41 protein-coding genes, 2 tRNA genes, 3 rRNA genes and 2 pseudogenes (1 of these 48 cut by a window edge) are annotated in these 57,671 nt (G+C 64.5%); 29 read left to right on the top strand and 19 right to left on the bottom strand.

The annotated features are described in order from the left end of the window. Together WS70_RS12660 and WS70_RS12655 are read right to left on the bottom strand one after the other, a co-directional pair. Positions 1-84, bottom strand: partial view of a histidine phosphatase family protein gene (locus tag WS70_RS12660; RefSeq protein ID WP_059470616.1) — the 5' end (the start) only. It extends 627 nt beyond the left edge of the window; the window shows 84 of its 711 coding nt (coding positions 1-84); its start codon is at positions 82-84; the stop codon falls past the left edge of the window. 9 nt (positions 85-93) lie between these two features. Then, entirely contained in the window at positions 94-885 is a 792-nt protein-coding gene (locus WS70_RS12655; RefSeq protein WP_059470617.1) for an oxepin-CoA hydrolase, alternative type, read from the bottom strand. A gap of 246 nt (positions 886-1,131) precedes the next feature. Between WS70_RS12655 and WS70_RS12650 the strand changes: the two genes are divergently transcribed. Then, positions 1,132-1,788: a glutathione S-transferase gene (locus WS70_RS12650; protein ID WP_059470630.1), complete on the top strand. Its 657-nt coding sequence runs from the start codon at positions 1,132-1,134 to the stop codon at positions 1,786-1,788. A gap of 174 nt (positions 1,789-1,962) precedes the next feature. Here WS70_RS12650 and WS70_RS12645 read toward each other — a convergent pair whose 3' ends face one another. Further along, positions 1,963-3,135: a pyridoxal phosphate-dependent aminotransferase gene (locus WS70_RS12645; RefSeq protein ID WP_059470618.1), complete on the bottom strand. Its 1,173-nt coding sequence runs from the start codon at positions 3,133-3,135 to the stop codon at positions 1,963-1,965. Positions 3,136-3,171: 36 nt separating this feature from the next. After that, positions 3,172-3,825, bottom strand: a complete 654-nt coding sequence (locus WS70_RS12640; RefSeq protein WP_418230155.1) for a PIN domain-containing protein — start codon at positions 3,823-3,825, stop codon at positions 3,172-3,174. A gap of 93 nt (positions 3,826-3,918) precedes the next feature. On the opposite strand from WS70_RS12640, the gene yaaA reads away from it, so the two are divergent. Together yaaA and WS70_RS12630 are read left to right on the top strand one after the other, a co-directional pair. Beyond that, positions 3,919-4,701, top strand: coding sequence for a peroxide stress protein YaaA (gene yaaA / locus WS70_RS12635; RefSeq protein WP_059596624.1), 783 nt, complete (start codon positions 3,919-3,921; stop codon positions 4,699-4,701). A gap of 42 nt (positions 4,702-4,743) precedes the next feature. Continuing rightward, positions 4,744-5,898, top strand: coding sequence for a M14 family metallopeptidase (locus WS70_RS12630; RefSeq protein WP_059470621.1), 1,155 nt, complete (start codon positions 4,744-4,746; stop codon positions 5,896-5,898). A gap of 167 nt (positions 5,899-6,065) precedes the next feature. Here WS70_RS12630 and WS70_RS12625 read toward each other — a convergent pair whose 3' ends face one another. From WS70_RS12625 to WS70_RS12610, 4 genes are all read right to left on the bottom strand, one after another. Then, positions 6,066-6,689, bottom strand: coding sequence for a BspC domain-containing protein (locus WS70_RS12625; protein WP_059470622.1), 624 nt, complete (start codon positions 6,687-6,689; stop codon positions 6,066-6,068). Between the two features lie 148 nt (positions 6,690-6,837). After that, entirely contained in the window at positions 6,838-7,512 is a 675-nt protein-coding gene (locus WS70_RS12620) for an energy-coupling factor ABC transporter permease (RefSeq protein WP_059596623.1), read from the bottom strand. A gap of 66 nt (positions 7,513-7,578) precedes the next feature. Continuing rightward, positions 7,579-8,418, bottom strand: coding sequence for a response regulator transcription factor (locus WS70_RS12615; protein ID WP_059470624.1), 840 nt, complete (start codon positions 8,416-8,418; stop codon positions 7,579-7,581). A gap of 203 nt (positions 8,419-8,621) precedes the next feature. Further along, the gene (locus WS70_RS12610; protein WP_059470625.1) at positions 8,622-9,839 is read right to left on the bottom strand and encodes a DUF2863 family protein; all 1,218 of its coding nucleotides are present in this window, start codon (positions 9,837-9,839) and stop codon (positions 8,622-8,624) included. 614 nt (positions 9,840-10,453) lie between these two features. Here WS70_RS12610 and WS70_RS12600 point away from each other — a divergent pair. From WS70_RS12600 to WS70_RS12550, 10 genes are all read left to right on the top strand, one after another. Further along, positions 10,454-11,986, top strand: a 16S ribosomal RNA gene (locus tag WS70_RS12600). Positions 11,987-12,047: 61 nt separating this feature from the next. Further along, positions 12,048-12,124 (top strand) — tRNA-Ile (locus WS70_RS12595). Positions 12,125-12,163: 39 nt separating this feature from the next. After that, positions 12,164-12,239, top strand: a tRNA-Ala gene (locus WS70_RS12590). A gap of 345 nt (positions 12,240-12,584) precedes the next feature. Continuing rightward, positions 12,585-15,464 (top strand): 23S ribosomal RNA (locus WS70_RS12585). A gap of 181 nt (positions 15,465-15,645) precedes the next feature. Beyond that, positions 15,646-15,759 (top strand): 5S ribosomal RNA (rrf, locus tag WS70_RS12580). The 16S, 23S and 5S rRNA genes sit together here with 2 tRNA genes alongside, the layout of an rRNA operon. A gap of 141 nt (positions 15,760-15,900) precedes the next feature. Beyond that, positions 15,901-16,800 (top strand): IS66-like element accessory protein TnpA, encoded by a 900-nt coding sequence (gene tnpA / locus WS70_RS33825; RefSeq protein ID WP_418230154.1) that lies wholly within the window; start codon positions 15,901-15,903, stop codon positions 16,798-16,800. A gap of 1,433 nt (positions 16,801-18,233) precedes the next feature. After that, a complete protein-coding gene (gene istA / locus WS70_RS12565; protein WP_108033939.1) occupies positions 18,234-19,733 on the top strand; it encodes an IS21 family transposase in 1,500 nt (499 codons plus the stop codon). Further along, positions 19,720-20,493 carry an IS21-like element helper ATPase IstB gene (istB, locus tag WS70_RS12560; RefSeq protein ID WP_108033932.1) on the top strand — a complete coding sequence of 258 codons (774 nt, stop codon included), beginning with the start codon at positions 19,720-19,722 and terminating at the stop codon, positions 20,491-20,493. The genes istA and istB overlap by 14 nt, the downstream gene beginning before the upstream one ends. Further along, positions 20,490-20,705: a hypothetical protein gene (locus WS70_RS12555; RefSeq protein WP_059472649.1), complete on the top strand. Its 216-nt coding sequence runs from the start codon at positions 20,490-20,492 to the stop codon at positions 20,703-20,705. Before istB ends, WS70_RS12555 begins: the two co-directional genes overlap by 4 nt. A 549-nt stretch (positions 20,706-21,254) precedes the next feature. Continuing rightward, on the top strand, positions 21,255-22,469 hold the full coding sequence (locus WS70_RS12550) for a M24 family metallopeptidase (RefSeq protein WP_059597540.1): 1,215 nt from the start codon (positions 21,255-21,257) through the stop codon (positions 22,467-22,469). Here the strand turns inward: WS70_RS12550 and WS70_RS31525 are convergent. Next, positions 22,388-23,008 (bottom strand): hypothetical protein, encoded by a 621-nt coding sequence (locus WS70_RS31525; protein WP_156438257.1) that lies wholly within the window; start codon positions 23,006-23,008, stop codon positions 22,388-22,390. The two genes, WS70_RS12550 and WS70_RS31525, sit on opposite strands and share 82 nt — an antisense overlap. 320 nt (positions 23,009-23,328) lie before the next feature. Between WS70_RS31525 and WS70_RS12545 the strand changes: the two genes are divergently transcribed. Then, positions 23,329-24,086, top strand: a protein-coding gene (locus WS70_RS12545; protein WP_108034002.1) for an IS5 family transposase whose coding sequence is annotated in 2 segments (ribosomal slippage) — positions 23,329-23,775 and positions 23,778-24,086 — 756 coding nt in all. Because the reading frame shifts where the segments join, the coding sequence is not laid out codon by codon here. A gap of 140 nt (positions 24,087-24,226) precedes the next feature. After that, positions 24,227-24,559 (top strand): annotated as a pseudogene (locus tag WS70_RS12535) (M24 family metallopeptidase); the annotation flags it as partial. Positions 24,560-24,698: 139 nt separating this feature from the next. On the opposite strand, the gene WS70_RS12530 reads toward WS70_RS12535, so the two are convergent. Further along, on the bottom strand, positions 24,699-25,778 hold the full coding sequence (locus tag WS70_RS12530) for a fatty acid desaturase (RefSeq protein ID WP_059597205.1): 1,080 nt from the start codon (positions 25,776-25,778) through the stop codon (positions 24,699-24,701). A gap of 186 nt (positions 25,779-25,964) precedes the next feature. Here WS70_RS12530 and WS70_RS12525 point away from each other — a divergent pair, with 186 nt between their 5' ends. From WS70_RS12525 to WS70_RS12515, 3 genes and pseudogenes are all read left to right on the top strand, one after another. Beyond that, complete coding sequence (locus tag WS70_RS12525; protein ID WP_059597204.1) at positions 25,965-27,002, top strand: AraC family transcriptional regulator; 1,038 nt, start codon at positions 25,965-25,967, stop codon at positions 27,000-27,002. Positions 27,003-27,401: 399 nt separating this feature from the next. Further along, positions 27,402-28,607 (top strand): phosphoglycerate dehydrogenase, encoded by a 1,206-nt coding sequence (serA, locus tag WS70_RS12520; RefSeq protein ID WP_226382754.1) that lies wholly within the window; start codon positions 27,402-27,404, stop codon positions 28,605-28,607. A 391-nt stretch (positions 28,608-28,998) separates the two neighbouring features. Next, positions 28,999-29,645, top strand: a pseudogene (locus tag WS70_RS12515) (transposase). Between the two features lie 386 nt (positions 29,646-30,031). On the opposite strand, the gene WS70_RS12510 reads toward WS70_RS12515, so the two are convergent. Then, positions 30,032-31,057, bottom strand: a complete 1,026-nt coding sequence (locus WS70_RS12510; protein WP_059597209.1) for a sulfonate ABC transporter substrate-binding protein — start codon at positions 31,055-31,057, stop codon at positions 30,032-30,034. A gap of 238 nt (positions 31,058-31,295) precedes the next feature. Here WS70_RS12510 and WS70_RS12505 point away from each other — a divergent pair, with 238 nt between their 5' ends. The 7 genes from WS70_RS12505 (at position 31,296) to WS70_RS12470 (ending at position 37,995) form a co-directional block, all read left to right on the top strand. Beyond that, positions 31,296-32,405, top strand: a complete 1,110-nt coding sequence (locus WS70_RS12505; protein WP_059597208.1) for an aspartyl protease family protein — start codon at positions 31,296-31,298, stop codon at positions 32,403-32,405. Between the two features lie 411 nt (positions 32,406-32,816). After that, positions 32,817-33,533: a c-type cytochrome gene (locus tag WS70_RS12495; protein ID WP_059597203.1), complete on the top strand. Its 717-nt coding sequence runs from the start codon at positions 32,817-32,819 to the stop codon at positions 33,531-33,533. After that, the gene (locus WS70_RS12490; RefSeq protein WP_059473190.1) at positions 33,533-34,831 is read left to right on the top strand and encodes a c-type cytochrome; all 1,299 of its coding nucleotides are present in this window, start codon (positions 33,533-33,535) and stop codon (positions 34,829-34,831) included. Before WS70_RS12495 ends, WS70_RS12490 begins: the two co-directional genes overlap by 1 nt. A 7-nt stretch (positions 34,832-34,838) precedes the next feature. Further along, complete coding sequence (locus tag WS70_RS12485) at positions 34,839-35,021, top strand: hypothetical protein (protein WP_004534842.1); 183 nt, start codon at positions 34,839-34,841, stop codon at positions 35,019-35,021. A 25-nt stretch (positions 35,022-35,046) separates the two neighbouring features. After that, positions 35,047-35,604, top strand: coding sequence for a cupredoxin domain-containing protein (locus WS70_RS12480; protein WP_059473191.1), 558 nt, complete (start codon positions 35,047-35,049; stop codon positions 35,602-35,604). Further along, complete coding sequence (locus tag WS70_RS12475; RefSeq protein WP_059473192.1) at positions 35,591-37,216, top strand: b(o/a)3-type cytochrome-c oxidase subunit 1; 1,626 nt, start codon at positions 35,591-35,593, stop codon at positions 37,214-37,216. The genes WS70_RS12480 and WS70_RS12475 overlap by 14 nt, the downstream gene beginning before the upstream one ends. Beyond that, positions 37,213-37,995, top strand: coding sequence for a c-type cytochrome (locus WS70_RS12470; protein WP_059473193.1), 783 nt, complete (start codon positions 37,213-37,215; stop codon positions 37,993-37,995). Before WS70_RS12475 ends, WS70_RS12470 begins: the two co-directional genes overlap by 4 nt. Positions 37,996-38,375: 380 nt before the next feature. On the opposite strand, the gene WS70_RS12465 is transcribed toward WS70_RS12470, so the two are convergent. Together WS70_RS12465 and cdpA are read right to left on the bottom strand one after the other, a co-directional pair. Next, positions 38,376-39,833: an HDOD domain-containing protein gene (locus tag WS70_RS12465; protein ID WP_059473194.1), complete on the bottom strand. Its 1,458-nt coding sequence runs from the start codon at positions 39,831-39,833 to the stop codon at positions 38,376-38,378. A gap of 34 nt (positions 39,834-39,867) precedes the next feature. Continuing rightward, entirely contained in the window at positions 39,868-41,610 is a 1,743-nt protein-coding gene (gene cdpA, locus WS70_RS12460; protein WP_082716462.1) for a cyclic di-GMP phosphodiesterase CdpA, read from the bottom strand. Between the two features lie 290 nt (positions 41,611-41,900). Between cdpA and WS70_RS12455 the strand changes: the two genes are divergently transcribed. Further along, on the top strand, positions 41,901-42,449 hold the full coding sequence (locus WS70_RS12455; RefSeq protein ID WP_059473196.1) for a peroxiredoxin: 549 nt from the start codon (positions 41,901-41,903) through the stop codon (positions 42,447-42,449). 121 nt (positions 42,450-42,570) lie between these two features. Here the strand turns inward: WS70_RS12455 and WS70_RS12450 are convergent, their stop codons facing one another. From WS70_RS12450 to WS70_RS12420, 6 genes are all read right to left on the bottom strand, one after another. Then, a complete protein-coding gene (locus WS70_RS12450) occupies positions 42,571-43,200 on the bottom strand; it encodes an SDR family oxidoreductase (RefSeq protein WP_059473337.1) in 630 nt (209 codons plus the stop codon). A gap of 480 nt (positions 43,201-43,680) precedes the next feature. After that, positions 43,681-46,995 carry an efflux RND transporter permease subunit gene (locus tag WS70_RS12445; protein WP_059597202.1) on the bottom strand — a complete coding sequence of 1,105 codons (3,315 nt, stop codon included), beginning with the start codon at positions 46,993-46,995 and terminating at the stop codon, positions 43,681-43,683. After that, a complete protein-coding gene (locus tag WS70_RS12440; protein WP_059473199.1) occupies positions 46,996-50,106 on the bottom strand; it encodes an MdtB/MuxB family multidrug efflux RND transporter permease subunit in 3,111 nt (1,036 codons plus the stop codon). It lies immediately after the preceding gene. A 13-nt stretch (positions 50,107-50,119) separates the two neighbouring features. After that, positions 50,120-51,469 (bottom strand): MdtA/MuxA family multidrug efflux RND transporter periplasmic adaptor subunit, encoded by a 1,350-nt coding sequence (locus WS70_RS12435; protein WP_059473200.1) that lies wholly within the window; start codon positions 51,467-51,469, stop codon positions 50,120-50,122. A 458-nt stretch (positions 51,470-51,927) separates the two neighbouring features. After that, the gene (locus WS70_RS12425; protein WP_059597201.1) at positions 51,928-52,755 is read right to left on the bottom strand and encodes an IclR family transcriptional regulator; all 828 of its coding nucleotides are present in this window, start codon (positions 52,753-52,755) and stop codon (positions 51,928-51,930) included. A 540-nt stretch (positions 52,756-53,295) separates the two neighbouring features. Then, positions 53,296-55,251, bottom strand: a complete 1,956-nt coding sequence (locus tag WS70_RS12420; RefSeq protein ID WP_059597200.1) for a PhoX family protein — start codon at positions 55,249-55,251, stop codon at positions 53,296-53,298. A 320-nt stretch (positions 55,252-55,571) separates the two neighbouring features. On the opposite strand from WS70_RS12420, the gene WS70_RS12410 reads away from it, so the two are divergent. The 3 genes from WS70_RS12410 (at position 55,572) to WS70_RS12400 (ending at position 57,505) form a co-directional block, all read left to right on the top strand. Further along, positions 55,572-56,045, top strand: coding sequence for a hypothetical protein (locus WS70_RS12410; protein WP_059597199.1), 474 nt, complete (start codon positions 55,572-55,574; stop codon positions 56,043-56,045). Between the two features lie 90 nt (positions 56,046-56,135). Further along, positions 56,136-56,597, top strand: a complete 462-nt coding sequence (locus WS70_RS12405; RefSeq protein ID WP_059473204.1) for an Rrf2 family transcriptional regulator — start codon at positions 56,136-56,138, stop codon at positions 56,595-56,597. Positions 56,598-56,863: 266 nt separating this feature from the next. Continuing rightward, the gene (locus tag WS70_RS12400) at positions 56,864-57,505 is read left to right on the top strand and encodes an NAD(P)-dependent oxidoreductase (protein ID WP_059597198.1); all 642 of its coding nucleotides are present in this window, start codon (positions 56,864-56,866) and stop codon (positions 57,503-57,505) included. Positions 57,506-57,671: the final 166 nt, after the last annotated feature.

Below are 57,671 nucleotides of genomic sequence, written 5' to 3'. Positions count from 1 at the left end.
CGGGCGGCCGCTCGCGTCGAAGTAGGTGACGTCGCCATGCCGCATCAGATAAATGCGGCGACGTTTCGGCAATTGATAGGACATGGGCGGGCTTTAGCGTTTGTAGACGGGAGGGCGTTTGTCGAGGAACGCGGTGATCCCTTCGAGCGCGTCCGCGTGGTGCAGCGACGCGACGAAGTGATCGCGTTCGGCGACGAGATGCGCGGCGAGCGGCTGCGTTTGCGCGTCGGCGATTAGCGACTTGATCCGCGCGAGCGCGTTCGGCGACATCTTGCCGAGCGCGTCGGCCCACGCGATCGCCTCGTCGCGTGCGGCGCCCGGCTTCGTCAGGCGGTTCACGACGCCGAGCTCATGCAGCCGCGACGCGGCGGCGGGCTTGCCTTCGAAAAGAATCTCGGCCGCGAGCGCGCGGGGCAGCGCATGCGCGAGGAACCACGAGCCGCCTCCGTCGGGCGTGAGCGCGACGCGCGCGTACGACATCACGAACTTCGCATCGTCGGCGGCGACGAGGAGGTCGCACGCGAGCGCGAGCGAGAAGCCCGCGCCCGCGGCCGCGCCTTCGACGGCCGCGATCACGGGCTTCGTCACCGTGTTGATCGCGGTGACCCATTCGCCGAGCAGATCGATGCTCGCCGCCTGGGCGGCGGGCTCCTTCGCGCGATTGTCGAGCAGCCGGTTCAGGTTGCCGCCCGCGCAGAAGAAGCGGTCCGCGCCCGTCAGCACGACCGCGCGGATCGACGGATCGCGCTCGGCCGTGTTGAGCGCTTCGAGGCCGGCGGCATACATGTCGGGATGCAGCGCGTTGCGCGCGCCGGGGTTGGACAGCGTGAGGACGAGCGTCGATTCGCTTTCGGGCGGGCGGGACGCGAGCAGTTCTGCGCTCATGCAGTGAGTCTCCTTGAATGCGATAGGCATCGGGAACGGCGCGCCGCGTACATGCGCGGCGCGGGCGCCGTCCCAGCCGGCTTGACCGGCATTTTTGAGGCGGTGCCGAAACGTGCCGCAGCGCGAACGCCGCGACGGGCTTCGAAGTTGCTTTAGACTAGCATGAACGTGCTTTTCGGCGTTACGCCGACGCGACGTGCGGGACACATCGCGCGCGGCCCTTTTCCCATGACGAAGGAGACTTCGATGCTTCGGCTCTGTGGCTTACCGCTGTCGAACTATTACAACAAGGTCAAGTTAGTACTGCTCGAGCACGACATTCCGTTCGAGGAAACGCTCGTCGAGCTTCCGATCGACGATCCCGCGCTGTTCGCCGACACGCCGCTCGGCAAGGTGCCATACCTGCTGACTGAGCACGGCGCGATCAGCGAATCGCAGGCGATCGTCGAATATCTCGTCGCGACCCATCACGACAAGCGCATCTTCCCGGCCGATCCGTTCACGGCGGCGAAGGCGCGCGAGATCACGACGGTGCTCGAGCTGTATCTCGAATGGAACGCGCGCGAGCTGTTTCCCGAGGCGTTCTTCGGCGGCAAGATCAGCGACGGCACGAAGGCGCACGTCGAGAAGCGCATGCCGCGCGCGCTGGACGGCTTCAAACAGCTCGCAAAATTCTCGCCTTACGTGCTCGGCGACACGTTCGGCATCGCCGACGTCGCTGCGTTCATCCATTTGCCGATCATCGCGCTTGCGACGAAAGCGGTCTACGGCCGCGATTTCATTGCCGATGCCGGAATCGACTGGAAGTCGTACGTGAAGCGCATCGAGGCGGAGCGGCCGGCTGCGCGGCGCGTGAGCGAAGAGCGCAAGGCGTTCATCGCGGGGCTTGCGAAGCAGAGTTGACGCGAGTCATGTGATGCACGCGCGGTGCGCGAAGGCCGATTGGCCGTCTTGCGCATCGCGCGCGCATTTGCCGCGATGTCGGCGGCGCGATGGACCGGGCCTTGACCGTACAACGGCGACGGGCGGTCGCGGCGGCTCGTGGGGGGGCCGTGGGGGCCCGCTCATGCGCCGGATTTACAAGCGCGCGAGCCGCTCGAGCGCGGTGGCGAGCGTCTCCTCGCGCTTCGCGAAGCAAAAACGCACGACGCCCGATTCATGCGACTCGTGATAGAACGCCGACACCGGGATCGCCGCGACACCGATCTCGGTCGTCAGCCACTTCGCGAATTCCGCTTCGGGCAGATCGCTGATCGCCGAATAATCGACGCACTGGAAGTACGTGCCCGCGCACGGCAGCAGTTTGAAGCGCGTGTTCGCGAGTCCGGCGCGGAAGAAGTCGCGCTTCTTCTGATAGAACGCGGGCAGCGTCAGATATGGCTCGGGATCGCGCAGGTAATCGGCGAGGCCGAACTGCATCGGCGTATTGACCGTGAATACGTTGAACTGGTGGACCTTGCGGAATTCAGCCATCAGTGCGGCGGGCGCGGCGACGTAGCCGACCTTCCAGCCCGTCACGTGAAAGGTCTTGCCGAAGCTCGACACGACGATGCTGCGCGCCGCGAGCTCCGGATAACGGGCGATGCTCTCGTGCCGCGCGCCGTCGTAGACCATGTGCTCGTAGACCTCGTCGGACACGATCAGCAGGTTGGTGCCGCGCACGATGTCTTCGAGCGCGCGCATGTCCGCCTCCCGCCATACGGTGCCCGTCGGATTGTGCGGCGTGTTGATCAGGATCGCGCGCGTTTTCGGCGTGATCGCCGCGGCGAGCTTGTCGAACGGAATCGCGTAGTCGGGCGCGTCGAGCGTGACGAACACGGGTGTCGCGCCCGCAAGCGCGATCGACGGCAGGTAGCTGTCGTAGGTCGGCTCGATCACGATCACTTCGTCGCCCGGATGCACGGCGCACAGGATCGCGGTCAGGAGCGCCTGCGTCGCGCCGGCCGTCACGGTGATCTCGGTCGCAGCGTCGTAGCGGCGGCCATAGAGCCGCTCGATCTTGTCCGCGATCGCCTCGCGCAGCGGTGCGACGCCCGTCATCGGCGGATACTGGTTGTGGCCGTCGCGCATCGCGCGCGCGACCGCGTCGACGATGCGCGGATCGCAATCGAAATCGGGAAAGCCCTGGCCGAGGTTGACCGCACCCTTTTCCGCGGCGAGCGCGCTCATGACCGTGAAGATCGTCGTGCCGACGTCGGGCAGGCGGGAGAGGAGGGGGGGCGTCGTGGGCATGTCGTGCTGTGCGTTCATCGTGGCTTGCGCGAAAAGGGGGGCGAAGCGCGTCGCTTACGCCGGCTCGGATGCGTCGGCCGCGAGCGCGCAGGCGGCGAACGGCGCGGGTTGCGCGATCCTGAAGCCGAAGTCGCGCTCGGTCCGGCGCGCGAGCTTCAGAAGCGCGCGGTCTTTCGACACGAGCCAGTCGGCGCGTGCCGCATAGGCGAGCTCGAGAAATTTCTGGTCGTCGCGGTCCTTGCACTTCGGCAACCCGCGCGGCGGCGGCGCATCTGCGGCGGGGGACGGCGCGGCCGTGTCGGCTGGCGACGGCGAATCCATGCGGTTCGCTTGCACGTCTGTCACGGCTGTCGCATCCGAAAGGGCCGAATCGTTCAAGGGATTCGGGCTGTTCGAAACGTCCCCCGATGATGCAGCCGCAAGCGAGCGGTCCGCGCCGGGGCCCGTCGCCGCGGCGGCCTCCCGCGACCCGCCGCGATCGGGCTTCCCGACGCGCTCCGACAGGCGCGCTATCGTTGCGAGCGCGGCGGCCTTGTCGACCGAGCGTGCCTTGAACTGCGGGTAGTCGAGCACGCGCTCGAGCTCGACGAGGCAACGAGCGTCGATGAGCGCCGTGATGGCGCCCGTTTCCAGGGCATCGCGGATCGGGCGGGCGGCGGGGTCGTCGAACACGAGGATGTCGATCCAGACGTTCGAATCGAGCACCACGCGGCGACCGGCGCGCGGAGCGTCGGGGCTTGGCATTCGTTACAATCGGTGGTTTTCGTTTGACTGCACGGCACGGCGTGCCGGCGAGCCTCTATGATAATCGTTCTCTCCCCGGCGAAATCGCTCGACTACGAAACCCCGCCCCACGTTGCCACTCATACGCTGCCTCAGTTCGCCGACGACGCGGCCGAATTGATCGGCGAACTGCGCCGGCTGTCGCCGCAGCAGATCGGGACGCTGATGAGCATTTCCGATCCGCTCGCACGCCTGAACTTCCAGCGTTACGCGGACTGGTCGGGTACGTCGACGCCCACAAACGCCAAGCAGGCGGTGCTGGCGTTCAACGGCGACGTCTACGAAGGCCTCGACGCTCGCTCGCTGTCGGCCGCCGATCTCGACTACGCGCAGCGGCACGTCCGCGTACTGTCGGGGCTCTACGGGCTGCTGCGGCCGCTCGATCTGCTGCAGCCGTACCGGCTCGAAATGGGCACCCGCTTCGCGAACGCGCGCGGCAAGGATCTGTACGCGTTCTGGGGCGAGCGGATCACGCAGGCGCTGAACGTCGAGCTGAAGACGCGCGACGGCGCATCGCGCGTGCTCGTCAATTGCGCATCGGCTGAATACTTCAAGTCGGTGAAGCCGAAGCTGCTCGACGCGCGCATCGTCACGCCGGTTTTCGAGGACTGGAAGGACGGCCGTTACAAGATCATCAGCTTCCACGCGAAGCGCGCGCGCGGCCTGATGGCGCGTTACGTCGTCGAGGGGCGGATCGCGTCGCCTGACGCGCTGAAGGACTTCGCATCGGAAGGCTACGCGTTCGACGAAGCCGCGTCGAACGACGACACCTACGTATTTCGCCGGCGTGTCGGCGCTTGAATTCCGGGCGGCCCGGCGCGGCCGTCGCAACCAGGAGATGCAATGACTCTCTCGATCACGAGCAATTTCGACGCGGGTGCGATCGACGTCCTGTCGTGCGAGCGCGCGGATGCGATCCGGCTGCGCGTGCGCGGCGACAATCGTTCCGAGTTCGCTCAGTGGTTCTACTTCCGCCTGACGGGCGCGCGCAGCGAGCGCTGCGTGATGACGTTCGAGAACGCGAACGACTGCGCGTATCCGGCCGGCTGGCGCAACTATCGCGCAGTCGCGAGCTACGACCGGGTCAATTGGTTCCGTGTGCCGACGTCGTATGACGATCAGGTGCTGACGATCGACCATACGCCCGATTTCGACAGCATCTATTACGCGTATTTCGAGCCGTACGGCGAAGAGCGTCATTCGGAATTCCTCGGCGCGGTCCAGCAGATGCCGCATGCGAACGTCGTCGAGCTCGGCCGCACGGTCGAAGGGCGGCCGATGTCGCTCGTCGTGCTCGGCACGCTGGAAGAAGCGGGCGTCGCGAAGAAGAAAGTGTGGATCATCGCGCGCCAGCATCCGGGCGAGTCGATGGCGGAATGGTTCGTCGAAGGGCTCGTGAAGCGGCTCGTCGGCTGGGGCGACTGGCTGGGCGATCCGGTCGCGCGCAAGCTCTACGATCGCGCGACGTTCTACATCGTTTCGAACATGAATCCAGACGGCAGTGTGCACGGCAATCTGCGTACGAACGCCGCGGGCGCGAACCTGAATCGCGAGTGGATGGAGCCCGATGCCGAGCGCAGCCCCGAAGTGCTCGCCGTGCGTGACGCGATTCACGCGATCGGTTGCGATCTCTTCTTCGACATACACGGCGACGAGGATTTACCGTACGTGTTCGCGGCCGGCTCGGAGATGCTGCCGGGCTTCACCGAGCAGCAGCGTGTCGAGCAGCGCGCGTTTATCGACGCGTTCAAGCGCGCGAGCCCCGATTTCCAGGACGAGCAAGGCTATCCGCCGGGAAAGTACAAGGAGGATGCGCTCAAGCTCGCGTCGAAGTACATCGGCCACCGGTTCGGCTGCCTGTCGCTGACGCTCGAGATGCCGTTCAAGGACAACGCGAACCTGCCCGACGAGCATGTCGGCTGGAACGGCGCGCGGAGTGCGTCGCTCGGCGCGGCGATGCTGGGCGCGATTCTCGAGCACGTACAGACTTTCGTCTGAGCGATCGCCTTTGCACCGAGGATGCGCGCGAAATGGAGTGCGGATCAAAAAGCCGGAGCGGCATTGCCGCGTTCCGGCTTTTTTGCGTCGAGCCGACGGCGGCGCATGACGCACGACACCCGATGCCCGACGCCGTCATCATTCGGACCGGCGTTCGACGGGCTGCTTCACGACTTCTGCGTTGATCGTTTCTTCACGGCTTTTTTCGTCGTGCCCGACTTCTTCGTCGCAGCCGATCGCTTGCTGCTCTTGCCCGCCGCTTTCGCCTTGACCTTGCCCTTGCCCGAGTGCGCGCGAAGCTTTTTCTTCGACGACGTCGTGCGCTCGACGCGCGGCTTCGCGGGCGGCACCGGATCGTTCCAGCTGAACGCGAGCATCTGCGTGCCGACATAGCCGCAGCGGAATTTTAGATGTTCTGGGTCGCCGCCGCTGCTGCGCACGCCGAGGCCTTCGACGGTCACGATGTTGTCGACCTTCACGCGCTGCTTGCCTTCGTCGAACGAGTCGTTCCACGGCGTGATCGAAGCGTTGCCGCTGTCGAACGCGTTCGGCGGAAATTCGACATGATCGAAAGCGCTCGACGTGCTGGCGATGAAACTGCCGTGTGCGGCGCAATCCGCGACGAGCGGTTCGGCGTGCATTTCATTGACGTATTTGTTGACGAGTTCGACGCGTTGATCGAGCAAGTCGGCAAACGCGGGCGCGGCGAACGTGAGCGACAGGCCTGCGACACAGGCCGTCAGCTTGCCGAGCGCGCCGAGCAGGCGATGCGAGGCGGGAAAGCTGTCCATCTGGAGGTATGAGATAAGCGCGATAGAGACACCAGGCACGTGAGATGCCCGATGAAGAGCAGGGTTCCATCTTAGCGTAATTTTCCGGCGCGGCAGTAGAGCGATTGCCCGTATGGCCGGGTGCGCGCGCGTCTACGCGCGTGCGAACTCATGCACGCGGTCCGCCGAGGCGATAGCGGCGCACGTCGGAGGTCGTGACCCATGCGGGCCGGTAGACCGCGATCAACGCCGTCGCCATGCCGGTGAACCACGCTTCGCCGAGCGCTAGCAGCAATGCGTTCAGTGCATATCCGGACGGGACGACGACGAGCGTGCCGTCGGCGAGCGCGATCTGCACGCCGGCCGCCGTAGCCGCGACGACGCCCACCGTGATCGCAGGCGACACGAAGCCTTGGCCGATGATGAGCGCAGGCAGGTTGTGCGGCAGCCACGCGAGCGCGGCGCGCTGCAGCAGCGCTGATATCGCGACGGGAAGTGCGCCGTATACGAGATAGGTGAGCCCGATGCCTTGCCAGGTCGCGTCGAACACGACCGCGGCGACGCCGATCACGGCCGCCATTGCAACGAGCGCGAGGGTCCAGTCGAACAGTGTGACGAGCAGCGTCGCGCCGAGGAGATGCATGACGAGGCCGTCGTCGAGCCACGCGTTGGACGCCCATAGCACTGTGAGTGTGGTCACGAGCGCGAGCCACACGTGCTGCAGTGTCGCATCCTGCAGACGCCCGAACGGGCGCCTCCACAACGCGAAGGCGAGCAACCCCCCGGCGGCGATCCAGTCACCGACGGCGACCCAGAACGGAAGCGGCGTGTAGAGGAAACCCATGTTTTTATATTACTCGTTGAATACAAAAGATGGGAATGGATTCGCTCTCTACGCGGGTTTTGCCGGCTATTCGCTCGCTTTGAACGGAGCGCTCGGTTCGGCCGCGATGAGCGGCTGGGCAGACGATTCGTTCTCGGCGACGAGCGGGTACTTGTGTTGCGCCTTCGCCGTGCGCAGCGGCACGGGGCCGGCCGCGCCGTGTACGGGCTTCGGCGAGCTGTCGCGCGCGGACAGCAGCACTTCGAGATGTGGCGGTAGCCAACCGTTGTAGATCGCGACCGCGGCGGCGCGATTTGTCGCCCCCAATTGCTGGAAGATGCTGGCCAGATGAATCTTGACCGTACCTTCACTGATGCCGAGCGTGCGCGCGATCATCTTGTTGGTGCTGCCCATGTGTACGAAACGCATGATCTGCGCCTGGCGCGGCGAGAGGCGGCTGCACGGCGAGCGTTTCCTGCGCGGGAGCTGGCTGACGATCGCGTCTACGCGGCCGTCCCTTGTGCGCGCGGCCGGCTCGGTGAGGTTCAGCGCGCTCGGCGGGACGTAGTATTCGCCGAGCAGCACCATTTCCAATGCGCGAACGATGGTGTGAGGGCGCGTCGAGCGTGGAATGACGCCGAGCACGCCGGCGTCGAAGAGCGCTTGCGCGTGCTCCGGCGACGCGTCGTCGGTAAGCGCCGCGACGGGCGTCGGCGCGCAGGCCTGGCAAAGCGCATGTAGATCGCCGAGCCGCTTGATGTCTTGCCAGTCGACTGCGATCAAGTCGAAACTCTGTTGTTTGATGAGCCGTTGCGCCTGCCGCCAGTCCTTGGCGTCGTTGTAGCCGGCATGTCGGTCGATTTGACGCAGCAGGGTTTTCAAGCCGTCGCGACGCTCTGCGTCGGAATTGAGCACCAGAAACCTCATGTTATGCCTCCGCTTATCCGATTGATCGAGAAAACGACGAGTGCCATCCCCTCAATAATGACAAAGACATTACAAAATGTCGGCCTAGCTGAAAGTCGTAAGAAAAATTCAGACAAGCAACAGTGCAAAGGCCGCCTCGAGCTCACGCTCGAGGCGGCCTTTGATGGACCACTTGCGCCGGACGGCGCGAGGCGGGCGGCGTTTCAGTGGAAGTGCGGCTGCGCGGGCGTCGCGTCCTCCGGCATCTCCGCATGGACGATCTCGCCGAGCGGATCCGCGTACAGCGGGACGCCGCAATCGTCGCAATACTCGGGTTCGAAACGGCCGGCGTGGCGGCGGATGTCGGTCACGCCCGCTTCCTTCAGCAGCGACGCGATTTCCTCGAGCGGTCCGTCGGCGGGCGCCTCGGCTTCGAGCGTCGCTTCGTCGACGGCCGCCTCGCCGTTTTCGCGTCCATAGAGCGGCCAGACGACGCCATAAATGACGTCGTTGCTGCCGCGGCGAGTGAACGCGACGCGATACTCGTCGATCCGGCGCTCGCCGAAACCGGCGATCACGGCGCGCAGCTCTTGCGGCGGCGCGCCGATCGTGTCGAACAGATAGCGGATCGCGGTGCGTACGGTGTGCGGACGGATCCGCTCGTCCGCGTCACGGCACGCGGAGTAGTACGCGTCGGGCAGCAAGCATTCGAATTCGCAGCCGGGCAGCGCGGCCGACAGGTTGACGCCGCCTTGCGCAGCCCATTGCTCGAGGCATTGGCCGCGCTCGATGCGCGAACCGTGCTCTTCTTCTTGCCAGCGGAAGAGCGGGGCACCGGCGGGCGCGGCGACGACAGCGAGCAGAAAGCGCGGATCGGCAAGGATCGGCGAGGTCTCGGGCAGGTCGCCGAAGTTGAGCTTGACCGGATGGTTGCCGAGCGCCGCATGCGCGAGCTGCTGCGCGAGGCGGTAAGTTTCGACGTGATGGCGCGGCAACTGATCGATGCTATAGAAAAAGGGCGCCATTGCGACGAGTGTGCCTTGCGCAAGCACGTGTGCTTGCAAATGGGTGCGCAACACATCGGCGATCTCGATCTTGAGCGAGCCCGACGGAATCATGTAGCGGGTCCAAGCAAGTACGGGGACTGCGACGAGAAGCGCCTCGTACGGCTTGCCGTCATGCTCGACGGACAGCGATTCGCTGTGCGTCTCGGCCATGTCGGCGAGGGCGCCGTAGGCGTCCGGATGATTCTGCTGGAGATGGTCGAGCGCGGCGTCGAGCGTGGTCTGGTTGCCGTTGCGGACGATCTTTGCGAGCAAGGCGTCGAGCTTGGCTTCCCAGAAGCGATCTTCGACGCGGCTGCCGGACGCAAACAACGCAAGCGACAGACCGACCAGTTTGTCGGCATCGGGAGGGAGGCGTTTAGCGGTTCGCTGGCGCATAGATTGACATGGTTGGATGCGAGGAACCTGTCATTTTAGTCCGTTCCGCGTATGTTCAGCGGTTTGCCTGCCTTCTGGCAGTCTTCCATATAGACAAGACGATATGCGAGCGCGTCCGGCGTGTGAATATTTAAGGGACAAAAAAATGTCGAAACCCTCTTGCGGGGTACGAATCTTATGTCTAGAATCACGCCTCTTTCGCGGTAACGGAAACGCGACGCGAAAGAAGAAGTGGGAGGTTCCGGCGCTTGAGGCGAGACGGTTGGCGGGTTAGTCGACCGAGGGTGCGGGAAGGTGATTGAGGCGGTGCGCGACGGGGCAGTAAAAAGTTGTTGACGCGCTGCAAATAAGTGATCATAATCTCATTTCTCTGCTGCAGACAACGCAGCGCTGCTGAGAAGGCGGTCCGAGGTAGGAAGTACTTCTCGCAGATGTGCTCTTTAACAATGAACAGCCGATAAGTGTGGGCGCTTGATGGAGCGGGCGATCTTCGGATCGAAAGCGAAAGTATCAAGAGTCTCACACTAAAGTAAGTCAGGTTTGTGAAGCAATTCACGACCTGTCAGCTTTGAGTGAGCGACCGGTTGGAAACAACCGAAAACAGTAACAGGTTTGAACTGAAGAGTTTGATCCTGGCTCAGATTGAACGCTGGCGGCATGCCTTACACATGCAAGTCGAACGGCAGCACGGGTGCTTGCACCTGGTGGCGAGTGGCGAACGGGTGAGTAATACATCGGAACATGTCCTGTAGTGGGGGATAGCCCGGCGAAAGCCGGATTAATACCGCATACGATCTATGGATGAAAGCGGGGGACCTTCGGGCCTCGCGCTATAGGGTTGGCCGATGGCTGATTAGCTAGTTGGTGGGGTAAAGGCCTACCAAGGCGACGATCAGTAGCTGGTCTGAGAGGACGACCAGCCACACTGGGACTGAGACACGGCCCAGACTCCTACGGGAGGCAGCAGTGGGGAATTTTGGACAATGGGCGAAAGCCTGATCCAGCAATGCCGCGTGTGTGAAGAAGGCCTTCGGGTTGTAAAGCACTTTTGTCCGGAAAGAAATCATTCTGGCTAATAACCGGGGTGGATGACGGTACCGGAAGAATAAGCACCGGCTAACTACGTGCCAGCAGCCGCGGTAATACGTAGGGTGCGAGCGTTAATCGGAATTACTGGGCGTAAAGCGTGCGCAGGCGGTTTGCTAAGACCGATGTGAAATCCCCGGGCTCAACCTGGGAACTGCATTGGTGACTGGCAGGCTAGAGTATGGCAGAGGGGGGTAGAATTCCACGTGTAGCAGTGAAATGCGTAGAGATGTGGAGGAATACCGATGGCGAAGGCAGCCCCCTGGGCCAATACTGACGCTCATGCACGAAAGCGTGGGGAGCAAACAGGATTAGATACCCTGGTAGTCCACGCCCTAAACGATGTCAACTAGTTGTTGGGGATTCATTTCCTTAGTAACGTAGCTAACGCGTGAAGTTGACCGCCTGGGGAGTACGGTCGCAAGATTAAAACTCAAAGGAATTGACGGGGACCCGCACAAGCGGTGGATGATGTGGATTAATTCGATGCAACGCGAAAAACCTTACCTACCCTTGACATGGTCGGAACCCTGCCGAGAGGCGGGGGTGCTCGAAAGAGAACCGGCGCACAGGTGCTGCATGGCTGTCGTCAGCTCGTGTCGTGAGATGTTGGGTTAAGTCCCGCAACGAGCGCAACCCTTGTCCTTAGTTGCTACGCAAGAGCACTCTAAGGAGACTGCCGGTGACAAACCGGAGGAAGGTGGGGATGACGTCAAGTCCTCATGGCCCTTATGGGTAGGGCTTCACACGTCATACAATGGTCGGAACAGAGGGTTGCCAACCCGCGAGGGGGAGCCAATCCCAGAAAACCGATCGTAGTCCGGATCGCACTCTGCAACTCGAGTGCGTGAAGCTGGAATCGCTAGTAATCGCGGATCAGCATGCCGCGGTGAATACGTTCCCGGGTCTTGTACACACCGCCCGTCACACCATGGGAGTGGGTTTTACCAGAAGTGGCTAGTCTAACCGCAAGGAGGACGGTCACCACGGTAGGATTCATGACTGGGGTGAAGTCGTAACAAGGTAGCCGTATCGGAAGGTGCGGCTGGATCACCTCCTTTCTCGAGCTATCCGCGAAGTTGAGCGCTCACGCTTATCGGCTGTAAATTAAGACAGACTCAGGGGTCTGTAGCTCAGTCGGTTAGAGCACCGTCTTGATAAGGCGGGGGTCGTTGGTTCGAATCCAACCAGACCCACCAAGTTGTCTGGCGCAGGAAACCTGGGTGAAGTCTCTGTATGGGGGCATAGCTCAGCTGGGAGAGCACCTGCTTTGCAAGCAGGGGGTCGTCGGTTCGATCCCGTCTGCCTCCACCACAATCTTCAATGCGAAGTGCTTGGTTCGAACGTGAACCGAGGATTTGGCATTGGCGATTGAGCCAGTCAGAGTGATGCGAAAGTATCGGCTGTCGTTCTTTAACAATCTGGAAGAAGTAAGTAATTTGGATAGCGGAAGCGTCTTGAGATGGACGTGGAAGTTATCCGGGTTGTGATTGTATCGATGTATCTCAAGATGATTCGAACTTAATGTTCGGCTCAATTGGAATACGGCACACACGTAGTGTGGGCTCAGTGTAAGTGCTAGGCACTAACGCTGAGCGACACGCGAGAACTCAACCTGTAGCGACTGTAGCGTCGAAAGATGAGACAGACTCGTTATAGGGTCAAGCGAACAAGTGCATGTGGTGGATGCCTTGGCGATCACAGGCGATGAAGGACGCGGTAGCCTGCGAAAAGCTACGGGGAGCTGGCAAACGAGCTTTGATCCGTAGATGTCCGAATGGGGAAACCCGGCCCTTTTGGGTCATCCTAGACTGAATACATAGGTCTAGTGAAGCGAACGCGGTGAACTGAAACATCTAAGTAACCGCAGGAAAAGAAATCAACCGAGATTCCCAAAGTAGTGGCGAGCGAAATGGGAAGAGCCTGTACTCTTTATTTGTATTGTTAGCCGAACGCTCTGGAAAGTGCGGCCGTAGCAGGTGATAGCCCTGTAGGCGAAAACAGTATGAAAGAACTAGGTGTACGACAAGTAGGGCGGGACACGTGAAATCCTGTCTGAAGATGGGGGGACCATCCTCCAAGGCTAAATACTCGTGATCGACCGATAGTGAACCAGTACCGTGAGGGAAAGGCGAAAAGAACCCCGGGAGGGGAGTGAAATAGATCCTGAAACCGCATGCATACAAACAGTCGGAGCCTCGTAAGGGGTGACGGCGTACCTTTTGTATAATGGGTCAGCGACTTACGTTCAGTAGCAAGCTTAACCGAATAGGGCAGGCGTAGCGAAAGCGAGTCCGAATAGGGCGTTCAGTTGCTGGGCGTAGACCCGAAACCAGGTGATCTATCCATGGCCAGGATGAAGGTGCGGTAACACGTACTGGAGGTCCGAACCCACTAACGTTGAAAAGTTAGGGGATGAGCTGTGGATAGGGGTGAAAGGCTAAACAAACCTGGAAATAGCTGGTTCTCTCCGAAAACTATTTAGGTAGTGCCTCGTGTCTCACCTTCGGGGGTAGAGCACTGTCATGGTTGGGGGGTCTATTGCAGATTACCCCGCCATAGCAAACTCCGAATACCGAAGAGTGCAATCACGGGAGACAGACATCGGGTGCTAACGTCCGGTGTCAAGAGGGAAACAACCCAGACCGCCAGCTAAGGTCCCCAAATATGGCTAAGTGGGAAACGAAGTGGGAAGGCTAAAACAGTCAGGAGGTTGGCTTAGAAGCAGCCACCCTTTAAAGAAAGCGTAATAGCTCACTGATCGAGTCGTCCTGCGCGGAAGATGTAACGGGGCTAAGCCATATACCGAAGCTGCGGATGCGTGCTTGCACGCATGGTAGGAGAGCGTTCCGTAAGCCTGCGAAGGTGCGTTGAAAAGCGTGCTGGAGGTATCGGAAGTGCGAATGCTGACATGAGTAGCGATAAAGGGGGTGAAAGGCCCCCTCGCCGTAAGCCCAAGGTTTCCTACGCAACGTTCATCGGCGTAGGGTGAGTCGGCCCCTAAGGCGAGGCAGAAATGCGTAGCTGATGGGAAGCAGGTCAATATTCCTGCACCATTGTTAAATGCGATGGGGGGACGGATCGCGGAAGGTTGTCCGGGTGTTGGAAGTCCCGGTCGCTGCATTGGAGAAGGCACTTAGGCAAATCCGGGTGCGGAATTCAAGGGTGTGGCGCGAGCTCTTTAGGGAGCGAAGCAATTGGAAGTGGTTCCAAGAAAAGCCTCTAAGCTTCAGTTTAACAATGACCGTACCGCAAACCGACACAGGTGGGCGAGATGAGTATTCTAAGGCGCTTGAGAGAACTCGGGAGAAGGAACTCGGCAAATTGGTACCGTAACTTCGGGATAAGGTACGCCCTGGTAGCTTGACCCCCCTGCGGGGGAAGGGTGAAGGGGTTGCAATAAACTGGTGGCTGCGACTGTTTAATAAAAACACAGCACTCTGCAAACACGAAAGTGGACGTATAGGGTGTGACGCCTGCCCGGTGCCGGAAGATTAAATGATGGGGTGCAAGCTCTTGATTGAAGTCCCGGTAAACGGCGGCCGTAACTATAACGGTCCTAAGGTAGCGAAATTCCTTGTCGGGTAAGTTCCGACCTGCACGAATGGCGTAACGATGGCCACACTGTCTCCTCCCGAGACTCAGCGAAGTTGAAGTGTTTGTGATGATGCAATCTACCCGCGGCTAGACGGAAAGACCCCATGAACCTTTACTGTAGCTTTGCATTGGACTTTGAACCGATCTGTGTAGGATAGGTGGGAGGCTATGAAACCGGAACGCTAGTTTCGGTGGAGCCGTCCTTGAAATACCACCCTGGTTTGTTTGAGGTTCTAACCTTGGCCCGTGATCCGGGTCGGGGACAGTGCATGGTAGGCAGTTTGACTGGGGCGGTCTCCTCCCAAAGCGTAACGGAGGAGTACGAAGGTACGCTAGGTACGGTCGGAAATCGTGCTGATAGTGCAATGGCATAAGCGTGCTTAACTGCGAGACCGACAAGTCGAGCAGGTGCGAAAGCAGGTCATAGTGATCCGGTGGTTCTGTATGGAAGGGCCATCGCTCAACGGATAAAAGGTACTCTGGGGATAACAGGCTGATACCGCCCAAGAGTTCATATCGACGGCGGTGTTTGGCACCTCGATGTCGGCTCATCTCATCCTGGGGCTGTAGCCGGTCCCAAGGGTATGGCTGTTCGCCATTTAAAGAGGTACGTGAGCTGGGTTTAAAACGTCGTGAGACAGTTTGGTCCCTATCTGCCGTGGGCGTTGGAAGTTTGAAGGGGGCTGCTCCTAGTACGAGAGGACCGGAGTGGACGAACCTCTGGTGTACCGGTTGTGACGCCAGTCGCATCGCCGGGTAGCTATGTTCGGAAGAGATAACCGCTGAAAGCATCTAAGCGGGAAACTCGCCTTAAGATGAGACTTCCCCGGGGACTTGATCCCCTTGAAGGGTCGTTCGAGACCAGGACGTTGATAGGTCGGGTGTGTAAGCGCAGTAATGCGTTCAGCTAACCGATACTAATTGCCCGTAAGGCTTGATCCTATAACAAGTCTGTCTCGATAGCCGTTAGCGCTTCAGCGCTTACGGATATCGAGCGTCGAGTGCAAGGCACTCGACGTACGACGGTTGAAGTACCGCGTACGTGTGAGATACAGCTCACAACCCAACATTACTGCTTCTTCCCGATTGGTCGCGCTGCGATGCACCGCGACATCCCTCTTTGCCTGATGACCATAGCGAGTCGGTCCCACCCCTTCCCATCCCGAACAGGACCGTGAAACGACTCTACGCCGATGATAGTGCGGATTGCCCGTGTGAAAGTAGGTAATCGTCAGGCTCCCCCTCTCAGAACCCCCGCCCAGCCAGGCGGGGGTTTTGTTTTTTACGCCCACTCCCGTCGGATGTAAGCACCTCACGACGACCGTCGTAGACGACGGCGAGAACCGACATCAAAGTGGTGCCCATCATTTTCGATTTGATGGACATCACTGTGACAGAGCCGGAAGCCAAGCCGGGTAGCCGCAAGGGACGCCCGAATTATGATCGCGAGTTTCGACGCCGACTCGCCGCTGCGGCATGCGAGCCTGGTGCCTCGGTCGCAAAGCTGGCGCGCGAGAATGGCATCAATGCAAACATGCTGTTCACCTGGCGGCGCCGCTATCGCGAGCAATTGCAGGCCGAAACGATGTCGCTGATTCCAGTGGCGGTGGTGCATGAGACACACGCGCCGCGCATGGCGATGCCACCGGATGCAGGGGATGTCGGCAACCCGACTGCGCGAGCGGGGACGATCGAGATCCGGATCGGCGCAGTGGTGATCAAGGTCGACGGTGCCGTTGACGCCGATACCGAGGCGACCCGGGAGGTGCTCGAGCTGATCGGCGAACTCTACGGCATCGAGGCCCACATCCGCGGCAAACCCGCCGCTGAACGGCTGCGCGTGCGGCAGGAGAAAAGTGTGCCGCTGCTGGCAACCATCAAGACGTGGATGACGGACAAACTCGCGACGCTGTCGAAGAAATCCGATTTGGCCAAAGCGATCCGTTACTCGCTTAACCAGTGGGATGCCCTCGCGCTGTACTGCGAAGAGGGCCGTGCCGAGATCAGCAATGCCCTGGCCGAAAACGCGCTGCGATGTGTGAGTCTGGGTCGGAAGAACTTCTTGTTCGCCGGCTCCGATAGCGGGGGCCAGAGGGCTGCAGCGATGTACAGCCTGATCGGCACGTGCAAGCTGAACGGGATCAACCCGCGCGCTTACCTCGAATACGTGCTGACCCATATCGCTGACCACCCCATTAACCGCATCGACGAATTACTACCGTGGAACGTGGCAAGTAAGCTGCCAGGCAAGCCTTGCCCGCCTGCCTCCACGGGCTGATTGCCAGCGGGCGAACCCGAGCGACCGATACCCAATCATGCCTCACGTGCGCGTCGCATTGCGAACGGCCTTCGCGAGGTGCTTACGTTGGCGACGGCGTCGAGCAGCGTGGCGGCGCCCAGTGGCTGGCCAGTTTCGCTCTCCACGCGTACCACTCGACGAGCACGATGTGCTGGCCGGTGAGCTCGTAGGGGACCTCGAAGTAGCGGCCGGCGTACGAGACGGTGCCGTCGCGGCGCACAGCCGTACCAACGGCGCGGGCAAATGCATAGCGGCAGGCGCGACCAGGTGCGCCGACATGAAGGACAGCGGAAGCGCGGCACCGAAACCGGATTGAGCTGGCCGTCGGCACTGCGGTCGGCCTTGCGGTCGTAGCAGCCATGTCCCCACAGGCAGCTGCAACCGCAGTGCGGGCGGCGATCGGGGCGGTACGACTGAGGTGTGGAGACGACGGCGCGAAGATGTTATTCGAGGGAAAGGAAAGCGTGTACGATCCGTTGCATAGGCCGGGCTCTTATTGATTCGTGTGTTGGCGTGAGAACCGTCGCACGATATCAGAGGAGTACCGGTCTTCTTTATGCCCACCGTATCTCGCGTTGTTCGCGGTGAAGTTCAGAAAATCGCTCTCGCCGGACGCGAGATGTGTGAACGCCGGTCCAAATCCGACACTAAACGACGGCGTTCTGGAATTGAGCGTTTGAAGTGGCCGTGCTTGGAAGATGATGTTTGCGGGGTAGCGACGCTGCGGATGCCTGACGCTTTGCGCGTCGGAGGGAGCCCGTAGGGCGAGTGCAGACGCGCAAAGCGCGTTGAGGGATGACGGCGCGGATCGGTTGCGGTAGAAAGGCACACCGCCGAAGAAACAACCGGCGCGACACCGGTCAAACCGCCAAGTTCACCCCGGGGTCGCGCCACACTGGACACAGGTGCGGGGCCACGGGGCCAAGCACAGGGACACGTGCAGCCGCAGTATTCCACGGCTGGGCGGACCCTGTCGATATCGACCTGCCATCGGCGTTCCACGGGGACCGCCGATGCTGCCCACGGGCCGCTTCTTCCTGTGCGCCCGCTGCCGGGCGCAGGTGTTCATTTGCCGCCGCTGCGATCGAGGCCAGATCTATTGCGCCGGCGGCTGTGCGCAAGCGGCCCGGCGCGCGAGCTTGCGCGAAGCGGCTCAGCGTTACCAGAGTTCTCGCCGCGGGCGTCTTGCCCATGCGCAGCGCGCCCGTCGTTATCGAGCGCGACACAATAAAGTGACGCATCACGGTTCACCTGCGACGGGGCCCAGTGCTCTACTGCCAGCGGACTCGATGCGCGCCGCTGTCACTCACAGTCGTGTCGCGGCATCGGCGCCGGCGACAACGCATTGCCATCGATGCGGCTGCGCCTGTTCGCCATTCGTGCGCCTTGGCCCGTTCGAGGAGGCTCTAAAGGTGACGATTGACGCTGAACTCGAAGCCCATATCCTGCGGCTCTACCACGTCGAGAAGTGGCGCTGCGGCACGATCGCGCAGCAATTGCACGTGCATCGCGGCACCGTCAAACGGGTGCTCGCACAAGCTGGTCTGCCGCGTCATGGACCGGCGCCGCGGCCTTCGATGATCGAGCCATACCTGCCATTCATTCGCCAAACGCTGGAGAAGTATCCCACGCTCACCGCCAGCCGCCTTTACGGCATGGTGCGCGAGCGCGGCTATCAGGGCCGGCCCACGCACTTCCGACATCTGATCTCTCTGCACCGGCCACGCCCGCCTGCCGAAGCGTACCTGCGGCTGCGCACGTTGCCCGGCGAACAGATGCAATGCGACTGGGGGCACTTCGGTCACTTGCATATCGGCCGTGCGCGCCGGCCCTTGATGGCCTTCGTGATGGTGCTCTCGTACTCGCGCGAACTGTATCTGCGCTTTTTCCTCGATGCGCGTATGGAGAACTTCCTGCGCGGCCATATCGGCGCCTTCACGCGCTGGGGCGGCCTCGGTAGGGTCGTCCTCTACGACAACCTGAAGAGCGCCGTCCTTGAACGCCAGGGCGACGCCATTCGTTTCCACCCGACGCTGCTCGCCTTCGCCGCACACTATCGGTTCGAACCCAGACCCGTAGCCATCGCGCGTGGTAACGAGAAGGGCCGCGTGGAGCGCGCCATTCGTCACGTCCGCGACGCGTTCTTCGCGGCCAGACAGTTCGCCGATCTGGATGACCTGAATGCGCAAGCCGAACACTGGTGCCGCACGCAGGCGGCGGATCGCCCGTGCCCGGAGGATCGCATGATCAGTGTGCGCCAGGCGTTCGCCCAGGAGCAGCCTACGCTGCTTGCGCTACCGGAGAATCCCTATCCCGTCGAGGAAACGCTCGCCGTCAAAGTCGGCAAGACGCCCTATGTACGCTTCGATCTGAACGACTACTCGATCCCGCACACGCACGTGCGGCGCACGCTCACGGTACGGGCCGATCTCGAGCAGGTACGCGTGCTGGACGGTGCCGAGATCCTTGCGCGCCACGCTCGCAGTTACGACCGCGGCGCGCAAATCGAAGAGCCCGTTCACATCGAGACACTGGTCGGCGTCAAACGCGAGGCCCGTCATCATCGCGGCATGGATCGCTTGGCCAAGGCTGCCCCCGCCAGTCAGGATCTGCTGCGCCGCGCGGCTGAACGCAATGCGAATCTGGGCACCATCACGGCGGCGCTGCTGCGGCTGCTCGAACGCTACGGCGCTGCGCAATTGCAGGCCGCGATCGGCGATGCGCTACAAAGCGGCGTGCCGCACCCGAACGCCGTGCGCCTGGCGCTGGAGCGCCGCCGCGAAGCGCTTGAACTGCCACCACCGCTTGCCGTGTGTCTGCCGCCACACGTACGCCAGAAGGACACGCCGGTCCAACCCCACCGGCTCGATACCTACGATCAACTTGCCGGAGGCACGGATGAGCTCGCTTGAATCATTGCGCACACGCGCGCAGGAATTGCGTTTGCACGGGCTGCTGGCCCACTGGCCCGAGGTTGCGCTGCAGCCGTGGGTCGCGCCGCTCGTGCAGTGGGAAGAAGACGAGCGAGCCCGTCGCTCGCTCGAGCGGCGCATCAAGGAATCACATCTGGGCGGCTTCAAAGCCTTGTGCGACTTCGACTGGGGTTGGCCGTCACGGTGTGATCGCGGTGCCATCGAAGAACTGATGACGCTCGGGTTCATGAAGGACGCCGCCAACGTCGTGCTCATCGGCCCCAACGGCGTGGGCAAGTCGACGCTGGCGAAGAACGTCGCGCATCAGGCGCTCGTGCATGGGCACACGGTGCTGTTCACCACCGCCGGCAATATGCTGGGCGAACTGGCTGCGCTCGATAGCGATTCAACGCTGCGCCGGCGCTTGCGTCGCTATGCTGCGCCCGACGTCCTTGTGATCGATGAGGTCGGATATCTCTCCTACTCGAATCGCCACGCCGATCTGCTGTTCGAGTTGATCAGCCGGAGATACCAGAACAACAGCACCATCGTGACATCGAATCGACCGTTTGCAGAATGGTCAGAAGTGTTCCCGAACGCCGCCTGCGTCGTGTCGCTCGTCGATCGCCTTGTGCATCTCGCCGAGGTCATCTCGATCGAAGGCGAATCGTACCGCCTGAAGGAAGCCCGCGAGCGGGCCGACAAGCGCGCCCGGCAGCGTGGCCCGAGCAAATCGGCCAAAGGAGGCGAGTCATCATGACAGCCGTGCCATTGCCCTCAGGCCTCACGCGCGGCTTGAACTTCGTCGTGCCCGACGACTGGACGCCCGAGCAGGCGCTCGCCGTGTTCGAACTGCTCGACGACTTGCGCGAACTCATCTGCGCACGCTATCTGCCCGACATGCAGCGTGTCCTTCGTGGCGATCGTCGGCAACGTGAACTGCCGCTCACCGAGCACGACCCGCCGTTCTGATCGGCGACATTCAAAACAAAGGGGCCGGCGTGGCCCCTTTGTCGTTGACTGTTTCGCTCAACCTTGTGCCGTCGTTTAACGGCGCTTTTACACCGGCGCTAACAGAGATGAATACCCCATCTTCGACCTCAAATTGAACGCGCCGTAACAGGGGCTGATATTCTTCCCGGAACAGCAGGTGCGTGTGTTTCTGTATGGCGCGCCGGTGGATAGGCCAGCATCCGACTTCGCGCGTGCACGAACTCACGCCGCGCATCTGGAAACAACGCTTCGCCGACAATTCGCAGTGCTCGCCTCTGCATCGGATCGCCTAAGGTTGCAAGAACGTCGGGGAGTTACCGATTACGAGCCGGGACGGGTCGCGTCATAGTCTGCACGGTGAGTGCCGAGCAGTGAATGCATTCATGCTCTCATCGAGTGCAAGATCCTCATTCCGAGGCGCAGGGCGCAGGGTGCGGGATGCGACCGTAGCGCAGCACGCGATCACGCGGACCGAATGCACTACGCGCCGCTTATCTTGAAATTCTTGAAACGATCGGGAAACGAAATATGGCTATTGGCATCGGCGGATCGAATGCAGCGACGGAACTGGCGAAACTCGAGAACATGACGGACGACGTTGCGACAATCCAGCCCGCGGAATATGCGGCGCGAGTCGAACGCGCACAGGCACTGATGAAACTGCACGGCCTCGATGCGATCTACGTCGAATCGGGCACGAACCTGCTTTACTTCACGGGCGTCGCGTGGCGTCGCAGCGAACGTCTGACGGGGGCGCTGATTCCTGCGTCGGGTCCGCTGCAATACATCGTGCCGGCGTTCGAACGCGGCACGTTCACCGGCATGATGCAGATTCCTGGAGACCTCCATTGCTGGAACGAGAACGAGGATCCTTACCGGCTGCTCGCGGACGTCGTCGAGCGCCAGGGGATCGGTGACGGCACTCTCGGATTCGACGAATCCGCGCCGTACTTCATGTATGAAGGCATTCGCGAACGGGCGTCGAAACTGCGGATTCGCAGCGCGGTGGATGTCACGCGCGCATGCCGGATTCGCAAATCGGCGACCGAACTCGCATTGATGCAGCGTGCGAACGACATGACGCTGCGCGTCCACCAGGCGGCGGCCGCGATCTTGAGAGAGGGCGTCAGTGCTGACGAAGTGCTCGATTTCATCGACAACGCGCATCGCGCAGTGGGCGCACTGCGCGGGTCGACGTTCTGCATCGTGCTGTTCGGTCCGGACACGGCTTATCCGCACGGCGTCAAGCATCCGAAGCGGCTTGAGCGCAACGACATGGTGTTGATCGATACGGGCTGCCAACTGCACGACTACCACTCCGACATTACGCACACATACGTGTTTGGCGACGCGAGCACACGTCAGCGTGAGGTTTGGGCGCATGAGAAGCGAGCGCAGCAGACCGCGTTCGAGCGCGTGAAGGCAGGCATGGCAGCTGAAGAGGGTGATCGTGCGGTCCGTGACTATCTGAAGTCGGTCGGCTATGGGCCGGGCTATGCATTGCCCGGCCTGCCGCATCGAACCGGTCACGGAATCGGTCTCGATATCCACGAATGGCCTTATCTCGTCGGCGGCGATCGGACGATACTCGATGAAGGCATGTGCTTCAGCATCGAGCCGATGCTTTGCGTTCCGAACGAATTCGGCATCCGTCACGAGGATCATGTGTACATCACGGCCGACGGTCCGCGTTGGTTCACGCAGCCGGCAACAAGCATCGACGATCCGTTCGGGCTTGGTTGAGCGAGGATGACGCTGCGGCGGCAGCGGCGTCCGGCAATATCGACAGCGACGAGGCCGCGTCTTCGCGAGGCCGGTACGACAGATGCCCCGCTGATCGGCGCAAGCGCAGTCGCGGCGAGCACGTCGGCGGCACGCTTGTCATGCTGTTCACACATTGGGTGGAGCGGTCCGTCGGTCGGTGTCGCCGCGGATGCCGTCATGGCGAGATGTGTGAAGCTGCTCGGCGCCGAGCACCGATTTCGCCTTGACACGACAACATGGCTTGCGCGGCAAGCGACGAGCCCTTTCCAAGTAACGACGAGCATGGCATGGCGCAGTGTGAGCGGCGGTATCGTGGCGGCGCTGAAGGCTATTGTGGACATCCGGAACGTCAAGGCTGCGATCGCCCGATTTGGGCGGCGCTGCGTGCGCTGCATTGCGGACGCGTCGTGGATTTCGTCGACATACCTGATCGCCGGGATCGAGGTGCTCCCGCTGACGAGGCTGTTGTCGCGCAGGCTCGGCTTCAGACGCTCGCGGTCAATTGGCCAGACGTTCATGGCCGCGTCGCTACTGTGCGCACAGTCCGAGCTTTGGGATGGCCGTCGACTGTCGGCCGCTGCGGGGGGCCATGCAACTGAAGTCGACGCGATGAGAATGCTTCCCAGATTCACTGGCATGTTGGCGTGCTATTGGATCGCGAAGGCGAGTTTCATGCGACCGCCGACGTGTCGTTCGGCGTTGCGCAGGGAGATTTCCTCCCGATCGACGGGAGCGGCGATAGAAAATCGACTATTCCGGGTGCTCCGTTCGTCCGCTAGGGTCTGTTTACATTCGATGAAATGTGTTTACATCTTGTTTTTTGCACAAGCGGGCCAAGATGATTCGAAAGTTACTGAGCGACGAGGTATGGGCACGAATCGAATCTGTGTTGCCGGGCAAGGAAGGCGACCCAGGAAGAACGGCGGCCGACAATCGCTGGTTTGTCGAAGCGGTTCTCTGGATTGGCCGAACCGGCTGCCCGTGGCGCGATTTGCCAAAGGCGTTCGGACGATGGCATACGGTGTACATGCGCTTCTCCAGATGGCGTCGCAAGGGTGTGTGGGAACGCGTGATCCACGCCGTGGCCGACGAAACCGAGATCAAGCATGTGTTGATCGATTCGACCATCGTGCGTGCGCACCAGCATTCGTCCGGAGCTCGAAAAAAACGGTCCGCAACGCTCGGCCGCTCGCGGGGCGGACTGACCACCCAGTTGCACCTGGCCGTCGATGACGCCGGACGCCCGCTGCGGTTGATTGCCACCGAGGGGCAAGTCTCCGATATTTTTCGTGTGCGAATGAACTGGTTGAGCCTCTGCGCACCGGGGCGGTCATCGCCGACAAGGGCTACGACTCGAACGCCTTTGTAGAGAGCATCCGCGCTACACGTGCGAAGGCCGTCATCCCGCCGCGTTCGAACCGAAAGGCCAAGCGTCGCTATAGCCGCGTGCTGTATCGGACCCGGAACATCGTCGAACGCTTTTTCAATCGCATCAAACATTTTCATCGTGTCGCCACTCGCTACGACAAGCTTTCAGGCAACTATTTCGCCTTCGCCTCGCTTGCCTGTGCCTTTGGGCCGCTGGTGAGAATGTGAACAGACCCTAGGGAGTCGGCCAAGCTCGCATCGCGCGTTGCAGCGTGCTGCGCGAGCGAGCCCCGGTCGCGGGCCACACAGTCGAGCTTGAGCTGCGTGCATAGGCCGGCAATGCGTTCATGCTGCACATTCATGCGGCCACGGGGCATGGCATCGGCATTCACGTGCACGAAGGCGGCGTGCGATTCGGCTTGGGTTCGCAGTACGGTCTCTTGCCGAACGCGGTGATTTCGGTCGAGCCGGGCATCTACGTGCCGGGCAAGGGGGACGTGCGTATCGAGAACATCGTCGTCATCCATCCGAGCGAGCAGGAACCGGGCAAGATGGCGCTCGAGAACCTCGTGACGGTCGGTTACGACTGGGATCTGATCGCTCTCGATCTGCTCATCGACGACGAGCGTGCGTATCTTCTCGACTACGAACAATTGTGGATCGAGCACGGCACGAATGTGACGCATTGTGCGTTGCTGTAGCGAGTAGCGTGCTGCGCGTCCGGATATGCGCCGGAAATAAAGAAGCGCCGTCGGACAAACCGTCCGGCGGCGTTTTTTTTATGAACGCGCAGTGAGCGCCGGCGACGGCGCGATTGAAGGCCGCGCCGTCGCGCGCGCATCACGCGACGCGCGGCTCGTTCCAACGGTTCGCGCGACGGAAGGTGCCGATGTCGTTGAAGCGCACGCCGACCGCGCGCAGCGCCGCATGCGCGCGCTTCGCGGTCAGTTGGCGAATGTAGAACGGATCGCGCACGACGAAGTGGTGAATCGCGTGCGTGCTGCCGAAGTTGAAGCAGAACAGCTGCACCGGAAGCAGCCACCACGGATTCAGAACTTGCGTCTGCTGGATGACGTTGCGCGAATCGATGTCGCCGTAGTAGTGCATGTTCGAGCTGATGAAGTTGATGCAGAAGCTGCGCACGAAGTTCGGCCCGAGCCAGGTCACCGCGAGAAAGTCGACGGCGTGCATCGCCTGCTGGACGAGCGCCGGCACGTCCGGCTGATGGCCGAGCGCATGCAGTGCGAAGAGTCCGGCGTGATACGCGATGAATGCATGCCACAGCACGTAGTAGGCGTGGCCGATCGGCATGTACGACATCAATTGCTCGATGCGCAGCCGCACGCGATCGCCGCGCGCTTGCGCGGGCTGCGCCGCGACGTACTGCAACACTTTTCGGCGCATGCCGAGCGGCCGCAGCGCGACGGCGAGCATGCCGTCCGCGAGCATCAGCACGCGCTTCACGCCCCAGCGCTCGCCGTTGGTGATCCCGTATTCCTCGAGGTCCGATTCACTGCCCGACACCTTGTGATGGTGCAGATGCATCCGACGGCGCGTCCACGGATTGATCGTGCCGGGCCGGGTGAGCCAGCAGAGCGTCATCATCAGATGATAGGCCCACGGCGTCTTCTTGAAGTACATCAAGTGGATCAGGTCGTGCTCGAGTTCGTGGATCAGCGACGTCGCGAGCGTCGCGACAGGCAGCGCGACGTACCACGCGATCATGCCCTTTGCGTACAGATACGCCGCCGCAAGCATCGTCGCGACGCAAAGCGCCATCGCTGTCGCGCCGACCAGATTCTGATTGTCGAGCAGCGGATATTTCGCGCGCAGCGCGTCGCTCGCCGCATTGACCTCGTTGCGGACGTACGTGACCTTTTCCGCGTCGTTCTTGAAGCGCAAAGTCTTGGACTTACTCATTGTTCGAATCCGTATCCCTGAAATCGGCGGTATGCCGATGACGCCATCTTAGAACCGTCCGCGCCTCCGCCGCGAGGGCCGGTCGTGCCAAAGGTCGAGTCATTTGAGGCCAATTTGCAGCGCTGCGACGAGTCATATCGGGCCATCAGTCGCTATAATCGGCCGGTTACCGCTCGGAGTCGATACATGGCCACGTCCGTTCCGGATCCTACGAGGCAATTGAACAAGGCGACCGTCTCGTCCGCCTATGCGCTTTTCATGCTGATGCTCGCGGAGGAGCGCGGCATCGCCGACGCGGACATTCTCGCGAACACGGGCGTCACGCGCGCGAAGCTCGAGGAGCCGGACGCGCGCATCACGCCGCTGCAGCAGGCGGCGATCGTATTCAATTTGCTCGGGAAAACGAACGATCCGTCGATCGCGATCGAGATCGGGCTGCGCAGCAGCCTGACGAAATCGGGGATGATCGGCTTCGGGCTGATGAGCTGCGCGACGCTCGGCGAGGCGATCCAGCTCGGCATCCGTTATCTGCCGACGCGCGTGCCGTTCTTTTCGATACGGCTCACGGAACTCGAGCACACGGTGCAGATCGACATCCTCGAAGCGTTTCCGCTCGGCAGGCTGCGCCAGTTCGCGGTCGAGAATTTCATGGTCGAGACGGCGATCCTGTTCAACTCGCTGCTCACGCCGTCGCATGACAGGACGATGAAGGCGAACGCCGAGCTGTGCTTCGAGTGGCCCGAGCCGCCATACTTCGCGCGCTATCGCGATCGTCTTCCTCGCTGTCATTTCGATGCGCCCGCGAACCAGATCCGCTGCGAAGCGGCGCTTCTCGACGAGCCGATCAAGACCGCGAACGCGCAGACCGCGCAGATGATCGTCCAGCAGTGCGAAGCAGAGCTCGCGCGGCTCGGCTACGCGGAGAGCATCGTCGAGCGCGTGCGAAATCTGCTGATCCGCGGCAGCGACGGCTATCCGTCGCTCGACGCGCTCGCGCGCGAGCTGCATCTGTCCGAGCGCACGCTCAAGCGCAAGCTGAGCGACTACGGCACGACGTATTCGGCGCTGCTCGATGAGATCCGGCTGCGCGACGCGCTGCGCCTGCTCGAGGGCACGCAACTGACGGTCGAGGAGATCGCGGTGCGTGTCGGCTACACCGATCGCGCGAATTTCAGCCGGGCATTCAGGCGTTGGACCGGTGCGTCGCCGAGCAGCAGGCGCTGAGCGTCGCACGCGGTCTTGCGATCCGCGAAGCGTCGTATCCGACATGCGTTGCGGGTCGGTCGAGCGCGACGGGGTACGATGCAGGCGTGAAGTGCGCGCAATGCGCATTCCGAGTACACCTATCGAGAGCAGGGATGTTTGTGTTCGCATCGATGCGTTTTCACGACACATCGTCCGCATTCCTTCAGCCATATCAAGCGGCAATTCCCCACACACAGTAGGAGATGTCGGCAACCTTGTGTTGTATTCCCGCAAGGCTTACGATTTTCGAACGGCGACGCGAATTGCATTGCGCACGGCGCGCTCGGTGCGAGCGGCAGACGTAGCTCGTGTGCGAGCAGCGGGCGCCGCGCCGAAATTCCCGACTTCCTCCATGGTTCGACCATCACGCTGGGTGACATGACTTCCGTTCTCCTCCTCGAAAACATCCACGACAGCGCATCCCTGCATTTCGCCGATGCGCACGTCGACATCGAGCGGCGCAAGGGTGCGCTCGCCGGCGATGAACTCAAGCACGCGCTGCAGCACCATCAACTGATCGGCATTCGCTCGGCGACGCACCTGATGCGCGACGAGATCGACGCCGCCCGCCATCTGCTCGCGATCGGGTGCTTCTGCATCGGCACGTCGCAGGTCGATTTGTCGGCGGCCGCGCATCACGGCATTCCGGTGTTCAATGCGCCGTTTTCGAATACGCGATCGGTCGCGGAGCTCGTGATTGCGGAGGCGATCCTGCTGCTGCGGCGCGTACCGGAGAAGAGCGTGCTCGCGCATGCGGGCGAGTGGGCGAAGGGCGCGGGCGGATCGTTCGAGGCGCGCGGCAAGACGATCGCGATCGTCGGCTACGGCAACATCGGCGCGCAGGTCGGCGTGCTCGCGGAGGCGCTCGGCATGAAGGTCGTCTATTACGACGTGCAGGCGAAGCTGTCGCTCGGCTCCGCGCAGCCCGCGCGCTCGCTTGGCGACGCAATCGCGCTCGCGGACGTCGTCACGCTGCACGTGCCGGCGAACGCATCGACGCACAACATGATCGATGCGGACGCGCTCACGCAATTCAAATCCAACGCAATCCTGATCAATGCGTCGCGCGGCACCGTCGTCGACATCGACGCGCTGCGCGATGCGCTCGTGCAGAAGCGTCTGGGCGGCGCCGCGATCGACGTGTTTCCGCACGAGCCGAAGAGCAACGTGGATCGCTTCGAATCCGTTCTGCAAGGACTGCCGAACGTGATCCTGACGCCGCACATCGGCGGCAGCACGCAAGAAGCGCAGGAGAGCATCGGTGCGGAAGTGTCGTCGAAGCTCGTCGCGTTCCTGACGCGAGGCGATAGCGCGGGCGCCGTCAATTTTCCGCAAGTGAGTCCGGGCGAATGCACGTCGGCCGCGCGACTCCTGAACGTGCACGGCAACACGCCGGGCGTGCTCGCGGTGCTCAACACGCTGCTCGCGCAGGACGGCGCGAACATCGTCGCACAGCATCTGCAGACGCGCGGCGACATCGGCTACGTGGTGACCGACCTCGACCGGGTGCCGTCCGACGCGTTTCTCGACAAGCTGCGCGGCGATCGCGCGTTCACGCGCAGCCGGCTGCTTCGCAGCGCATGAGGCGGCGCGCGGGCCGTCGGAACAAGGCTCGCGCGTGGTCTCACGCATACCATTGATGCGCCGCCGCAGCGCTGCCGATATTGACAGCATTGGATTTCTCACGGCCCGCGTGTAATATTGCGCTCCAATCGAATCGCCGCTTGAGAACGACGCTCGAACGGGGCACCGAATCCGGAGCGTCCGAACGAACGCGTCTGCCCATCCGCGTCCCGCTGCAAATGGCGCAGCCGGTCGCGGCGAATCGCATCGCTGCGACGCGATGCACGCTCGATGGAGTCGAATCGAGATCCTGAGATTTACTTAGAACAACAACGAATTTATCTGGGGAAGAGGGTTCGTGTATCGTGCGGCTTTTGATCCGCACGCTGTCGGTATTCCATCCGGCGTCCGCGTGACGTCGCCTTCGGCGGCGCGGCGTGCGCTTGCCCACATTCCGAACGATTGCACGAGGCCCGCGCGGCAGACGCTCTGCGTTTGCCGTGGCTGACAGGCGTTTCATCGGCGTTGCGCACGTCGTGTGCGTGCGTGTTTCCGCCGATTTCTCGAAGAGGGCTGACGATGCAATTCGAAGAGTTGAGCGATGACGAATGGGCGCGTATCGAGGGGCTGCTGGCGACGCAGCCGGTGCGGAATACGCGCTGCGGCCGGCCGCGCGCGCAGGCGCGTGCGGTCGCGAACGCCGTGCTGTGGGTGCTGACGACGGGCGAATGTTGGGGCGCGTTGCCGCGCCGCTATCCGTCGTTGCCGACTTGCCGCCGCCGCTTCGACGAATGGTCCGCGGACGGCACGCTCGCCGCGATCGTCGAGCGCCTGAAGGCCGGCGGGCGACAGGTCGAGCTGCGCGAGCGGAGCGGAGCGGTCGACGCGAAGGCTCCCGCGCGAACGCGTCGCCGGTTCCAGTTCAACGCGTTCTGGAGCAGCCCTGAATCATGGTGCAGGCCTGTCGTCGCCGCCGCCGGTGCGGCCGATGAGGGCAGGGACGGCCGCATGCCGGAGCGCGGCGAAGCCGGCGCGGCTGACGGAAAGCCATGCGGGTGAGTCGCGCCGTGCATCGGGTGACGCATCGTCTCGAACACGTCTTCGCGATTGCTCGGCAATCGGCAATCGGCAATCGGCGATCGACGCGCAATCAATCGGCCGCGAACGGCCGGCTTGTCGCGTGTGTCGGCTCGCGCGCATCGCGCGGCTACACACCTGCGTCGGGCCTATCGATGCATCGAGCGATGCGCTCTGGCCTTTTCGCCCGGATGATCTTGATGTGGCCAGCGATGGCCCGATGCGGAGAAAAATCGCATCGGGGCATGCCGTCGCCCCCGCGGCGGCATGCCGACGCATTGTCTGACGCTGCGTGGCAAAACGCGTCGGCGCTTCGCTCGACGTGATTGCGTTGCGATTCGTAAGGATTCGCGAAGATTCGCGAGCGCCTACGCCGCTTGCCATCGTGCGGCGGCGACGTCGATCTTGCGCGGAATCAGCTTGAGGCTTGCGAACGTATCGGCGATCTGCTGTTGATACGCGAGCGTCGCATGGTCGATTGGCTGCACGCCGTAGCTCGCCCGCTTCAACGCGAGTTCGAGCGTCGCGGTGTCGAGACCGACGAGCGGCGATAGCTGCGCGGCAACCGCGGCGGCGTTTTCGCGCGCCCAGTGGTCGACCGCGCCGACCTCGTCGAGGAGCACGCGCATCCGTTGCGGCTCGGCTTCGGCGAACTGCCGGCTCGCGAGATAGTACTGTGTGTTGTTCACGAGCCCTTCGCCGTTCGCGATTGCGCGCGCGTTCATTTGCCGCTCGACTGCGGCGAGATAAGGATCCCAAATTACCCAAGCGTCGACGCCGCGCTGCGCGAACGCCGCGCGCGCATCGGCGGGCGCGAGATACACGGGCGTGATGTCGCGGTAATCGATCTTCGCGCGCTGCAGCGCCTTGACGAGCAGGTAGTGGACGTTCGAGCCCTTGTTGAGCGCGATCTTCTTGCCGCGCAGATCCGCGACGGCGCGAACCGGCGAATCGTGCGGCACGACGATCGCCTCGCCCTGCGGCGCGGGCGGCTCGCTGCCGACATAGACGAAGTCGACGCCGGCGGCGAGCGCGAAGACAGGCGGCGTCTCGCCGACGGTGCCGACGTCGATCGCGCCGGCGTTGAGGCCTTCTAGCAGTTGGGGGCCGCCGGGAAACTCAATCCATTGGATTGCAACATGTTGATCGGCGAGCCGCTTCTCGAGCGTGCCGCGCGCTTTCAGCACGACGAAGTTGCCGTATTTCTGATAGCCAATCCGCAGCGTCTTCTCGCTGCGTTGTGCGTGCGCGGCGCCGCTGGCCGACAGTGCGGCGAGGCCGCCCGACAATGGTGCGGCAAGCGCGGCCGCGCCCGCCGCCTTCAGCAGCAGGCGGCGCGTGCCGTCATGAACGGATTGGGGAGAGGTGGAGCGGGGCGTGTCGTGAGAGGTCATGTGGCTCGTGTGTCGATGCGGCGTTTGCGCGCGGTGCGGCGTGCCGCGGCGTGATGCACGGCCGCGCGGCCGTGCCGCGAATCCGCAGCCATCATCGTCGGCGCGCGTAAAACGGGTCAATGGCCAGCTTCGACTTTGTTCTGCTATCGATTTCGCGAAAGGGAATTTGCGGATGCGCGCGCTCGAGCGAAGGCGCGTGGCTGGCCTCGCAGTGCGCCGCTCGGGTGTGCGCACTGCAATGGATGCGCGCGTGCCGATGCTTGCGCGTTTGCGGCGAACCGTATCGTTCAGGCCGAAGAGCGGATTCGTCGTGCCCGTTGCGATCGCGGGCAAGACCTATCGCTCTCTCGTCGACACGGGCGCGAGTCACACAGTGATCGACAACCAGCTCGCGCAGTCGATCACGCAGCCGTCGACCGACGAGCAGATTCCGATTGCATATCGGGCGATGCTCGCGAAAGGCCCCACGACGACAGACGGCGTGCTCCCGCAGGAGCGCGTGCGCTTGTGGCAGCCGTTGCCGCTCGCGCTCGGCAGCTTCGAGGTGCCGAGCTTCTATCCGTGGCTCGGCCTCGATCTGTCGTTGCTGTCGCAGGCGTTCGGCGCGCAGATCGACGGCGTCGTCGGCATCGAGATCTTTCGCCAGTTGAGCCGGATCGCCGACAATCGCAGCGGCACACTGACGGTCTGGCGTCATCCGCCCGCCGGGCAGCGCTTCCAGCATTGCGTCCCGCATCAGGACAGCTTCGGCCAGTCGCCCGCCGTGAGCGTCGACTTCGGCGATCAATGGACGATGTTCCGTTTCGATACCGGCGCGCGCCATTCGATCGTGTCCGCGCCGACGCTCGCGTTCCTCGCGAGCCGCAAGGCCGCGAAGCCGCTCGGCGACACGGTGCCGAGCCTGTCGGCGAACGGCGTCGGGCAGTCGCTCGATTACTTCGCGAAGGGGCTGTCGTTCGACGGCAAGCTGGTCGGCGGCCTGCGCGTCGCCGAAGGCGGCGGCGACATGCTCGGGATGAACTTCCTCGCGCGGCTCGATCGCTACATGTTCGTGCCGAGCACGATGGAGTTCTGCTACGACGCGAGCCGCTTCACGCAGGACGATCCGCAGCCGCTGCGCACGATCGCGATCCGCTATGTCGACGGCCGCGTGCAGCTGTTCCACAACCGGTCGGACGACCTCGGCCGCTACGGTCTCGAAAACGGCGACGTGCTCGTCGAGATCGACGGCAAGCATGTCGACCCGTCGGCCATCGACGACGTGCGCGATCGATTGAGCTCCGCGCCGGCAGGCTCGCTCGAGATTGCGATTGAGCGCGGCGGCGCGCGCCGCACCGTGCGGATTTGACGCACGGCCTTCATCTGGCCGCTCGCGCGGCCGCGGGCGGCGCGCTCCACGCGCTGCTGCGACGACGACTCGCGCGGGATCGCCGCGCGGAATGCATTGGTGCATAAGAAAAAAATCGCGACGTCGTGTGAGGCGTCGCGAAATGTTGCGCTTTGTGCATGGGCGGCCAAATTCAAAAACATGAAATTTGCGATTGCGCATCCGATCGATTATCAATTTAAAGAGGTATTTGATTGACATGAATCAACGCAAAGCAACGGTGCTCATGAGATTTTCGCGACATCGAAAATTTGAACAACAAGTTCCCATGAGACCAAAGAAAGCGATGGTGCCTGCGGCGTACCCGCTTCCCCCACGATCCGCAGGGGCGGTTCGCGTCGATGGCGGGAACGGGAGGCCTTGCCGGAGAGGATGACAGTGACCTCGAGACCCACCGCTGTACTTGCCGTGCTGTGCACGTTGCTGAGCCAGACGGCGCTATCCCAGGAATCGCAGACGGAACGCGCGCCCGATACGATGGAGGCGCGCGTGCTCGCATGCGCCGCGTGCCACGGCCGGCAGGGCGAGGGAACGTCGAACGACTACTTCCCGCGCTTGTCCGGCAAGCCCGCCGGTTATCTGTACAACCAGCTCGCCGCGTTCCGCGACGGCCGGCGCAAGTACCCGCCGATGAACTACCTGCTCGCGTATCTGCCCGACGCGTACCTGCATCGGATCGCCGACCACTTCGCGAGCCGGCGTCCGCCGTTCCCGGCGATCGCGGCGCCCGCCGCCGCGCCCGCGGTGCTCGAGAGGGGACAGCAGCTCGTGAAGTCGGGTGACCCGTCGCGCAAGATTCCCGCGTGCGCGTCGTGCCACGGCGCGGCGCTGACGGGCATGGAGCCCGCTGTGCCGGGCCTCCTCGGCCTGCACGCGGAATACCTGAGCGCGCAGCTCGGCGCGTGGCGCTACGGCACGCGTACGTCGATCGGGCCCGACTGCATGCAGCAGGTCGCATCCCGGCTCACCGACATCGACGTGACCGCGATCTCCGCGTGGCTCGCGTCGCGGCCGGCGCCCGCCAATCCGTCGCCCGCCCCCGCGGACTCGCTCGACATGCCGCTCGCATGCGGTGGCGAACCGCGCTAATGGAGGCCTCGGTGCACAAGCAACTGACCGTCAAATTCCGCAGCGCGCTTGCATTCGCCGGCGTGCTGTTCGCAGCCGCGGGCACGGCGTTCACGGCGTCCGTCGCATCCGCGCAGCCGTCGAACGACGCGGCGACCATCCGGCGCGGCGAATATCTGGCGCGCGCGGGCGACTGCATCGCGTGCCATACGGTGCCGGACGAGAAGCTCTTCGCGGGTGGCCGCGCGATGCCGACGCCGTTCGGCACGCTGTATTCGCCGAACATCACGCCCGACGACGAGGCGGGCATCGGCAAATGGACCGCCGACGAGTTCTACTCGATGATGCACACTGGCCGCTCGAGCGACGGCTCGCTGCTGTATCCGGCGATGCCGTTCGCCGCGTACACGAAAGTGACGCGCGCGGATTCGGACGCGATCTTCGCGTACCTGCGCTCGGTACCGCCCGTGAAGCTCGCGAACCGGCCGCACGACATGCGCTTTCCGTACAACAACCGGCAACTGCTGATCGGCTGGCGCACGCTGTACTTCAAGGAAGGCGAGTATCAGCCGGACAACACGAAGCCGGCCGAATGGAACCGCGGCGCGTATCTCGTGCAGGGGCTCGGCCACTGCTCGATGTGCCACACCGCGATCAATGCGCTCGGCGGCAGCTCGGAGTCGAACGCGTTCGAAGGCGGGCTGATCCCGATGCAGGCGTGGTACGCGCCGTCGCTCACGTCGAACAAGGAAGCGGGGCTCGGCGACTGGAGCATCGCCGACATCACGGGCCTCCTGCAGGCGGGCGCGTCGCATCGCGGCGCGGTGTACGGGCCGATGGCGGAGGTCGTCTACGACAGCCTGCAGCACCTGTCCGACGACGACGTGCGCGCGATGGCCGTCTATCTGAAGGCGCTGCCGCAGCGCGGCAGCGAATCCGCGTCCGCGCCGCCGACGAAGATGCCCGCGCCGGAAGAGACGCGCCTCTACAAGCTCGGTGCGAAGATCTACGACGCGCAGTGCGCGTCTTGTCACGGCAAGACGGGCCGTGGCAAGACGCCGGCGTTCCCGCCGCTCGCGGGCAACCAGTCGATCCAGATGACGTCCGCGGTGAATCCGATCCGCATGGTGCTGAACGGCGGCTACGCGCCCGGCACCGCGAAGAATCCCGAGCCCTACGGCATGCCGCCTTTCGCCCAGTCGCTGTCGGACGACGAGGTGGCCGCCGTGACGACGTTCATCCGCACCGCCTGGGGCAATCGCGGCACGCCGGTTTCCGCGAAGGAAGCCAACGCGCTGCGTTCCGCTCCGCTCTATTGAGGACATCATGAGCGACACTTCCCAACGACACGGGGGCGACCCCGAACCGCACGACGACGCGGTCGACGAGATCGTCCGCGCGGGGCCGCGCGGCGCGCTCGCGCTCGCGGGCACTGCGACCGCGATCGTGATCGCGCTGTGGTTCGCCTTCTACTTTCTCGTCTTCCTGCCTCGCGGCGTGATCCAATAATCCGGCTGCCATGTCCAAACAACCTATGCCAGACCGTCTCGACGGCGCGCAGCTCGCGGCCCGGATCGAGCGCAGGTGGGCGATCCTGGCCGTCGGCCTGATGGTCGTCCTCGTCGCCATGATGGTGTACACCGGCCTTCACTGGGCGATGATGCCGCCGTCGCGCGTCGAGACGATCGACCCGACGACGCTGCATGTCTCGGGCGAATTCATCGAGAGCAACCTCGGCGCCGCGCGCGAGCCGGACGGCTCGGTCACGGTGCGCGTGATCGGCCAGCAGTACTCGTTCACACCGCAGTGCATCCTCGTGCCGGCGAACACGCCCGTCACGTTCCGCGCGACGAGCGCGGACGTCGTGCACGGCTTCCTCATCACCGACACCAACATCAACTCGATGCTCGAGCCGGGCTACGTCGCGACGTTCAGGACGACCTTCGACAAGCCGAAGGACCACCTGATGCCGTGCCATGAGTATTGCGGCACGGGTCACGAGGGGATGTGGGCGCACGTCAAGGTCATTGACCGTGCGGAATTCGACAAACTGGCGTCCAGCGCGCGGAGATTGAGCTGTGTTAAAGAATAATCGACTGGTGCTCGCCCATTTCTGGCTCGCGTTCGCGGTCTTCGGCGTCGCGCTGCTGCTCGGCGCGTGGCAGATGCTCGCGCGCAGTCCGCTGCATCCGTGGCTCGGCAATCCCGAGCTCTACTACCGTTCGGTGACGGCGCACGGCTCGGTGATGGGCTACGTGTTCCCGACGCTGATCGCAATGGGCTTCGGCTATGCGATCAGCGAACTCGCGCTCAAGATGCCGCTCGTCGGCCGCCGCTGGGCATGGACGGGCTTCTGGCTGATCGCGGTCGGCTCGGTCGTCGCGATGACGCCCGTGTCGCTCGGCCTGTCGTCGGTGCTGTACACGTTCTATCCGCCGATGATCGGCAGTCCGTTCTATTACCTCGGCGTCGTGCTCGTCGTCGTCGGTTCGTGGATCTGGGTCGCGCTGATGTCGGTGAACCTGTATGCGTGGAAGAAGGAGAACCCCGGCAAGCCGATTCCGCTCGCGATGTTCGCGAACGTCGCAGGCGCCTATCTGTGGGGCTGGACCGCGGTCGGCGCGGCGATCGAGATCCTGTTCCAGATCCTGCCCGTCGCGGTCGGACTCAAGTCGACGATCGACGCGGGCCTCGCGCGCGTGTTCTTCTCGTGGACGCTGCATGCGATCGTCTACTTCTGGCTGATTCCCGCGTACATCGCGTACTACACGCTCGTGCCGCGCGCGATCGGCGGCAAGCTGTACAGCGACGGGATGGCGCGCATCTCGTTCATCCTGTTCCTCGTCGGCGCGATGCCGATCGGCATTCACCATCTGTTCGCCGATCCGCAGGTCGGCTCGGGCTTCAAGTTCCTGCAGTCGGTGTTCACGGCGCTCGTCGCGGTGCCGACGCTCCTCACGGTGTTCACGGTGTGCGCATCGGTCGAGATCGCGGCGCGCCTGCGCGGCGGCAAGGGCGCGTTCGGCTGGCTGCGCGCGCTGCCATGGCATGAGCCGATGATGCTCGCCGTCGCGTTCTCGTTCGTGATGCTCGGCTTCGGCGGCGCGGGCGGGATCATCAACATGAGCTATCAGCTCGATTCGACGATCCACAACACGCAGTGGATCACGGGCCACTTCCACCTGATCTTCGGCGGCGCTGTCGTCATCATGTACTTCGCGATCGCATACGAGCTGTGGCCGCATCTGACAGGCCGCGCGCTCGGCAGCCTGCGCCTCGTCAAGACGCAGCTGTGGCTGTGGTTCGTCGGGATGATCGTCACGACGTTCCCGTGGCACTACGTCGGCATCCTCGGCATGCCGCGCCGGATGGCCTATTACGACTACAGCGATCCCGCGCTCGCGCCGCAGGCGATCTGGGTGATCATGTCGGTCGTCGGCGCGCTGATCCTCGTCGCGTCGGCCGTGCTGTTCTTCGTCGTGCTGATACGCAGCCATTGCAGCGCGAAGGTCGAGCCCGCCGAGTTCACGTTCAGCTCGGCCGTTCACGAGCCGAAGACGCTGCCCGTCGCGCTCAACAGCTTCGGGCTGTGGATCGCGCTGATGATCGGCCTCACGGTCGTCAACTACGGCTATCCGATCGCGCAGTTGATGGCGCTCAAGCAAGCGTCGGTGCCGGCGATCTACATGGGGACGCAACGATGAGCACGGAACGTCTGTTTTCGATTCGCAACCGCTGGTTGACGCTCAGCGTCGGGCTCACGCTGTTCGCAGTCGTCGCGTCGGTGCTGATCGGCTTCGTCTGGCTGCCGTCGGTGCAGAAGGATGCGCAGTTCCAGGGCATCTGGAACGCGATCTGCAGCGCGGCCGGCGTGCCGCGCGCGTGGCTGCCGTCGCAGCCGGAGCCCGCGACGGTCAAGACGAGCGCCGTCGTCGTCACGCCGCAGATGATGACGCAGACGGACAGCCTATCGATCGGCCGCGGCGCGACGCTCGCGATGCGTTGCACGATGTGTCACGGCGCGCGCGGCATGAGCGACGCGAATTCGCCGAACCTCGCGGGCCAGTACGCGGCCGTCATCTACAAGCAGTTGAAGGACTTCCAGGCGGGCGCGCGCACGAACGCGGTGATGGCGCCGATGGTCGTGAATCTGTCCGACCAGGACATGCGCGATCTCGCGGCGTTCTATTCGTATCTGCCGCGCGCCGCGGCGAAGCCCGCCGCGAATCGGCCGAAGATCGTCGCGAGCGGCGCGCCGATGCGCAACATCGCACCGTGCGCGTCGTGCCACGGCGGGATGGACAACAAGGTCGGCGGGCCGTGGCTCGAAGGCGAGCCCGAGGTCTACATCAACGCGCAGTTGCAGGCGTTCGCGTCGGGCGCGCGGCATAACGACATCAGCGAGCAGATGCGCAACGTCGCGCGGCAGATGACGCTCGACGAGATCGCGGTCGCCGCGCGGTACTACGCGGGCCGGCCGTAACGCGGGGGCGCGCGGCGGCTGCGCGTTACCGCGTTTGTGGCATGCGGGCGGGGCAGGGCGGCGCGCGTCTCGTGTGCGATCGCGCACGATCGAATCGCGAAAGGAAGAAGCGGTAAACGGGGCGAGCCCGTTTGCTGCTTTTGATCGATGGGGGCGATGGGCGTCGTGCGGTGCGCGGGGGATTCGCGGCGGGCACGCTCACGAGCATGGCGCGGCGACGTCGCGCGAACCGGCGCATGGTCCGGCTGTCTCGCTGAATTCAGATGATTGTGGCTGCGTCGTTTCGTGTCGCCGGCGGCGATGTGCGCGGCGTCTGCGCACCGACTTGCCCGCCGGCGCTCGCCGCATGCGCGGTCCTGCGTCGTGCGTGACCGCGCGCGTTACTTGTCTTCGCCCTGCGCACCGCGAAAGAAGCGCCCGAGCTCGGCCGCGAGCTCGTTGAGCACGCCCATTTCCTGCTGGGCGATCTTGCGCGCCGGCTGGCTGGCCGCCCAGTCGCCGTACAGCAGCGCGACAGCGTTCTGCTCCGCGATCACGGGCAGCAGCACGAATGCGCTCGAGTCGTCGAACGCGTCCAGATACCACGCGGGCAGACGCTTGACCATCTTCGGGTCGCGCGCGTTCTCGATGAAGATGCCGACCGAGCTCGTGATCGCGAGGTGAAACACGTCGGGCTCGAACGTCTCGTGAAAGCGCAACCGCTCGAGCTGTGCGTCGACGTCCGGACCGAAGCCGAGCCGAGCGGCGAACATGCCGTCGTCGCGCCGCACGAACATCACGGTGCGCGTGAATGCGAGGCCCGCGAGCACGCTTTCGGACGCGAGCGCGAGCACCGGGCCGAGCACGTGCTCGGACGGCAGCGCGCGCAGATCCGCGAGGCCCGCTTCGAGGCACGCCTGCGGGTTCGACGCGCCGCGCGCGATCTTGTCCGCGTTCGCGCGCAGCTCGACGATCTCGCGCATCACCGTGTCGCTCGTCTCCTCGCGCGACAGCGACGCGGCGATCTCGGCGAGCTCGTCGGCATCGGCGCCGAGGACGCCGTGAAAGCGATGCGCGAGCGCCGCGATCCGCGCATCGCGCTGCTGCGCGTGCATCGACGTGAGCGCGGCCGCGACGTCGGCCGAGCAGTGGCTCACCGCACGCAGCCATTGGACGTCGTGCGGCGCGCCGTCGTTCGCGTCGAAGCGCGTCATGCCGGCGCGGATCAGTTCCGGCAGCCGCCAGCGGGACGCCGCCTCGAGGCCGATCTCGTCGAAGCCGACGCCGAGCACCGCACGGCACGCGGCTTCGTCGTCGTCGTCATGCTCGGCCGCGCGCTGGCGGATCTCTTCCCACTCGGCGTCGAGATAGCAGACGACGAGCAGCTTGCCGACCTGCCGCATCAGCGTGCAGACGACCGCTTCTTCGCCCGCGCGCAGGTCGACGTGCTCGGTCAGCTTGCGCGCGACGCAGCCGGACAGCAGCGCGCGGTTTAACTCGAGCTTCGCGTCGATGCGGCGCGGCGCGCTTTGATGAAAGTGGTCGACGAGCTTGAGCCCGACGACGAGATGGCCGACGGCGTCCATCCCGAGCACCATCAGCGCGCGCGTGACGGTCGTGATGTTGCCGCCGAACGCCATATACATCGCCGAATTCGCGAGCCGCAGCACCTTCTGCGTCAGCGCGAAGTCCGACAGCACGACGCGCACGAGCGCCGTGAAGTCGAGGTCGTCGTTCTTCATCGCGGCCATCGTCGCGCGCAGCGCGTCCGACAGCAGCGGAAAATCGCCGCGCTCGTTCATCCGGGCCCAGAGCTTGTCGAGCAGCGCCGTTCGCGGCAGTTGTGCGGTGATTGGCATACGAATCAGTGATTGAGAAAGCCGGCGGCGTGCGTCATGCGATTTCGTGCAGATACAGCTCCTGCGCTTCGAAGCGCTGCGCGAGTTCCTCCGACGGCAGCGCCTGGCAGACGAGCCAGCCTTGAATGTGGTTGCAGCCCATCTCGGTCAGCAGCGTGCGCTGCGCCTCGGTCTCGACGCCCTCGGCGACGAGCTCGAGCTTGAGCGTCTGCGCGAGGCCGACGACCGCCGACACGATCGCGCGGTCGTTTCTCGACGTCAACAGATTTTCGACGAAACTGCGGTCGATCTTCAGCTTCGCGAGCGGGAAGCTCTGCAGGTACGCGAGGCTCGAATAGCCGGTGCCAAAGTCGTCGACCGCGAAGCGGATGCCGAGCTCGGTCACTTCCTCGAGCAGCGTCTTCGCGTGATTCGGATCGTGCATCAGCAGGCTTTCGGTGATCTCCAGGACGATCCGGCACGGGTCGATGCCCGTCAGCTTGATCGCGTCGCGCACGCTCTGCGTGAAGCGCGGATCGCGAAACTGCTGCGGCGACACGTTGACGGCTACGTATTGCAGCGCGATCCCTTGCCGGTCCCACGACACGAGCTGCATGCACGCGGCCTTCAGCACCCAGTTGCCGAGATAGTTGATGAGGCCGATCGATTCGGCGAGCGGGATGAACGTCGCCGGCGCGACGAGTCCGAGCACCGGATGGTGCCAGCGGATCAGCGCCTCGACGCCGACGACGGCGCCCGTGTGGCTCTTCGTGATCGGCTGGAAATGCAGCGAGAACTCGCCGTTGCGCACGCCGTTGTAGAGATCGGCTTCGAGCTTCAGGCGCTCGGCGTCGGCCGGATCGTCGGTCGGCTGATGGAAGGCGAGCGCGTTGCCGCCCGCCGATTTCGCCTGCGCGAGCGCGCGGTCCGCGCGCCGCAAGAGCGGGCTGTGGTGCTGCGCGTGCTTCGATGCGGCGCGCGCATCCGGGTAGATCGCGATGCCGGCGCTCGCCGACAGGTGCACCGCCTGTCCGCCGTACGCGTACGGCTGCTGGACCGCCGTCTGAAGCTGCCGCGCGAGCGCCTCCGCCGCGTCGATCGCAGCCACGCGCGTCGGCGCGCTCAGCACCACCGCGAATTTGTCGCTCGCGACGCGCGCGAGCCGCTCGCCGCGGGTCGCGAGCCGCTGCAGCCGTTGCGCGGTGTCGCGCAGCAGCGCATCGCCCGCGTCGTAGCCGAGCGCGCGGTTGATCCGCTGATAGTCGTCGAGATCGAGGAGGATGAGCGCGGTGCAGCCGCCGCCTTCGTCGGCCGTCTGCTGCGCGCGCATCAGCGCGGGAAGCAGCGCGGACAGGTTGTCGAGCCCCGTCATCGGATCGTGGTGCAGCTCGTACGTGAGCCGCGCCTCGATCGCGCGCCACGATGACACGTCGAACGCCGCGATCGCGAAACCGTCGACGCCGTGGTGGCGGCTGCGCACCGCGCGCACCTCGACGTCGAGCGGGTAGGTCAGCGATTTGACGAGGCACAGCGTCGCCTTCTCGATGTCGCCCGTCTCCGACGCGCGTGCGAGCAGGCCGTCGAGCGTCGCGGTATCCTGCTCCGGGATCAGGTCGCGCAGCGTCAGCGTGTGCAGATAGCCGCGGTGATAGCCGATGAAGCGCAGGCTCGCGTCCGACACGTACAGGAAGCGCAGATCGCGATCCACGTGAGCGAGGAAATCGACCGTACCGACGGTTTGCTCCAACCAGCTTCGGACCGTATCGTCGGCGCGCGGCGTGCCGGCGCGCGCGGGCATCAGCGCGCCGCCCGACCACGCGAAGCGGCGGAGCTTGTGAAGTGCGGCGCGCCAGGAGCCCTTGCGGGGCGTTTTGTTCCTGATGGCTTCCATGTTTCTCGCTGGCGTGAAGGGGCTGGAACCGGTGTCCGGACGCAATAACGGCGCATTGTGCCGATTCTTTAGCGTCAGGGAAGAAACGACATAGAGCGTTTCGTCATGTGCGGCAGTTCGGGATGCGAACACGTGCGGCCGGCTTGCCGGGCGCCAGATCCTGTTGAACGTATGGACATTCGAAGACGAGGACTCAGATGAATCGAAAACTGGCAACGGGCGCGGCGGCCGCGCTCTTCGCGCTGTATACGGTCGCGGCCCATGCCGTGCTGAAGGTCGGCGACGCGGCGCCCGACTTCAGCGCGCAGGCGTCGCTCGGCGGCAAGACTTACACGTACTCGCTCGCCGAAGCGCTGAAGAAGGGGCCCGTCGTGCTGTACTTCTATCCGGCCGCGTTCACGACCGGCTGCACGATCGAGGCGCACGCGTTCGCCGACGCGGTCGATGCTTACAAACAGTATGGTGCGACGGTGATCGGCGTGTCGGCGGACGACATTGGCACGCTGACGAAGTTTTCGGTCAGCGAGTGCCGCAGCAAGTTCCCGGTCGCCGCGGACCCGGATGCGAAGATCATCCGCGAGTACGATGCGAAGCTGCCGGCGATTTCGAAGGCGAACCGCGTGTCGTACGTGATTTCGCCGGAGGGGAAGATTCTCTATGAGTACACGAGCCTGTCACCCGACAAGCATGTCGAGAACACGCTGAACACGGTGAAGGCGTGGGCGGCGTCGCACAAGCAGCCGTGACGGCCGCGGCGCGTCTCGGGCGCGGCGGCGGGATTCGGTAGACGCGCCTGGAGCGGGCGCCGGCGGGCGGGGCGTGCCGGGCGCGATGCCGGCAGCGGGAGGCCGCGCCCGGCCCGTTCGTTCAGGCGCGCAGCGCCTGCTCGATCGGCACGCCGCCGCCGACGAAGCCGATCATCTTCTTCGAGATGCCGAGCTTGATCGCCTCGATCGCCGCCCATGCGACGTCCTGACGCGCGACGGGCGGCGCGTTGTCGAGCCGCTCCTCGGTGAGCGCGATCTTGCCGATGCCCGGATCGTCGGACAGCGGGCCCGGCCGCAGGATCACGTAATCGATGTCCGACGCGATCACGCGGTCGTCGCCTTCGCGCTTCATCTGCGAGTAGTGGCGCAGGAACTCGGGGCTGCGCTCAGGCCAGTACGCGGAGAGCGAGCTGATCACGACGAGCTTCTGCACGTTGTGCGCCTTCGCATACTCGGCTGCGCGCGCGACGGCGTCGCGGTCGATCTGCTCCTCTTCGGCCGCGCCTTCGGATTCGGCGGAGCCCGCCGCGTAGATCGCGTGCGTGATGCCGCTGAACGCGGACGAGAAGTCGTCCGCCAGATCGGCGACGACGACTTTCGCGCCCGGCAGCGCGTAATCCGGCCGGCGCACGAGCGCCGTGACCTCGAAATCCTGCTGCTTGAGCAGCAGGTCCGCGAGCGCGCGGCCCGTGCGGCCGGACGCGCCAATCAGCAGTACCTTCATCGACATGAAACCGCTCCTTGCATTGCGCTGCGCCAATGGCGCCCTCCACGAGGGACTGACGACGAACGCTCAAGTGTATGCCGAATTCACGTCCGATCGTTGACGCCGAAACGAGATTCGGATCAAGGTCCGGCGCGGCGGTGGGCTGGCGCACATGACAGCACAAGTGCGCGGATTCGTGCCGATCGCCGGTGCCGGGGGCGTTCGCGGGCGGTGCTGCGCGACGGCGGTTTTCCCGCCGGCCGCGCGGCCCGCTCATTCATGAATAGACGACGGGCTTCGTATCAGGCGTAAGCATTTGTGACACGGCGGCTTCGCACGCGATGGGGATGCCGGGCGACGCGCTTCCAGGCGGCGCGGGCAGCGCCGCGCCGTCGCCCGCGCGGGGCGCGAGAGGCGGCATGCCAACGCACGGCCGACGATCCGCGAGGCCGGCGCGCGCCGCGCGGATCGGCCCGCCCGGTCCGCGTCGCGCCCGCCCGAGCGTCACTCGCCAGCGCCCGCCGGGCCGCCCGCCGCGCCGCCCGTCGCGCCGCGATGCTTCCGCTTCTCGGCCCACACGCGCAGCCGGTCCATGTACAGATAGACGACGGGCGTCGTATAGAGCGTGAGCATTTGCGACACGATGAGCCCGCCCACGATCGCGATCCCGAGCGGCGCGCGCAGCTCGGCGCCGTCGCCGCGGCCGAACGCGAGCGGCAGCGCGCCGAGGAGCGCCGCCATCGTCGTCATCATGATCGGCCGGAACCGCAGCAGGCACGCTTCGTGGATCGCATCGAACGACGACTTGCCCTGCCGCGACGCGTCGATCGCGAAGTCGACCATCATGATCGCGTTTTTCTTCACGATGCCGATGAGGAGAATCACGCCGATCAGCGCGATGATGCTGAACTCGGTCTTGAAGAGCAGCAGGCCGAGCAGAGCGCCGACGCCCGCCGACGGCAGCGTCGACAGGATCGTGATCGGATGGATGTAGCTCTCGTACAGGATCCCGAGCACGATGTAGACGGCCGCGAGCGCCGCGAGGATCAGGATCGGCTGATCCTTCAGCGATTGCTGGAACGCCTGCGCCGTGCCCTGGAAGCTGCCCTGGATCGTCGGCGGCACGCCGATCTCGGCCATCGTCTGGTAGATCGCCTGCGTCGCCTTCGACAGCGACACGCCGGGCGGCAGGTTGAACGAGATCGTCGTCGCGACGAAGAGGCCCTGGTGGTTGACCGAGAGGGGCGTCGTGCTCGGCCCGAAGCTCGCGATCGCGGACAGGGGCACCATCGTCGACTTCGACGTCGACACCGCCGCGCCCGACGACGCGCTCGACTTGCCGCTCGACGCGATCGAGTTGAGCGCCTGGTTGCGCGCCGAATCGGCGGCGATCGCGGCGGCGCTCTGCGCCGACGTGCCGGCCGCCGACGTGCCCGCCGACGTCGCGACGTAGGTGCCCGCCGCGGCGTTCGTCGTCTGCGCGCCGCTCGCGCTGCCGCCCGACGTGCTGATGTACACCTGCTTCAGCATCTCCGGGCTTTGCCAGTACTGCGGCGCGACTTCCATCACGACGTGGTACTGATTGAGCGGGTTGTAGATCGTCGACACCTGGCGCTGGCCGAACGCGTCGTACAGCGTGTTGTCGATCTGCGCGGGCTTGATGCCGAGGCGCGCGGCCGTCGCGCGATCGATCGTCACCATCGCCTCGAGGCCGCCTTGCTGCTGGTCGGAGTTCACGTCGGCGAGCTCGGGGCGCTTCTGCAGCGCTTCCGTGAGGATCGGCCCCCACTTGTACAGCTCGGTGGTCGAATCGCCGAGCAGCGTGAACTGATACTGCGCGTTGCTCTGCCGGCCACCTATCCGGATGTCTTGCGCGGCCTGCAGGAACGTGCGCGCGCCCGCGACGTCGGCGAGCTGCGGCCGCAGTTGCTGGATCACCTGGTCGGCCGACAGCTTGCGCCCCGGCTTGTCCTTCAGCGCAACGAACATGAAGCCCGAGTTGGTCTGCGCGCCGCCCGTGAAGCCCGCGACGTTCGCGACGTTCGGATTTGCGCTGACGATGCGCATCATCTCGGCGAACTTGAGCTTCATTGCCTGAAACGACGTCGTCTGATCGGCCTGGATGCCGCCCACCATGAGGCCCGTGTCCTGCTGCGGGAAGAAGCCCTTCGGCACGACGACGTACAGGAACACGTTGAGCGCGATCGTCGCGACGAGCGTCATGAGGATCGTGCGCGGATGGCGCAGCGCCCACGACAGCGTGCGCTCGTAGCCGCGCTGCATCCGCGCGAAGCCGCGCTCGAGCCAGCGCGCGAAGCGGCCTTCGTCGCGCGGATCGTGCGCTTCGGGCAGGAGGCGCGCGCACATCATCGGCGTCAGCGTCAGCGATACGATGAGCGACACGCCGATCGCGAGCGACAGCGTGAGCGCGAACTCGCGGAACAGGCGCCCGACGATGCCGCCCATCAGCAGGATCGGCAGGAACACCGCAACGAGCGACAGGCTGATCGACAGCACCGTGAAGCCGACTTCGCGCGCGCCGTCGAACGCGGCCTGCATCCGCGGCGTGCCGTTCTCGATGTGGCGCGAGATGTTCTCGAGCACGACGATCGCGTCGTCGACGACGAAGCCCGTCGCGACGATGAGCGCCATCAGCGACAGGTTGTTCAGCGAAAAGCCGAGCAGGTACATCGCGCCGAACGTGCCGACGATCGAGATCGGCACCGCGACGCTCGGAATCAACGTCGCGCGCCAGTTGCGCAGGAACAGGAACACGACCATCACGACGAGGCTCACCGCGATGAGGAGGGTGTGCTCGGTGTCGGCGAGCGACGCGCGGATGGTTCTCGATCGGTCGAGCACCGGCGAGACCTCGATGTCGGCGGGCAGCGCGGCCGTCAGCCGCGGCAGCGCCGTCTTCACGCGGTCGATCGTCTCGATGATGTTCGCGCCCGGCGACCGGTACAGGATCACGAGCACCGCGCGGTCGCCGTTCGCGAGACCGAGGTTGCGCAGGTCTTCGACCGAATCGACGACGGTCGACACGTCTGCGAGGCTCACGGCCGCGTTGTTGCGGTACGCGATCACGAGATCCTTGTACTGCGACGCCTGCGATGCCTGGTCGTTCGTGTATAGCTGATAGTGGTTCGGATCGAATTCGATTGCGCCCTTCGGGCTGTTCGCGTTCGCCGACGACAGCGCCGCGCGCACGTCTTCGAGGCCGATCCCGTAGTGAAAGAGCGCCTGCGGCTCGAGCTCGACGCGCACGGCCGGGTTCGCCGAGCCGCTCAAGCTGACCTGGCCGATTCCGTCGATCTGCGACAGCGACTGCTGGAGCACCGTCGACGCTGCGTCGTACAGCTTCGCGGGCGACGCCGTCTTCGACGTCAGCGACACGACCATGATCGGCGAGTCGGCCGGATTGACCTTGCGGTATGTCGGGTTGCTCTTCAGGCTCGCGGGCAGGTCGGCGCGCGCGGCGTTGATGGCCGCCTGCACGTCGCGCGCGGCGCCGTCGATATCGCGGTTCAGGTTGAACTGCAGCACGATCCGCGCGTTGCCGACGGAGCTCATCGACGTCATCTCGGAGACGTCCGCGATCGAGCCCAAGTGCCGCTCGAGCGGGCTCGTCACGCTCGTCGCGACGGTCTCGGGGCTCGCGCCGGGAAGCGACGCCTGCACCATGATCGTCGGGAAATCGACCTGCGGCAGCGGCGAGACGGGCAGCTTGACGAACGCGAACAGGCCGGCGAGCGCGATCCCGAGCGCGAGCAGCGTCGTCGCGACGGGGCGGGTGATGAACGGGCGCGACAGGTTCATTTACGCGTCCGGATGCGCGGCCGCCGGGCCGGAGCGATCGAAGAAGCCGCGGATGCGGCGCGCGAGCGCGTCGAAGCCGAGGTAGATCACGGGCGTCGTGAAGAGCGTCAGCACCTGCGACACGATGAGCCCGCCCGCGATCGCGATCCCGAGCGGCTGGCGCAGCTCGGAGCCCGCGCCGGAGCCGACGATGAGCGGCACGGCGCCGAGCAGCGCGGCCAGCGTCGTCATCAGGATCGGCCGGAAGCGCAACAGGCACGCCTGATAGATCGCCTCGCGCGGCGGCTTGCCCTCGACGCGCTCGGCTTCGAGCGCGAAGTCGATCATCATGATCGCGTTCTTCTTCACGATGCCGATGAGCAGCACGATGCCGATGATCCCGATGATGTCGAGGTCGTGCCCGGTAATCATCAGCGCGAGCAGGGCGCCGACGCCCGCCGACGGCAGCGTCGACAGGATCGTGATCGGGTGGATGTAGCTCTCGTACAGCACGCCGAGCACGATGTACATCGTGATGATCGCGGCGAGGATCAGGAACAGCTGATTCGACAGCGACGCCTGGAACGCGAGCGCCGCGCCCTGGAAGCGTGTCTGGAACGACGCGGGCAACCCGATGTCGTGCTCCGCCGCGTCGATTGCCTTGACCGCCTCGCCGAGCGACGCGCCCGGCGCGAGGTTGAACGAGATCGTCGTCGCCGGGAACTGCGACAGGTGCGACACGAGGAGCGGCGCGGGCCGCTCGTGGAACGTCGCGATCGTCGACAGCGGTACCTGGCCGCTGCCCGCCGACGGCAGATAGATGCCGTTCAGCGATTCGGTGTAGTGCTGCATCTGCGGCTCGGATTCGAGGATCACGCGGTACTGGTTCGACTGCGTGAAGATCGTCGACACGATCCGCTGGCCGTACGCGTCGTAGAGCGCGTTGTCGACGGTCGCGGGCGTGATCCCGAAGCGCGCGGCGGTCGCCCGGTCGATCTCGATGTAGACCGACTTGCCGTTGTTCTGCAGGTCGGTCGCGACGTCGGCGAGCGACGGCTCCTTCTTCAGCCGCTCGACGAGTTTCGGCACCCAGGTCGTGAACTCGTCCGGGTTCGGGCTCGTCAGCATGAACTGATACTGCGTCGGGCTCACCGTCGAGTCGATCGTCAGATCCTGCACCGGCTGCATGTAGAGCGAAATGCCGGGGATGTTCGATACCTGCTGCTGCAGCGAGCGGATCACGTCGCTCGCCGACTCGCTGCGGTCGTCGCGCGGCTTCAGGTTGATCAGCATCCGGCCGCTGTTCAGCGTGATGTTCGAACCGTCGATGCCGATGAACGACGTGAGGCTCTCGACGTCCGGATTCTTCAGGATCTCGGCGGCGAGCGCCTGCTGCCGCTCGGCCATCGCGCCGTACGACACCGCCTGCGGCGCCTGCGTGATCGCCTGGATCACGCCCGTGTCCTGGGTCGGGAAGAAGCCCTTCGGAATCTCGACGTAGAGGAGGGCGGTGAGCGCGAGCGTCAGCATCGCGACGACGAGCGTCGAGCGCCGCCGGTTCAGCACCCACTGCAGCGCGATGCCGTAGCGCGCGATCACGCGATCGATCAGCACGTGCACCTTCGCCTCGAAGCGGTGGCTCTCGGGCGGCGGCGTGTGGCGCAGAAGCTTCGCGCACATCATCGGCACGAGCGTGAGCGACACGACGGCCGAGATCACGATCGTCACCGCGAGCGTGATCGCGAACTCGTGGAACAGCCGCCCGACGACGTCGCCCATGAAGAGGAGCGGAATCAGCACGGCAATGAGGGACACCGTCAGCGAGATGATCGTGAAGCCGATCTGCTTCGAGCCCTTCAGCGCCGCTTCGAGCGCGGAATCGCCCTCCTCGACGTAGCGCGCGATGTTCTCGATCATCACGATCGCGTCGTCGACGACGAAGCCCGTCGCGATCGTGAGCGCCATCAGCGACAGGTTGTTCAGCGAGAAGCCCGACAGGTACATCACCGCGAGCGTGCCGATCAGCGACAAGGGCACCGACAGGCTCGGGATGATCGTCGCGTAGACGTTCGCGAGGAACAGGTACATCACGAGCACGACGAGCGCGACCGCGAGCCCGAGCTCGAACTGAACGTCGCGCACGGCGGCGCGGATCATCGTCGTGCGGTCGGTGACGATCTGCACGTCGAGCGCGGCGGGCAGCGATTCCTGCAGCTTCGGCAGGATCGCCTTGATGTTGTCGACCGTCTGGATCACGTTCGCGCCCGGCTGCCGCTGCACGTTCAGGATGATCGCGGGCTCGGAATCGACCCACGCGCCGAGCTTCGTGTTCTCCGAGCCGGCGACGATCTTCGCGACGTCGGTCAGCATCACGGGCCGGCCGTTCTTGTACGCGACAACGGCGTCCTGGTATTGATCGGCGCTCGTCAGCTGGTCGTTCGCGTTGATCGTGTACGCGCGCGTCGGGCCGTCGAAGTTGCCCTTCGGCGTGTTGACGTTCAGGTTCGAGATCGTCGTGCGCAGGTCGTCGAGATTGAGGCCGTACGATGCGAGCGCGAGCGGGTTCGCCTGGATCCGCACGGCCGGCCGATTGCCGCCCGACAGGCTGACGAGGCCGACGCCCGCCACCTGCGAGATCTTCATCGCGAGCCGCGTGTCGGCTAGATCCTGCACCTGCGTGAGGGGCAGCGTCTTCGACGTGACGGCGAGCGTGATGACGGGCGCGTCGGCCGGATTGACCTTCGCGTAGATCGGCGGCGCGGGGAGGTCCGACGGCAGCAGGTTGCCGGCCGCGTTGATCGCCGCCTGCACTTCCTGCTCGGCGACGTCGAGCGGCAGGTCGAGGCTGAACTGCAGCGTGATGACGGACGCGCCCGCCGAGCTCTGCGACGACATCTGATTGAGCGACGGCATCTGCCCGAACTGCCGCTCGAGCGGCGCGGTGACGGACGACGTCATCACCTCGGGGCTCGCGCCCGGATAGAAGGTCTGGACCTGGATCGTCGGATAGTCGACCTCGGGCAGTGCGGCGAGCGGCAGAAAGCGCAGCGCAACGAGGCCGGCGAGCAGGATCGCCGCCATCAGCAGCGCGGTGCCGACCGGGCGAAGAATGAAGACGCGGGACGGATTCATCGGTCAGCCGGCGTCATTGCGATTGAGCCTGCGACGCGCCGCGGCGCTTGTGCCCGCCGTGCGCGCCGGACGCGGCCGACGCGCCTTTCGCGCCCGACGCATGCTTCGGCTGCTCGGCCGGGATCGTGATCACCGAGCCTTCGCGCAGCTGGTCGGAGCCGTCCGTCACGACGCGCTCGCCGACCGCGAGCCCGTCGACGATGCTCGTGCGCTCGCCGTCGATGGGGCCGGGCTTCACCTTGCGCACGGTCACGGTGTTGTCCGGCTTCACGACGTAGACGAACTGGCCGATCGAGCCCGTCAGCACAGCCGAGGTCGGCACGATCGTCGCGTCGCGCATCGTGTCGACAAGAAGGCGCGTGTTGACGAACTGATTCGGGAACAGCAGGTTGCTCTTGTTCTCGAACTTCGCGCGCAGCTTCACGGTGCCCGTCGACGTGTCGATCTGGTTGTCGAGCGTGTCGAGCACGCCGGTTTCGAGCGGCGTCGTGTTGTTGCGGTTGTACGCGGTGATCGACAGCTTGCTGCCGGCGTTCACCTGCTTGAGGATCGACGGCAGGTTGTCTTCCGACGTCGTGAAGATCACGCTCATCGGCTGCAATTGCGTGATGACGACGATGCCGTTCGTATCCGACGGCGTCACGTAGTTGCCCGGATCGACCTGTCGCAGGCCGACGCGGCCCGACACGGGCGCCGTGATTCGCGCGTACGTCAGGTTGAGCTTCGCGGAGTCGATCGCCGCGCGGTCGATCTGCACTGTGCCTTCGTACTGCTTGACGAGCGACGCCTGCGTGTCGGCCGTCTGCTTCGCGATCGAGTCCTGCGCGACGAGCGTCTGGTAGCGCTTGAGGTCGAGGCGCGCGGTCGCGAGGAGCGCCTCGTCGCGCGCAAGCGCGCCTTGCGCGTTCGCGAGCGTGATCTGGTAGGGGCGCGGATCGATCTGCGCGAGCACGTCGCCTTTCCTGACGATCTGGCCTTCCAGGAACGATACGGACTGCAGGTATCCGGACAACTGGGTCCTGACCGTCACGTTCGCGAGCGGCGTGACGGTGCCGAGCGCGTTGAGGACGATGGGCATCTCGCCGCGCGTCGCGGCCGCGACCTGGACGGGTTGCGGCAGGTTCGCGAGCGCGGCCGGCCCGCCTCGCTTGCGTGCTCTGCCCGGCTGGCTTGCGCCGCCTGGCTGGCTCGCGGCGGTCGCGCTGCTTGCGCCGCTCTTCCACGGATGCCACCACAGGAGGCCGCCGATCGTGACGGCCGCGAGCGCGCAGAACGTCATCAGCTTGCGGCGCGAGCGGGGCGCGTCGGGGCTCGACGGCGGGTGGGCGGGAGAGCGGGGAGTAGGCTTTTCTTGGTTGTCCATCGGTTTGATCTGGAGGTCGGCGTGCAGCGCGTACGACAGGCGCGGACGAGCCGCGTTCGCGGTCGGCGCGGCCGGCTGCGGCCCGGTCGCGTCGCAAAAGAGCGGGATGCGCCGTTTGCGGCGCGAGGTTGCATGATGCTACGTCCCCATGGCGGTTACAGTCCAGCATCCTATTTTTCAACGAATTACGGTCGTTACAGATGAACGGATGATGACGGTGCGCGATCGCGCGGCCGGGGCGGCGGCTTGCGGGGGGATCGTGCCGTTTTCGGATACTGTTGGGGAGCTGCGGGCTGCGGGCTGCGGGCTGCGGGCGAAGGACGAAGGACGAAGGACGAAGGACGAAGGACGAAGGACGAAGGACGAAGGACGAAGGGCGCGGCGTCAGTTGCGCGTCGCGCGCGGGCATCGCGGCCCGCGCGCCGCGCGCGACAGAAAGCACGGCGAAAGACTGCGCGTCAGCGCGCGCGGTCCGGCCAGGCGGAGCCGCCGATCTCGCGCGTGATCTTCGCGATGCACTCGCGCAGCGCCGGCACCGCGACCGAGCGCAGGAAATCGGGCGTGCACTGGTGCGCGGAACCGCCGCAGTTGACCGTGTAGCGCTGGCCCGTCGGCGCGACGAAGCCCGCCGCGATTGCATTCAATTCCTCGCGCCATTCGCCGATCGCAATCGCATAGCCGTTCTGCGCGATGTCGGAGAGCGCGGCATTCAGCCGTGCGACGACGAACGGCCAGTCGTCGCCCGCCGCGGCCTGCAGCGCGCCGATCAGCTCGCGCCGCGCGTCGTCCTCGAGCGCCGCGAGGTACGCGCGGCCGACTGCCGTGCGTGCGATGTCCATCCGCGAGCCCGTTTCGAGCCGTGTGACGAGCACGGCGGAGCGCGGGCGGATCACGTCGATCGCGACCATGTCGAGGCGGTCGCGCACCGCGAGGTGGACGGACAGCGAAGTCTTTTCGGCGAGCTCGACGAGGAACGGTCGCGAGCGCGCGCGGATGTCGAAGTTGCGCAGGAAGCCGTTGCTGAGCTCGAGCACCGACGCCGTCAGCACGAAGCGCTCGCTGTCGGGCAACTGGAACAGGAAGCCGGCGCTGACGAGCGTCGCCGTGATCCGCGACACGGTCGGCTTCGGGATGCCTGTCAATTCTGCCAGCTCCCGGTTGCTGACCGGGGCATCGGAGGTCGCGATGCGACGCAAGACGGCCAAGCCGCGCGCGAGGGCCGTGATTTCGTCGGAGGTGGCTTCCCGTTCTCGGGAAACGGGTTGGGCGTTGGAGCGTGTCGTCACGGATATCTCTCTTTTTCGAAACTTGATTTCAGATTTTTATAAATTGTAAGACGAATGCCGGAAAATGCGCGCGCTTCGCCGCAATCTTTCATGATGCGCAATATTTACTGATATACCCCGAGTTTATTGGAGAAATGTCGGGTTGCGCACCATCGGGAATGACGGGGAAGCATGTATTTTTCGCTTGACTTGTCAGCCGGAAACGGAAAAAATGTCTACCAATTTCGAAACGTTGTTTCGTTAGTTTAGTCGGGAACGACGTTCGATGCAGTCTCTCAGGTTCTAGCACGGCCCTCGGAATGGCTAGAACTTTTTTAGCGCCACGGTCTCCGTGGCGCTTTTTTTTGCCGTTCACGGCCTGAGTGGCTGTTCCATATATTGGGATGACGGCAGGAAAGATACCTGCATGTCCGATCTTCGCCGTGCGGCGGCGCCGCACGCGGCGAGCGCGCATAAAAAAAGCGCGGTGCCACGAGGGCATCGCGCCAACCCGGCGCCGAGCGCCGGCGAATCAGCCGTGACGACGAAGAGAATCGGTTGTCACGCCTTCTTGAGCTGGATCGCCGCGGGCTCGGCCGTCAGATAGCCGACGCTCGCGCCGAAGCGGTCCTTGTAGTTCGCGCGCACGAGCGGATCGAGCGCGCCCTTCACTTTGTCGTGCAGCGGCGATTCCCAATCGCCCGCGTGCTGAAAGTTGCTCATGATGTAGGTCCAGCCGTTGATCTCGTCGACCGCGTGCAGGCCCGTCGATTCGGCGCCCGCCGGGCACGACAGCACGCGCGACAGCTTCTTCGTGTCGACGTCGTACGCCCACAGGAAGTTGTTCACGTGCATCCCCGAATCCTCGCCGATGAAAAGCGTGCGCAGCTTTTCCGAGAACTTCAGGTTGTCCGGATTCGCGATCTTGTCCGGATTCGCGAGATTGCCGAGCGCGTCGGCCGTAGCCAGGTCCTCGCCGACGAGCGCCGCGGGCGCGCTCATGTCGACGGGCACCCATTCGCTGTCGATCGCGGCGCCCGCCGTGTCGCGCTGGCCGCCGCGCATGCCGAGCGCGTAGACGGCGCCCGCCGCGATCTTCTTGTCGAGCGCGACGTCGCGCGACACCGCGTTGCCTTTGACCATCGACGTCTCGATCCGCGACATCGCCATGTAGACGATCTTGTCCTTCGCGTTCGCGGTCGTTCCTTCGAGCTTCGTGAACGCCATGCTGCCGCCCGCGAGCGCCGCGTAGCGGTGCGTCTCGAGGAACGCGGCCGCGAGTTCCATCCCGGGCTTCACGCGAATCCAGTTGAACTTGCCGCCGAAGTGGATCTTCGCGAACGTCGGGTCGGCCGGGTCGGTCGTCGCGACGTCCATGATGTCGGACGCCTTCAGCCGGTTCGCGAGCGCCTCGATCTCGGCGCTCGTCGCGTGGCCGAGCCGGATCCACGTGAGCGTCGCCGCGCCCGCGCCCGCCGACGACGTCTGCGTCCACTTGCCGACGTACAGCGTGCCCGCCGACAGGTCGGCCGGCTGGTCCGCGACGAACATGAAAAGGCCGCCGTTCGTCGCGTCGTCGCCCATCATCACGGTGCGCTGGTCGGGCATCACGTGGATCAGCTCGTGCGAGATGCGGCCGAGGCAATAATGCTTTTTCACGGCGCCCGTGCCGTCCGGATTCACGACGATCTCGGGCAGGTGGCCGTAGTGGTACGGATTCGCGGCCGTGTCGCTGCCGAATGTGTTCTTGCTGAACGCCTTGAATTGCGCGTCGGTCGCGGCCTTCGTCGCGTCCGGCTCGTACTCCTCGCTCGACAGGTGCGTGTTCCACGGCGACAGGCTCGCGCCGCACGTGATCCACAGGCCGTGCGCGGCCGACGTATCGACGTTGTGGTACTTGACGAGCTTGAGCGCGCCCGTCGCCGGGTCCTGATCGAGCGTCAGCACCGCGATCGGCGACGGCAACTGGCCGTACGCCGAATCGCCGTTCTGGCTGCGCGTCGTGTATTCGAACTGGACGACCGCGAACACCGTGTTGCCCTTCACGTCCGGCGCCTTCGCGTCCTTGAGCGTGAGGAGCGAGCTGCCGTCCGGGCAGTCGGAGAAGAACTGGCGCTCGCGCCCCGCGACCGTCGCGTCGACGATCGGCCGGTTGTCGATGTCGTAGTAGCCTCCCGCGAGGATCGTGCCGCCTTTGCCGTCCGGCACCTGGTCTCCCGTCACGAAGAACGGCCGGTACGCGAGCTTGTAGCTGTGCGTCGAGCCGTCGCTGAACGAGATCGACAGCGTCGAGCCGACGGTCGTCGTCGCCATCGCGGCCGGGTCGGCGAGCGTCGGCGCGGTCATCGGCGCGAACGCGGCGGCCGCGAAGCTGGCCGCAGGCGGCGCGGCGGCGACATCGTCCCCGCCGCATCCGGACAGCAGGGCGGGGAGCGCGACGCCGGAAAGCGGCAGCATCGGCGCGCCGGCGAGGATCTTCAGGGCATGGCGGCGGGAAGGATTGGACAGCGCGGGCATGGGGAATCCAGTTGTTGTGTGCGACGGAAAACGCGGACGCGCCGACGTCGGGTGCGGCGGACAGCGATGAAGACTGAGTGGAAGTTTATTTTTTATAAATGAAAGTTTTTTGAATTGAATTTGTATGAATCGACGGGCGTCTTGCGATGCATGCGCGGACAGGGTTCGCGCGAGCGGTGACCGGCCGGGCGGGCGCTGCGCGCGACATCGCCCATGCGGCAACGGCATGTAAAAAAAGAAACGGACGCGGGCAGGCGCGCGTCGGCGCGGCGTATCATGGCTTTTTCGCCACACGGAGCCGCTTTGCCGCGCCATTCGCCATGACGATCGAGATCGCCAACGCAACCGCCATCGTTTCCCGCACCGGCCGCCGCCGGATGTACGCCGTCGCGCTCGCGGCCGTTGCCGCCGCCGCGCTTGCCGGATGCAAGAAGCCGGAAGAGGCGAGTGTGCCGCCGCCGCCCGATACCGCCGCAAGCGCCGCCGCCCGCGCGGCCAGCCAGACGACGCAGAAGCTCGACCAGGTCGCGAGCTTCGTGAATCAGCAGATCGACGCGGCGAAGCAGGGTGTCGCATCGGCGGCGTCCGCCGTGCCGCCCGTCACCGCGAGCTCGGTATCGGCCGCTGCGCAGGCGCATTTGCAGGGCGCCGCGTCCGCCGTGCTCGGCCAGGCCGCCGTCGCGGCCGGCACGAGTCTCGAAGCCGCCGGCCGCAAGCTGCAGCAATGGAGCCAGACGGCCGCGCTGGGCGCCTCGGGCGCGGCCGCCGCGAGCGATTCGGCGGCGAGCAAGTGAATTCCGCTTGCGTCCTGGGTTAAGTGTAATTATTATGGTTACATATTGTCGTCGAAGCGGGATGCGCGAGCATTCCGCCGCAGGTGAATCATGAATACGAGCAGCCGGTTCGCGTTTGCCGTCCACGTGCTCGCGCTGTTGTCGTTGCAGGAAGGCGTGCCGCTGTCGTCGGACGTGATCGCGGGCAGCGTGAACACGAATCCGGCGCTGATTCGCCGTCTGCTGTCGATGCTGGCGGCGGCGGGGCTCACGACGTCGCAGCTCGGCGCGGGCGGCGGCGCGCTGCTGGCGCGCGAGCCGTCGAGCATCACGCTGCTCGAGGTCTACCGCGCGGTTGACGATGCGCAACTTTTCGCGCTGCATCGCGAGGCGCCGAATCCGGCATGCCTCGTCGGACGGCACATCCAGGGCGTGCTGACCGACTACATCGGCGACGCGCAGCGGGCGATGGAGGCGTCGCTCGCGACGCGCACGCTCGCCGACGTGACGGCCGACGTGCTGCGCTCGGAGGCGTGCGGGCAGCCGGGCGGCGTGCAGCAGGCGAGTGGTTGAGCGGTCTCGATCGCTTGAATTCGAAACGGCGGCGCGCATGGCATCCGGCGCGTCGCGGCTGCCGATCGGATCGGAATTCGCCGCCGGCCCGATAACGGGCTCGCGAAGGATCAAGGATGAAGGACCAAGGGCTGCCGCCCGATGAAACATTGCTCGACAATGACGATGGGCGGACGAGTTGACTATGATGGGGATCGTGGATCCCTCTTTTTTCGATTGAATATGTAATTAATTTAGTTACATATTCGCTTACCAGGAGAATCGACATGACGCAACGTACTTTGAAAATCGCTCTGCTCGGCGCAACCGGCATGATCGGCTCGCGGATCGCGGCCGAAGCGGCGCGCCGCGGTCATCAGGTGACGGCGCTGTCGCGTCGTCCGGCGGCGGGCGCCGAGAACGTGACCGCGAAGGAAGCTGACCTGTTCGATCCGGCGAGCATCGCCGCCGCGCTCGAAGGCCAGGACGTCGTCGCGAGCGCGTACGGTCCGAAGCAGGAGGATGCGTCGAAGGTCGTCGATGCGGCGAAGGCGCTCGTCGAAGGCGCGCGCAAGGCGGGCGTGAAGCGCGTCGTCGTCGTGGGCGGCGCGGGCACGCTCGAAGTCGCGCCCGGCAAGCAACTCGTCGATACCGAAGGCTTCCCGGACGCGTACAAGGCCGTCGCGCTCGCGCATCGCGACGCATATGACTACCTGGCGACCGTGCACGACCTCGACTGGACGTTCTTCTCGCCCGCCGCGCTGATCGCGCCCGGCGAGCGCACCGGCGCGTTCCGCACGGGCGCAGGCAAGCTGATCGTCGACGCCGACGGCAACAGCAAGATCTCGGCCGAAGACTACGCGGTCGCGTTCGTCGACGAGATCGAGCAGCACCACTTCGTGCGCCAGGTCGCGACGGTCGCGTACTGATCGCGTCGCGGGCGCCGGCGCATCGCGCGCGGCGTTCGCGGATCCATGTCGCTTGGCCGACACGCCTGGCCGTAAGCGTGGCGCACCGGGTCGCTCCGGTGCGCCGCGTCGTCATGCCGGGCGCGTCGAAGCAGGCGGCGCGCGCACGCGTTGGGGCTACACTGGC

The sequence above is a fragment of the Burkholderia mayonis genome (assembly GCF_001523745.2).
Taxonomy (GTDB): domain Bacteria; phylum Pseudomonadota; class Gammaproteobacteria; order Burkholderiales; family Burkholderiaceae; genus Burkholderia; species Burkholderia mayonis.
Note: the sequence above shows the minus strand (reverse complement) of the source record. Positions and strands in the feature narration are given on the sequence as shown.

Bases quoted from the DNA above. Each gene is read 5' to 3' on its own strand.
- WS70_RS12655 (WP_059470617.1), bottom strand. From the start codon at position 885: ATGAGCGCAGAACTGCTCGCGTCCCGCCCGCCCGAAAGCGAATCGACG.
- WS70_RS12650 (WP_059470630.1), top strand. From the start codon at position 1,132: ATGCTTCGGCTCTGTGGCTTACCGCTGTCGAACTATTACAACAAGGTC.
- WS70_RS12645 (WP_059470618.1), bottom strand. From the start codon at position 3,135: ATGAACGCACAGCACGACATGCCCACGACGCCCCCCCTCCTCTCCCGC.
- yaaA (WP_059596624.1), top strand. From the start codon at position 3,919: ATGATAATCGTTCTCTCCCCGGCGAAATCGCTCGACTACGAAACCCCG.
- WS70_RS12630 (WP_059470621.1), top strand. From the start codon at position 4,744: ATGACTCTCTCGATCACGAGCAATTTCGACGCGGGTGCGATCGACGTC.
- WS70_RS12625 (WP_059470622.1), bottom strand. From the start codon at position 6,689: ATGGACAGCTTTCCCGCCTCGCATCGCCTGCTCGGCGCGCTCGGCAAG.
- WS70_RS12620 (WP_059596623.1), bottom strand. From the start codon at position 7,512: ATGGGTTTCCTCTACACGCCGCTTCCGTTCTGGGTCGCCGTCGGTGAC.
- WS70_RS12615 (WP_059470624.1), bottom strand. From the start codon at position 8,418: ATGAGGTTTCTGGTGCTCAATTCCGACGCAGAGCGTCGCGACGGCTTG.
- WS70_RS12610 (WP_059470625.1), bottom strand. From the start codon at position 9,839: ATGCGCCAGCGAACCGCTAAACGCCTCCCTCCCGATGCCGACAAACTG.
- tnpA (WP_418230154.1), top strand. From the start codon at position 15,901: ATGGACATCACTGTGACAGAGCCGGAAGCCAAGCCGGGTAGCCGCAAG.
- istB (WP_108033932.1), top strand. From the start codon at position 19,720: ATGAGCTCGCTTGAATCATTGCGCACACGCGCGCAGGAATTGCGTTTG.
- WS70_RS12555 (WP_059472649.1), top strand. From the start codon at position 20,490: ATGACAGCCGTGCCATTGCCCTCAGGCCTCACGCGCGGCTTGAACTTC.
- WS70_RS12550 (WP_059597540.1), top strand. From the start codon at position 21,255: ATGGCTATTGGCATCGGCGGATCGAATGCAGCGACGGAACTGGCGAAA.
- WS70_RS31525 (WP_156438257.1), bottom strand. From the start codon at position 23,008: ATGAACGTCTGGCCAATTGACCGCGAGCGTCTGAAGCCGAGCCTGCGC.
- WS70_RS12530 (WP_059597205.1), bottom strand. From the start codon at position 25,778: ATGAGTAAGTCCAAGACTTTGCGCTTCAAGAACGACGCGGAAAAGGTC.
- WS70_RS12525 (WP_059597204.1), top strand. From the start codon at position 25,965: ATGGCCACGTCCGTTCCGGATCCTACGAGGCAATTGAACAAGGCGACC.
- serA (WP_226382754.1), top strand. From the start codon at position 27,402: ATGACTTCCGTTCTCCTCCTCGAAAACATCCACGACAGCGCATCCCTG.
- WS70_RS12510 (WP_059597209.1), bottom strand. From the start codon at position 31,057: ATGACCTCTCACGACACGCCCCGCTCCACCTCTCCCCAATCCGTTCAT.
- WS70_RS12505 (WP_059597208.1), top strand. From the start codon at position 31,296: ATGGATGCGCGCGTGCCGATGCTTGCGCGTTTGCGGCGAACCGTATCG.
- WS70_RS12495 (WP_059597203.1), top strand. From the start codon at position 32,817: ATGACAGTGACCTCGAGACCCACCGCTGTACTTGCCGTGCTGTGCACG.
- WS70_RS12490 (WP_059473190.1), top strand. From the start codon at position 33,533: ATGGAGGCCTCGGTGCACAAGCAACTGACCGTCAAATTCCGCAGCGCG.
- WS70_RS12485 (WP_004534842.1), top strand. From the start codon at position 34,839: ATGAGCGACACTTCCCAACGACACGGGGGCGACCCCGAACCGCACGAC.
- WS70_RS12480 (WP_059473191.1), top strand. From the start codon at position 35,047: ATGCCAGACCGTCTCGACGGCGCGCAGCTCGCGGCCCGGATCGAGCGC.
- WS70_RS12470 (WP_059473193.1), top strand. From the start codon at position 37,213: ATGAGCACGGAACGTCTGTTTTCGATTCGCAACCGCTGGTTGACGCTC.
- WS70_RS12465 (WP_059473194.1), bottom strand. From the start codon at position 39,833: ATGCCAATCACCGCACAACTGCCGCGAACGGCGCTGCTCGACAAGCTC.
- cdpA (WP_082716462.1), bottom strand. From the start codon at position 41,610: ATGCCCGCGCGCGCCGGCACGCCGCGCGCCGACGATACGGTCCGAAGC.
- WS70_RS12455 (WP_059473196.1), top strand. From the start codon at position 41,901: ATGAATCGAAAACTGGCAACGGGCGCGGCGGCCGCGCTCTTCGCGCTG.
- WS70_RS12450 (WP_059473337.1), bottom strand. From the start codon at position 43,200: ATGTCGATGAAGGTACTGCTGATTGGCGCGTCCGGCCGCACGGGCCGC.
- WS70_RS12445 (WP_059597202.1), bottom strand. From the start codon at position 46,995: ATGAACCTGTCGCGCCCGTTCATCACCCGCCCCGTCGCGACGACGCTG.
- WS70_RS12440 (WP_059473199.1), bottom strand. From the start codon at position 50,106: ATGAATCCGTCCCGCGTCTTCATTCTTCGCCCGGTCGGCACCGCGCTG.
- WS70_RS12435 (WP_059473200.1), bottom strand. From the start codon at position 51,469: ATGGACAACCAAGAAAAGCCTACTCCCCGCTCTCCCGCCCACCCGCCG.
- WS70_RS12420 (WP_059597200.1), bottom strand. From the start codon at position 55,251: ATGCCCGCGCTGTCCAATCCTTCCCGCCGCCATGCCCTGAAGATCCTC.
- WS70_RS12410 (WP_059597199.1), top strand. From the start codon at position 55,572: ATGACGATCGAGATCGCCAACGCAACCGCCATCGTTTCCCGCACCGGC.
- WS70_RS12405 (WP_059473204.1), top strand. From the start codon at position 56,136: ATGAATACGAGCAGCCGGTTCGCGTTTGCCGTCCACGTGCTCGCGCTG.
- WS70_RS12400 (WP_059597198.1), top strand. From the start codon at position 56,864: ATGACGCAACGTACTTTGAAAATCGCTCTGCTCGGCGCAACCGGCATG.